The 55,358-nt window shown below is 71.3% G+C and carries 61 protein-coding genes and 1 pseudogene (1 of these 62 only partly in view); 21 read left to right on the top strand and 41 right to left on the bottom strand.

All coding sequences use genetic code 11. From position 1 onward, the window contains the following. The 4 genes from OG439_RS41230 to OG439_RS41215 all read right to left on the bottom strand — a co-directional run. Positions 1–564: the 5' portion of a redox-sensing transcriptional repressor Rex gene (locus OG439_RS41230; RefSeq protein ID WP_326951742.1), read on the bottom strand. 366 nt of this gene lie to the left of the window's left edge; the window shows 564 of its 930 coding nt (coding positions 1–564); its start codon is at positions 562–564; the stop codon falls past the left edge of the window. Between the two features lie 262 nt (positions 565–826). Further along, on the bottom strand, positions 827–2,392 hold the full coding sequence (locus tag OG439_RS41225; protein ID WP_326945883.1) for a molybdopterin-dependent oxidoreductase: 1,566 nt from the start codon (positions 2,390–2,392) through the stop codon (positions 827–829). A gap of 82 nt (positions 2,393–2,474) precedes the next feature. Continuing rightward, on the bottom strand, positions 2,475–2,714 hold the full coding sequence (locus OG439_RS41220; RefSeq protein ID WP_247060279.1) for a glutaredoxin family protein: 240 nt from the start codon (positions 2,712–2,714) through the stop codon (positions 2,475–2,477). 10 nt (positions 2,715–2,724) lie between these two features. Continuing rightward, positions 2,725–4,284, bottom strand: a complete 1,560-nt coding sequence (locus tag OG439_RS41215; RefSeq protein ID WP_442792251.1) for an AMP-binding protein — start codon at positions 4,282–4,284, stop codon at positions 2,725–2,727. A gap of 266 nt (positions 4,285–4,550) precedes the next feature. Here OG439_RS41215 and OG439_RS41210 point away from each other — a divergent pair, with 266 nt between their 5' ends. From OG439_RS41210 to OG439_RS41200, 3 genes are all read left to right on the top strand, one after another. After that, a complete protein-coding gene (locus OG439_RS41210; protein WP_326945881.1) occupies positions 4,551–5,258 on the top strand; it encodes a sigma-70 family RNA polymerase sigma factor in 708 nt (235 codons plus the stop codon). A 114-nt stretch (positions 5,259–5,372) separates the two neighbouring features. Continuing rightward, positions 5,373–6,449: a DUF5667 domain-containing protein gene (locus tag OG439_RS41205; RefSeq protein ID WP_326945880.1), complete on the top strand. Its 1,077-nt coding sequence runs from the start codon at positions 5,373–5,375 to the stop codon at positions 6,447–6,449. A 109-nt stretch (positions 6,450–6,558) separates the two neighbouring features. Further along, the gene (locus OG439_RS41200; protein WP_442792250.1) at positions 6,559–7,461 is read left to right on the top strand and encodes an HAD family hydrolase; all 903 of its coding nucleotides are present in this window, start codon (positions 6,559–6,561) and stop codon (positions 7,459–7,461) included. 80 nt (positions 7,462–7,541) lie between these two features. Here the strand turns inward: OG439_RS41200 and OG439_RS41195 are convergent, their stop codons facing one another. From OG439_RS41195 to OG439_RS41140, 12 genes are all read right to left on the bottom strand, one after another. Next, positions 7,542–8,582 (bottom strand): lysophospholipid acyltransferase family protein, encoded by a 1,041-nt coding sequence (locus OG439_RS41195; RefSeq protein ID WP_326945878.1) that lies wholly within the window; start codon positions 8,580–8,582, stop codon positions 7,542–7,544. Positions 8,583–8,668: 86 nt separating this feature from the next. Then, positions 8,669–9,715 (bottom strand): NAD-dependent epimerase/dehydratase family protein, encoded by a 1,047-nt coding sequence (locus tag OG439_RS41190; protein ID WP_326945877.1) that lies wholly within the window; start codon positions 9,713–9,715, stop codon positions 8,669–8,671. Positions 9,716–9,977: 262 nt separating this feature from the next. Continuing rightward, positions 9,978–10,079, bottom strand: a complete 102-nt coding sequence (locus tag OG439_RS41185; protein ID WP_007030867.1) for a 30S ribosomal protein bS22 — start codon at positions 10,077–10,079, stop codon at positions 9,978–9,980. A 166-nt stretch (positions 10,080–10,245) separates the two neighbouring features. Next, complete coding sequence (locus OG439_RS41180) at positions 10,246–10,461, bottom strand: helix-turn-helix domain-containing protein (RefSeq protein WP_247063893.1); 216 nt, start codon at positions 10,459–10,461, stop codon at positions 10,246–10,248. Positions 10,462–10,770: 309 nt separating this feature from the next. Then, positions 10,771–11,580 (bottom strand): pyrroline-5-carboxylate reductase, encoded by an 810-nt coding sequence (gene proC, locus OG439_RS41175; RefSeq protein ID WP_326945876.1) that lies wholly within the window; start codon positions 11,578–11,580, stop codon positions 10,771–10,773. Positions 11,581–11,605: 25 nt separating this feature from the next. Further along, the gene (locus tag OG439_RS41170) at positions 11,606–12,376 is read right to left on the bottom strand and encodes a thioesterase family protein (protein ID WP_247063891.1); all 771 of its coding nucleotides are present in this window, start codon (positions 12,374–12,376) and stop codon (positions 11,606–11,608) included. A gap of 221 nt (positions 12,377–12,597) precedes the next feature. Then, positions 12,598–13,410: a sugar phosphate isomerase/epimerase family protein gene (locus OG439_RS41165; protein ID WP_247060266.1), complete on the bottom strand. Its 813-nt coding sequence runs from the start codon at positions 13,408–13,410 to the stop codon at positions 12,598–12,600. Between the two features lie 74 nt (positions 13,411–13,484). Beyond that, positions 13,485–15,155, bottom strand: a complete 1,671-nt coding sequence (locus tag OG439_RS41160) for a hypothetical protein (RefSeq protein ID WP_326945875.1) — start codon at positions 15,153–15,155, stop codon at positions 13,485–13,487. 169 nt (positions 15,156–15,324) lie between these two features. Further along, positions 15,325–16,308, bottom strand: a complete 984-nt coding sequence (locus tag OG439_RS41155) for a Ppx/GppA phosphatase family protein (RefSeq protein ID WP_326945874.1) — start codon at positions 16,306–16,308, stop codon at positions 15,325–15,327. Positions 16,309–16,477: 169 nt separating this feature from the next. Further along, positions 16,478–17,167, bottom strand: a complete 690-nt coding sequence (locus OG439_RS41150; protein WP_247060263.1) for a response regulator transcription factor — start codon at positions 17,165–17,167, stop codon at positions 16,478–16,480. Further along, on the bottom strand, positions 17,164–18,405 hold the full coding sequence (locus OG439_RS41145; protein ID WP_326945873.1) for a sensor histidine kinase: 1,242 nt from the start codon (positions 18,403–18,405) through the stop codon (positions 17,164–17,166). The genes OG439_RS41150 and OG439_RS41145 overlap by 4 nt, the downstream gene beginning before the upstream one ends. A gap of 145 nt (positions 18,406–18,550) precedes the next feature. Next, complete coding sequence (locus tag OG439_RS41140) at positions 18,551–19,417, bottom strand: oxidoreductase (protein ID WP_326945872.1); 867 nt, start codon at positions 19,415–19,417, stop codon at positions 18,551–18,553. A 75-nt stretch (positions 19,418–19,492) separates the two neighbouring features. Between OG439_RS41140 and OG439_RS41135 the strand changes: the two genes are divergently transcribed. Next, complete coding sequence (locus OG439_RS41135) at positions 19,493–20,131, top strand: DNA-binding response regulator (RefSeq protein ID WP_326945871.1); 639 nt, start codon at positions 19,493–19,495, stop codon at positions 20,129–20,131. An 85-nt stretch (positions 20,132–20,216) separates the two neighbouring features. On the opposite strand, the gene OG439_RS41130 is transcribed toward OG439_RS41135, so the two are convergent. From OG439_RS41130 to OG439_RS41100, 7 genes are all read right to left on the bottom strand, one after another. Beyond that, positions 20,217–20,966: a phosphoglyceromutase gene (locus OG439_RS41130; protein WP_326945870.1), complete on the bottom strand. Its 750-nt coding sequence runs from the start codon at positions 20,964–20,966 to the stop codon at positions 20,217–20,219. Between the two features lie 445 nt (positions 20,967–21,411). Then, on the bottom strand, positions 21,412–22,308 hold the full coding sequence (locus tag OG439_RS41125) for a DUF4349 domain-containing protein (protein ID WP_326945869.1): 897 nt from the start codon (positions 22,306–22,308) through the stop codon (positions 21,412–21,414). A 70-nt stretch (positions 22,309–22,378) separates the two neighbouring features. After that, on the bottom strand, positions 22,379–22,891 hold the full coding sequence (locus OG439_RS41120; protein WP_326945868.1) for a YbjN domain-containing protein: 513 nt from the start codon (positions 22,889–22,891) through the stop codon (positions 22,379–22,381). Then, positions 22,888–24,192: a D-inositol-3-phosphate glycosyltransferase gene (gene mshA / locus OG439_RS41115; protein WP_326945867.1), complete on the bottom strand. Its 1,305-nt coding sequence runs from the start codon at positions 24,190–24,192 to the stop codon at positions 22,888–22,890. Before mshA ends, OG439_RS41120 begins: the two co-directional genes overlap by 4 nt. 25 nt (positions 24,193–24,217) lie before the next feature. Continuing rightward, positions 24,218–25,033 carry an alpha/beta fold hydrolase gene (locus OG439_RS41110; RefSeq protein ID WP_326945866.1) on the bottom strand — a complete coding sequence of 272 codons (816 nt, stop codon included), beginning with the start codon at positions 25,031–25,033 and terminating at the stop codon, positions 24,218–24,220. A gap of 3 nt (positions 25,034–25,036) precedes the next feature. Then, positions 25,037–26,218 (bottom strand): L,D-transpeptidase, encoded by a 1,182-nt coding sequence (locus OG439_RS41105; RefSeq protein WP_326945865.1) that lies wholly within the window; start codon positions 26,216–26,218, stop codon positions 25,037–25,039. 226 nt (positions 26,219–26,444) lie between these two features. Beyond that, the gene (locus OG439_RS41100; protein ID WP_326945864.1) at positions 26,445–27,500 is read right to left on the bottom strand and encodes a UDP-N-acetylmuramate dehydrogenase; all 1,056 of its coding nucleotides are present in this window, start codon (positions 27,498–27,500) and stop codon (positions 26,445–26,447) included. A gap of 24 nt (positions 27,501–27,524) precedes the next feature. Here OG439_RS41100 and OG439_RS41095 point away from each other — a divergent pair, with 24 nt between their 5' ends. The 5 genes from OG439_RS41095 (at position 27,525) to purU (ending at position 30,950) form a co-directional block, all read left to right on the top strand. After that, entirely contained in the window at positions 27,525–28,025 is a 501-nt protein-coding gene (locus tag OG439_RS41095) for a DUF2505 domain-containing protein (RefSeq protein WP_326945863.1), read from the top strand. After that, positions 28,004–28,810, top strand: coding sequence for a class I SAM-dependent methyltransferase (locus tag OG439_RS41090; protein ID WP_326945862.1), 807 nt, complete (start codon positions 28,004–28,006; stop codon positions 28,808–28,810). The genes OG439_RS41095 and OG439_RS41090 overlap by 22 nt, the downstream gene beginning before the upstream one ends. Positions 28,811–28,878: 68 nt before the next feature. Next, the gene (locus tag OG439_RS41085; protein WP_326945861.1) at positions 28,879–29,580 is read left to right on the top strand and encodes a DedA family protein; all 702 of its coding nucleotides are present in this window, start codon (positions 28,879–28,881) and stop codon (positions 29,578–29,580) included. A 140-nt stretch (positions 29,581–29,720) separates the two neighbouring features. Further along, the gene (locus tag OG439_RS41080; protein WP_326945860.1) at positions 29,721–30,059 is read left to right on the top strand and encodes a hypothetical protein; all 339 of its coding nucleotides are present in this window, start codon (positions 29,721–29,723) and stop codon (positions 30,057–30,059) included. 24 nt (positions 30,060–30,083) lie between these two features. After that, positions 30,084–30,950: a formyltetrahydrofolate deformylase gene (gene purU, locus OG439_RS41075; RefSeq protein WP_326945859.1), complete on the top strand. Its 867-nt coding sequence runs from the start codon at positions 30,084–30,086 to the stop codon at positions 30,948–30,950. Between the two features lie 21 nt (positions 30,951–30,971). Here purU and OG439_RS41070 read toward each other — a convergent pair whose 3' ends face one another. Continuing rightward, positions 30,972–32,021, bottom strand: a complete 1,050-nt coding sequence (locus OG439_RS41070) for an NAD(P)-dependent alcohol dehydrogenase (RefSeq protein WP_326945858.1) — start codon at positions 32,019–32,021, stop codon at positions 30,972–30,974. Between the two features lie 112 nt (positions 32,022–32,133). On the opposite strand from OG439_RS41070, the gene OG439_RS41065 reads away from it, so the two are divergent. From OG439_RS41065 to OG439_RS41055, 3 genes are read left to right on the top strand one after another with little or no spacing between them, the layout of a single operon-like run. After that, positions 32,134–32,724 carry a TetR/AcrR family transcriptional regulator gene (locus OG439_RS41065; protein ID WP_326945857.1) on the top strand — a complete coding sequence of 197 codons (591 nt, stop codon included), beginning with the start codon at positions 32,134–32,136 and terminating at the stop codon, positions 32,722–32,724. Positions 32,725–32,733: 9 nt separating this feature from the next. Then, entirely contained in the window at positions 32,734–33,351 is a 618-nt protein-coding gene (locus OG439_RS41060) for a pyridoxamine 5'-phosphate oxidase family protein (RefSeq protein ID WP_326945856.1), read from the top strand. 4 nt (positions 33,352–33,355) lie between these two features. Continuing rightward, the gene (locus OG439_RS41055) at positions 33,356–33,997 is read left to right on the top strand and encodes a haloacid dehalogenase type II (protein ID WP_326945855.1); all 642 of its coding nucleotides are present in this window, start codon (positions 33,356–33,358) and stop codon (positions 33,995–33,997) included. 40 nt (positions 33,998–34,037) lie between these two features. Here OG439_RS41055 and OG439_RS41050 read toward each other — a convergent pair whose 3' ends face one another. From OG439_RS41050 to OG439_RS41030, 5 genes are all read right to left on the bottom strand, one after another. Continuing rightward, entirely contained in the window at positions 34,038–35,054 is a 1,017-nt protein-coding gene (locus OG439_RS41050; protein ID WP_326945854.1) for an NADP-dependent oxidoreductase, read from the bottom strand. A 114-nt stretch (positions 35,055–35,168) separates the two neighbouring features. After that, entirely contained in the window at positions 35,169–35,603 is a 435-nt protein-coding gene (locus tag OG439_RS41045; RefSeq protein WP_247060238.1) for an SRPBCC family protein, read from the bottom strand. Positions 35,604–35,654: 51 nt separating this feature from the next. Next, positions 35,655–36,011, bottom strand: a complete 357-nt coding sequence (locus OG439_RS41040) for a DoxX family protein (protein ID WP_326945853.1) — start codon at positions 36,009–36,011, stop codon at positions 35,655–35,657. Between the two features lie 22 nt (positions 36,012–36,033). Further along, a complete protein-coding gene (locus OG439_RS41035; RefSeq protein ID WP_326945852.1) occupies positions 36,034–36,699 on the bottom strand; it encodes an NAD(P)-dependent oxidoreductase in 666 nt (221 codons plus the stop codon). Continuing rightward, positions 36,696–37,553 (bottom strand): NAD(P)H-binding protein, encoded by an 858-nt coding sequence (locus tag OG439_RS41030; protein WP_326945850.1) that lies wholly within the window; start codon positions 37,551–37,553, stop codon positions 36,696–36,698. The genes OG439_RS41035 and OG439_RS41030 overlap by 4 nt, the downstream gene beginning before the upstream one ends. Positions 37,554–37,617: 64 nt before the next feature. Here OG439_RS41030 and OG439_RS41025 point away from each other — a divergent pair, with 64 nt between their 5' ends. Together OG439_RS41025 and OG439_RS41020 are read left to right on the top strand one after the other, a co-directional pair. Continuing rightward, on the top strand, positions 37,618–38,115 hold the full coding sequence (locus OG439_RS41025; protein ID WP_326945849.1) for a MarR family transcriptional regulator: 498 nt from the start codon (positions 37,618–37,620) through the stop codon (positions 38,113–38,115). Between the two features lie 29 nt (positions 38,116–38,144). Next, the gene (locus OG439_RS41020; RefSeq protein WP_326945848.1) at positions 38,145–38,930 is read left to right on the top strand and encodes a class I SAM-dependent methyltransferase; all 786 of its coding nucleotides are present in this window, start codon (positions 38,145–38,147) and stop codon (positions 38,928–38,930) included. A gap of 39 nt (positions 38,931–38,969) precedes the next feature. Here the strand turns inward: OG439_RS41020 and OG439_RS41015 are convergent, their stop codons facing one another. Next, positions 38,970–39,893 (bottom strand): ABC transporter substrate-binding protein, encoded by a 924-nt coding sequence (locus tag OG439_RS41015; protein WP_326945847.1) that lies wholly within the window; start codon positions 39,891–39,893, stop codon positions 38,970–38,972. A 138-nt stretch (positions 39,894–40,031) separates the two neighbouring features. On the opposite strand from OG439_RS41015, the gene OG439_RS41010 reads away from it, so the two are divergent. Together OG439_RS41010 and OG439_RS41005 are read left to right on the top strand one after the other, a co-directional pair. Further along, positions 40,032–40,730 carry an ABC transporter permease gene (locus OG439_RS41010; RefSeq protein WP_326945846.1) on the top strand — a complete coding sequence of 233 codons (699 nt, stop codon included), beginning with the start codon at positions 40,032–40,034 and terminating at the stop codon, positions 40,728–40,730. Beyond that, complete coding sequence (locus tag OG439_RS41005; RefSeq protein ID WP_247060229.1) at positions 40,727–41,437, top strand: ABC transporter permease; 711 nt, start codon at positions 40,727–40,729, stop codon at positions 41,435–41,437. Before OG439_RS41010 ends, OG439_RS41005 begins: the two co-directional genes overlap by 4 nt. Before the next feature lie 477 nt (positions 41,438–41,914). Here OG439_RS41005 and OG439_RS41000 read toward each other — a convergent pair whose 3' ends face one another. Then, a complete protein-coding gene (locus tag OG439_RS41000; RefSeq protein WP_326945845.1) occupies positions 41,915–42,478 on the bottom strand; it encodes a cadmium resistance transporter in 564 nt (187 codons plus the stop codon). Positions 42,479–42,536: 58 nt separating this feature from the next. On the opposite strand from OG439_RS41000, the gene OG439_RS40995 reads away from it, so the two are divergent. Beyond that, entirely contained in the window at positions 42,537–43,472 is a 936-nt protein-coding gene (locus OG439_RS40995; RefSeq protein ID WP_326945844.1) for a GNAT family N-acetyltransferase, read from the top strand. A gap of 389 nt (positions 43,473–43,861) precedes the next feature. Here OG439_RS40995 and OG439_RS40990 read toward each other — a convergent pair whose 3' ends face one another. The 6 genes from OG439_RS40990 to OG439_RS40965 all read right to left on the bottom strand — a co-directional run bounded on the left by OG439_RS40990 (position 43,862) and on the right by OG439_RS40965 (position 48,363). Beyond that, positions 43,862–45,283, bottom strand: coding sequence for an aromatic amino acid lyase (locus OG439_RS40990; protein WP_326945843.1), 1,422 nt, complete (start codon positions 45,281–45,283; stop codon positions 43,862–43,864). Next, positions 45,280–46,287: an ornithine cyclodeaminase family protein gene (locus OG439_RS40985; protein ID WP_326945842.1), complete on the bottom strand. Its 1,008-nt coding sequence runs from the start codon at positions 46,285–46,287 to the stop codon at positions 45,280–45,282. The genes OG439_RS40990 and OG439_RS40985 overlap by 4 nt, the downstream gene beginning before the upstream one ends. Continuing rightward, a complete protein-coding gene (locus OG439_RS40980; protein WP_326945841.1) occupies positions 46,284–46,826 on the bottom strand; it encodes a YbaK/EbsC family protein in 543 nt (180 codons plus the stop codon). Before OG439_RS40980 ends, OG439_RS40985 begins: the two co-directional genes overlap by 4 nt. Before the next feature lie 50 nt (positions 46,827–46,876). Next, the gene (locus OG439_RS40975; RefSeq protein ID WP_247060222.1) at positions 46,877–47,170 is read right to left on the bottom strand and encodes a DUF2516 family protein; all 294 of its coding nucleotides are present in this window, start codon (positions 47,168–47,170) and stop codon (positions 46,877–46,879) included. Between the two features lie 84 nt (positions 47,171–47,254). Then, the gene (locus OG439_RS40970; RefSeq protein ID WP_247060221.1) at positions 47,255–47,941 is read right to left on the bottom strand and encodes a hypothetical protein; all 687 of its coding nucleotides are present in this window, start codon (positions 47,939–47,941) and stop codon (positions 47,255–47,257) included. Next, a complete protein-coding gene (locus OG439_RS40965) occupies positions 47,938–48,363 on the bottom strand; it encodes a helix-turn-helix domain-containing protein (RefSeq protein ID WP_247060220.1) in 426 nt (141 codons plus the stop codon). The genes OG439_RS40970 and OG439_RS40965 overlap by 4 nt, the downstream gene beginning before the upstream one ends. A 148-nt stretch (positions 48,364–48,511) precedes the next feature. Here OG439_RS40965 and OG439_RS40960 point away from each other — a divergent pair, with 148 nt between their 5' ends. Next, complete coding sequence (locus OG439_RS40960; protein WP_326945840.1) at positions 48,512–49,684, top strand: methyltransferase domain-containing protein; 1,173 nt, start codon at positions 48,512–48,514, stop codon at positions 49,682–49,684. Between the two features lie 738 nt (positions 49,685–50,422). Here the strand turns inward: OG439_RS40960 and OG439_RS40955 are convergent. From OG439_RS40955 to OG439_RS40945, 3 genes are read right to left on the bottom strand one after another with little or no spacing between them, the layout of a single operon-like run. Further along, positions 50,423–51,037 carry a nucleoside kinase gene (locus tag OG439_RS40955; RefSeq protein WP_326945839.1) on the bottom strand — a complete coding sequence of 205 codons (615 nt, stop codon included), beginning with the start codon at positions 51,035–51,037 and terminating at the stop codon, positions 50,423–50,425. Between the two features lies 1 nt (position 51,038). After that, positions 51,039–51,404 (bottom strand): TFIIB-type zinc ribbon-containing protein, encoded by a 366-nt coding sequence (locus tag OG439_RS40950; protein ID WP_326945838.1) that lies wholly within the window; start codon positions 51,402–51,404, stop codon positions 51,039–51,041. Between the two features lie 25 nt (positions 51,405–51,429). Next, on the bottom strand, positions 51,430–51,798 hold the full coding sequence (locus OG439_RS40945) for a VOC family protein (protein WP_326945837.1): 369 nt from the start codon (positions 51,796–51,798) through the stop codon (positions 51,430–51,432). Between the two features lie 90 nt (positions 51,799–51,888). Here OG439_RS40945 and OG439_RS40940 point away from each other — a divergent pair, with 90 nt between their 5' ends. Next, complete coding sequence (locus OG439_RS40940) at positions 51,889–52,350, top strand: CGNR zinc finger domain-containing protein (protein WP_326945836.1); 462 nt, start codon at positions 51,889–51,891, stop codon at positions 52,348–52,350. A gap of 107 nt (positions 52,351–52,457) precedes the next feature. Next, positions 52,458–52,553 (top strand): annotated as a pseudogene (locus OG439_RS40935) (CGNR zinc finger domain-containing protein); the annotation flags it as partial. Positions 52,554–52,836: 283 nt separating this feature from the next. On the opposite strand, the gene OG439_RS40930 reads toward OG439_RS40935, so the two are convergent. Beyond that, positions 52,837–54,135: a DUF445 domain-containing protein gene (locus OG439_RS40930; protein ID WP_326945835.1), complete on the bottom strand. Its 1,299-nt coding sequence runs from the start codon at positions 54,133–54,135 to the stop codon at positions 52,837–52,839. Positions 54,136–54,164: 29 nt separating this feature from the next. On the opposite strand from OG439_RS40930, the gene OG439_RS40925 reads away from it, so the two are divergent. Then, positions 54,165–55,331 (top strand): pyridoxal phosphate-dependent aminotransferase, encoded by a 1,167-nt coding sequence (locus tag OG439_RS40925; RefSeq protein WP_326945834.1) that lies wholly within the window; start codon positions 54,165–54,167, stop codon positions 55,329–55,331. Positions 55,332–55,358: the final 27 nt, after the last annotated feature.

The raw sequence follows: 55,358 nt of genomic DNA, 5'->3' as shown, positions 1-55,358 counted from the left end.
CGGGAGGCCGCCGACCGGCACGCCGATCAGGTCCGAGTCCAGGTCGAACAGGGCCTCGACCGGGAAACCGCGCCCCGGGAAGCCGCCGTAGTTGGCCAGCGCGTGACCGAGGTTGCCGATGCCGGCCACGGCCACCTTGTGCTGCCGGGTCAGGCCGAGGATCCGCTCGATCTGGCTGACCAGGACGCTGACCTCGTAGCCGACGCCGCGGGTGCCGTAGGAGCCCAGGTACGAGAGGTCTTTGCGCAGCTTCGCGGAGTTGACGCCGGCGGCCTGCGACAGCTCTTCGCTCGAAACGGTCGTCGCGCCCTGTTCCGACATCGCGGACAGCACGCGGAGGTAGACGGCCAACCGGGCGACGGCCGCTTCGGGGATCTGCTTCGCCCGGACGGCCTCGGGGGCATCCCCGTTGCCGTTGGCGCGGCCGTTCACGGCGGCCACGGGCACGGCGGGCATCTCGGCCGTCGGCGCGTTGTCGGCGTCCGGCGTGTCCGGCCGGCGGGTCCGCCGTGGCGGCCGGCCGGCGGAGTCCGCTCCGTCACGCCCCCCGCGCTGTGTCACCACGCCGTGTCTCCTGCCCGCTGCGCACCTGCCGGCCATCGCCGCGACCGTTCGGAACTGTGTCTTGACCCAGGGCCCGGCGTCCGGTTCGATGCCGGACCACCGGGAGGCGATGGTCCTACGGTAGTCCACTTGTGAACGCACGCACAAAGTCACTGGTCGGAGGCGGTTCGGCACCCCCCGAGTGTGGGCGCGGGCGGCCGTGGCGGCCTCGAGCGCGGGTCCATCGGGCCGGATCACCGGCCGCACAAGGGTTTCCGGGTCGTCAGTGCGCGTCGAGGGTGACGGAGTGCCAGCCGGTGGCGCCGTCGGGCACCGGGTCGGCGGTGTTCTCCGTCTGGGTGTAGCCGTCCTGGTCGGTGGCCCGGACGAACGCCTGGTGCGTGCCGCCGGGCACGTCGAGCTCGAGCCACCAGAGGCGCCAGGTGTCCTTGCTCACCTCCGCCGAAAGGGTGGCTTCGCGCCACTCGCCCTGGTCGAGCCGGACCTCGACCTTCGCGATGCCGGTGTGCTGCGCCCACGCCGTGCCGGCCAGCCGGACCTTGCCCGCGGTGACCTTCGCGAAGCCGGTCGGGGTGTCGATCCGGGACTCGGTCTTGATCGGCGCCTGCTCGGCCCAGCCGCGGTTGAGCCAGTACGACTGCCGCGCGTCCCACTTGGTGAACTCGAGGTCCTTGACCCACTTGGTCGCGGACACGTAGCCGTAGAGGCCGGGGATGACGATCCGCGCCGGGAAGCCGTGCTCGACCGGCAGCGGCTCGCCGTTCATCCCGATCGCGAGCATCGCGCCGCGGGCCGGGTCGAGCGCGACGTTCGCCGGGGTGCCGCAGGTCCAGCCGTCGACGCTGGTCGCGAACATCTGCTCGGCGCCGGTCTGCACGCCGGCTTCGTCGAGCAGGTCGACGAGGTCGACGCCGATGAACGACGCGTTCGAGATCAGGTTCCCGCCGACCTCGTTGGACACGCAGGTCAGCGTCACCCGGCGCTCGACGAGCGGCCGGTCGCGGATGTCCTTGTAGGTGAAGTTCACCTCTTGGTCGACCATCCCGTGGATCTTCAGGCCCCAGTCCTCGGTGCGGATCTGCGGCACGACCAGTGCGGTGTCGATCCGGTAGAAGTCCGCGTTGGGCGTGATGAACGGCGGTGAGCCGAGCTTGACGAAGTCGGCGTCGGCGGGCAGCGGCGGCGCGGTGCGCGCCGGCACGAGCGGCCCGACGGCGGCCCGTGAGTCCTCGGCGTTCGTGCTGGTCCCGGCCACTTCGCCGACCACGGCGGCGACGCCGGCCCCGGCCGCGATGCCGACGCCGGTGCGGATGAACTTCCGCCGGTCGAAGCCCCGGTCGTAGCGGGCCAGCTCGGGCGGCAGCACGAGGCGGTGCAGCATCGTGAACACGGTCAGCCCGGCGACGAGCGCGGCGACCGGCGCGAGCAGCGAGACCTGCCCGAGGTCGGTGCGCACGAACACGGCGGCGATCCCGGCGGCGCCGAGCAGCCCGACGAGCACCTGCCCGGCCAGCGGCTTGCGCCGGGAGAGCTGCCCGGCGGCCACCGCGAACAGGACGAGCACGACGGCGAGGCCGAGCTTGAGGATCGGCTTGTCCCAGGTGCCCAGCGTCCGCTCGGCCCACTTCACGATGCCGGTCGGGCTGTGGTCGATGACGTAGTTCGCGACCGCAATGAACGGCGAGGCCGTGTAACCGACGAAGCCCGCGACCAGGTGCCCGACGCCGAGGGCGGCGGCCAGGGCGAGAAGGCCGATCAGCGTCGCGACCGGCAGCGAAAGCCGCCTGGGCGCCTCGGGCGGGGCAGGCGCGTCCTGCAAGGTGCTCACCCCTCCATCTTCGGAGCGGTAGGCCGTTCGGGTGGGGCTTCAGTGCTTACGGACGTGTTACGGCTTCACCAAGCCGGGACGTTCAGGACGAAAGCGCCTTGCGCAGCCGGTCCTCTTCAACACGCCAGTAGCCGTGCTCGGCGCCGTCGACCAGGATCACCGGGACGCGGTCGCCGTACTCCGCGCGCCACTCCGGGTCCGTGTCGACGTCCTCGGACTTCCACGCGACACCCAGCTCGCCGCAGATGCGGGCGACGTCGGCCTCCGCCACCTCGCAGAGGTGGCAGCCGACCCGGCCCATGACCGTCACTTCCTGTGCCATGCCGCCATTACTACCGCAGCCGCATCCGGCGCAGCTTCCCGGTGGCCGAGTGCGGCAGCGACTCGGCGAACTCCACCGCGTGCGGCACCTTGTACCCGGCCAGGTGGGCGGTGCACTGGTCGACGACCTGCTGCTCGGACAGCGACGCGCCCGAGACCGGCACCACGAACGCCTTCACGGCCTCGCCGCTGCGCTCGTCGACGACCCCCACGACCGCGGCTTCGGCCACCTCCGGCAGCTGCGCGATGACCGACTCGACCTCGTTCGGGAAGACGTTGAAGCCGTTGACGATGATCAGGTCGTTGGCCCGGTCGACCAGGTGCAGGTCGCCGTCGACGTCGAGGTAGCCGACGTCGCCGGTGCGGAACCAGCCCTCGTCGTCCGGCCCGTGGGCGCCGTCGGGCCAGTAACCGGAGAACAGGTTCGCGCCGCGGATCGACACCAGCCCGGTCTCGCCCTCGGCCTCGAAGACGTCGTCGACGTCGTCCGGGTCGAGCGGCACGGCCTGGTCGGTGCCGTCGCTGTCGACGAGCCGCAGCTCGACGCCGGGCAGCGGGCTGCCGACCGAGCCGGGCTTCGGGTAGCCGGTGACCAGCGTCGACGTCACCACCGGCGCGCACTCGGTGAGGCCGTACCCCTCGAAGACGTCGAGGCCCGTCGCCTCCCGGATCGCGCCGAGCACCTTCGGGTGCAGCGGTGCCGCGCCCGACGTCATCCGCCGGACCGTGGCCAGTCCCCGGCCGAGCTCCCCGGCGTCCAGCGCGGCGAACTCGGCGTACATCGTCGGGACGCCGGTGATCGTGGTGACGCCGTGTTCGGCGCAGTCCGCCAGCGTGCGCTGGGCCTCGAAGCGTTCCGACAGGACCGCGGTCGCGCCGACGGCGACGGCCTGCAGCAGGCCGGGCCCGAGGCCGTAGACGTGGAAGAGCGGGATGGTGATGAGCACGCGGTCGTCGTGTTCGAGGACACCCTCGACGCCGCTCAGCTGGGCCAGGTTCGCCAGCAGCGCGCGGTGCGAAAGCATCACGCCGCGCGGCGGCCCGGTGGTGCCGGAGGTGTACGAAATGACCGCGGTGTCCTCACCGGTTCCCCCGGCGTCCGCGAACCCGGCTGCTCCATCCGGGTCAGCTTCGGGAGTGAGACCGATCACCCCGGCCGGCAGCGCCGTATCCGTGTCGCGATGGATGACAACCTTGGCGCCGCTGTGCTCGACCAGCTGCTCGAGCTCGGGTCCCGGCGACTGCGGCGACACCGGGACGGCGATCGCGCCGGCCCGCAGCGCGCCGAAGAACGCGACGGCGAAATCGACCGACGTCGGCAGCCGCAGCGCGACCCGGTCGCCGGGTGTGACACCCGCACCCGTAAGTGTCTTGGCCTGGGCTTCGACCGCGGCGGTGAGCTGACGGTAGGTCAGCGTCCGGCCGCCACCGGTCTCCCGCACGGCCGGGTGCTCCGGCCACGTCGCGGCGGCCCGGCCGAGCAGCTCGCCGACCCCGGACAACGTCTCTGCACCGGCACTCACCCGTGGCCCGCCTTCCCGTCGTCCCGCGAAGCGTTGCAAGTCTGTCATCTCGCGCGACGTCATGGGGGAACACCGCGAGCGTCGCCCCTTCACAAGACCGGAACCACTACCTACTTCGCGGTAACTACACGTATGCTGCACTGCGTCGCGGGGGGTGGTGATGATCACCGCCGCGATCGGAGAGAGGGAGTCGCCGTGACGAACTTGCCTGCCCACGGCGCCGTGGGGCACGCGAGCCGGCAGGCCCCTGCTCGCCCGCTCATCGGGGGTACCGTGGCCCACTGGGTCCGAGCCGCCGCCGGAGGTGCCGCCCGATGACAGTGCCGACCGCCGTGAGCCGCGGGCCCGTTTTCATGGTCGCCGACCGCCTCTTCGGACGATCTTCGGCCGTGCCGCTGAGCCGCCAGGCGCCGGGAGCCTCCGCCTCCGACGAAGAGCGCGCCGAGGCCCTCAAGGCCGAGGCGTGGGACCTGGTGCGCGCCGCGCAGGACGGCGACTCGTCCGCGTTCGGCCGCCTCTACGACCGCTACGTCGACGTCGTCTACCGCTACGTGCTCTTCCGGCTGGGCGACCGCGACCTCGCCGAGGACGTCACCAGCGAGACGTTCCTGCGCGCGCTGCGCCGGATCACGTCGGTGAGCTACCAGGGACGTGACGTCGGCGCCTGGTTCGTCACCATCGCCCGCAACCTCGTGCTCGACCACGTGAAGTCGAGCCGGTACCGCCTCGAAGTCGTCACCGACGAGGTGACCGAACCCGGTTCGGCGCCGTTCAGCGTCGGCGCGACCGCGCAGGCCGGCCCCGAGCAGGAGGCCATCAGCCGCGCGACCCGCACCGAGTTGTTGCGCTGCGTCGCGGAACTGGGCGACGACCAGCGGGAATGCATCATCCTGCGGTTCCTGCAGGGACTCTCCGTGGCCGAAACGGCCCAGATCATGAACCGCAACGAGGGCGCCATCAAGGCGCTGCAGCACCGGGCGGTGCGCAGGCTGGCACAACTCCTGCCCACCGGATTGCGCTGAACCCGCGAACTTTTCGGTTCATCGACCGAATCCGGTAACCATCGCGCCTTCTGGATCGTTACTCCTGCCAGACCGGTGTCAGGACCGGCCACGGCCCGAGATGGAGCTGGCGCAGTGAGGTTTGCGCGTGAGCGAACCGACGCGGATCGGTTCGCGCGTGCTTTGGAGCCGTCCCCGGTACGCCGGGACGGCGAGTTCGCCGACGAGCTGGCCGTCGTCGGCGCCCTGCGCGAACTCGGCGCGGCCGGGGCGCCGGACCTGGAGACGCGGCAGCGGATCCGCGCGGAGATCGCGGGCCGCCTCGAGACGGCGGCGGCCACCCCGGTACGGCGGTGGCGGCCGCGGACCGCCGACCTGGTGGCCGCCGCGCTCTTCCTCGTCCTCGTGCTGTCCGGCCTGACGCTGGTGCTCTCCCGCGGCGCGTTGCCGGGTGACGCGCTGTACGCCGTGAAGCGCGCCGGCGAGACGACGTCGTTGAACCTCACCTTCGGTGACCAGCAGAAGGCCCAGAAGCACCTCGAGTTCGCCACCAACCGCGTCACCGAGCTGGGCGAGCTGGCCGCCGAAGGCGCGAGCCCGGCCGACTACCAGACCGCCTACGACGACTTCGCCACCGACCTGCGCGCCGGCGTCACCCAGCTGACCGCGGTCGCGACCAGCGACGGCAGCGGCGCGCAGCAGCTCTCCGACGTCCGGCTGTGGGCCCGGAACCAGGCGGCCCGGCTCGCGGCGCAGCAGGCCGCGCTGCCGGCCGGCGCCGCCTCCGTGTTCGGCGACGTGCGAACCCTGCTCGGCAAGGTCCAGGAGCGCACGAGCGGCCTGGTGGCCCGGCTGAACTGCTACCAGATCACCACCGGCACCGCCGACGACCTGGGCCTGATCCCGGCGACCGGCGAGTGCACGCAGCGTCCGGCGCCGTCCTCGGGCGGTGAGGTGTCCTCGGCGCCGACGTCGTCGTCCTCCTCGACCACTGAGAGCACCGCGCCGGCCCCGACCGGCACCCAGCTCCCGCCGTCGGACGCGACGGCGACGGCGGAGACGCCCGCGCCGACCGGCGGGAGCACGCCGCCGCCGGTGTTCGGCCAGCCGTCGTCGACCTCCCGGCCGCCGGCGACCTCGACGTCGAGGCCGCCGCCGATCGTGTCGATCCCGCCGCTGCTGCCGGGCCTGCCGCCGATCGTCATCGGCTGAGGTCCGGGCCACACCTGCGACGCCGCGGTGGGCGGCTCGCTACGCTGTGCGAAGGACCGGACGTCCGCAGGGACGTGGTCAGACGTGGGCAGACGTGGAGGCGGTGTGCGTGTCAGCTTGGCGTGGCAGGGATAAGAGTCAGGAGCTCGAACGGCTCGCCGCGCTCGCGGGCGAAGCCTCGGCCGAGGCCGCCCACGCCCGCGTGGTTTCCGAAGCCGCCGAGCCCCCCGCCCCGCCCGCACCACCCGACCTCACCGCGGCCGCCTTCTTCGACGTCGACAACACGATGATGATGGGCGCGTCGATCTTCTACTTCGCCCGCGGGCTCGCGGCGCGCAAGTTCTTCACGTCGTCCGACCTCGCCGGCTTCGTCTGGGGCCAGATCAAGTTCCGCCTCGGCGGCCGCGAGAACAAGGAAGACATCAAGACCCACCGCGAGCGCGCACTGTCCTTTGTGGCCGGCCGCACGGTGGCCGAGCTGACGTCGATCAGCGAAGAGATCTACGACGAGCTGATGGCGGACAAGATCTGGTCCGGCACCCGAGCCCTCGCCCAGATGCACCTCGACGCCGGCCAGCGCGTCTGGCTGGTCACGGCGACCCCGATCGAGCTGGCGGCGATCATCTCGCGCCGCCTGGGCCTGACGGGCGCGCTGGGCACGGTCGCGGAGACGCGCGAGGGCGTTTACACCGGCCGGCTGGTCGGCGACCTGCTGCACGGCCGCGCGAAGGCCCACGCGGTCCGCGCGCTGGCGTCGCGTGAGGGCCTGAACCTCAAGCGCTGCACGGCTTATTCGGACTCGGCCAACGACATCCCGATGCTGTCGGCGGTGGGCACGGCGGTCGCGGTCAACCCGGACGGCGGGCTGCGGGACGTCGCCCGCGCGCGTGGCTGGGAGATCCGCGACTTCCGCACCGGCCGTAAAGCGGCGAAGATCGGGGTACCTTCGGTACTGGGGGCCGGGGCGCTGGCGGGGGCGGTGGCCGCGGGGATGGCTTACCGCCGCCGCTGACGCGCCCGGCCCGAGGCGTCACTTTCGCCGAGAAAGATGCATAGCCTCACGCGGATTTCACGCCCGGTGGACGGCTGCGCTCAGCGGCGGAAGACGGACTTGCGCTGCGAAAGGCGCTGGTAGAGCGTCTGCTGGATCGACTCGCGCACCTGGTCCGTCAGCTGGAAGACCAGCATCGGGTCGTCCACGGCGTCCGGCCCGAACGAGTCGGTCGGGATCGGCTCGCCGAACTCGATGCTCCACTTCGTCGGGAGAGGGATCGCGCCCAGCGGGCCGAGCAGCGGGAAGAACGGCGTCACCGGGAAGTACGGCAGGCCCAGCATCCGGGCCAGCACCTTGATGTCGCCCAGCTTCGGGTAGATCTCCTCGGCGCCGATCACCGACACCGGGATGATCGGGACGCCCGCGCGCAGCGCCGCCGACACGAAGCCACCTCGGCCGAAGCGCTGCAGCTTGTAGCGCGACGAGAACGGCTTGCCGACGCCCTTGAAGCCCTCCGGCCACACGCCGACCAGCTCACCCTTGCGCAGCAGGCGTTCCGCGTCCGCGTTGCAGGCCAGCGTCTGGCCGGACTTGCGGGCGAACGAGCCCACCAGCGGCACCTGGAACACCAGGTCGGCGCCGAGGCCGCGCAGGTGCCGACCGCCGGTCTCGTCGTGGACCGCGACCGCCGTCATCAGGGAGTCCAGCGGCAACGTGCCCGAGTGGTTGGACACCAGCAGCGCGCCCCCCTCGGCCGGGAGGTTCTCGACGCCGAACGTGTCGACGCGGAACCAGTTCCGGTAGAGCGCGCGCAGCGGCGGGAGGAACACGGCGTCGGTCAGCTCGGCGTCGAAGCCGAACTCGTCGACGGTGTAGTCGCCGGTCAGCCGGTCGCGGATGAAGCCGAGCGCGGAGCGCGCCGCGTCCGAGAGCACCTCGGGCGCCGGGGCCGGCGCCTCGGCGCCGGGGAACGCGACGACGGGGGCGTCTTCGCGCGCGGCATCGGCCTCCCGCAGGTCCTCCGCGGCCGCGGAGGCGGCGGGCGGGGCCGCCGGCTTCTCGCGGCCCAGTCCGTGCAGGGGGATGACCTGCGCCTCGGCACCGCCCACCGTCTCCGCCTCGCCTTCCACGTCGTTCAAGCCGTGCGACCTGCTGTCACCACCGGAGCTTCGCTCCGGGCCGGGGGCTCCGCCACCCGGGCCCCCGAAAGGCATACTCGACCGGCTCACCGGTTCGCCTGGCCGGTCGCCGCGGCGACCAGCACCTTGCCGGCCAGGCCCGCGAGCCGGCCGCCGTCGAGCACCGGACGCAGGCCGCGGCCGACGACGTAGTCGTCGAACGCCTCCCGCGTGGTCCACCGCGGGGTGTAGCCGAACTCCTGCTTCAGCTTGGTGATGTCCACCACCCGGCCGAAGTTCAGCAGCCGCACCTGGTCGGCGGAGAAGTCGACGACGCGCGCGCCGCGCAGCACCTTGCCGACCGACGGAACCACGCTCCGCGGCATCGGCAGCTCGACCCGGCCCGCTCGCCGGATCGCCTGTGAGAGCGTGAGTACCCCTTCGGAGCTCACGTTGAACACGCCGGGCTTGTCCTCGATCGTCGCCCGTTCCAAAACGGACAGCGCGTCCGAGGAGTGCAACAGCTGGATCCGCGCGTCGTAACCGAAAACGGTCGGCACCACCGGCAGCGCGAAGTAGCGGGACAGGACCGTGTCGGTCGACGGCCCGATGATGTTGGCGAAGCGGCACAAGGTCACGGTGATGTCGGGACGGCGCCGCGTCAGGCCGCGCACGTACCCCTCCATCTCGACGGCGTCCTTCGCGTACCCGCTGGTCGACGTCGGGATGAGCTCGGAGTCCTCGGTGAACACCGCCTGCGAGCGCGCGCCCGCGCCGTAGACCGCCGCGGTCGACTTGACGACCAGCTTGCGCACCAACGGGGAACGCTGGCAGGCCGCGAGCAGCCGCATGGTGCCGATGACGTTGACTTCCTTGATGGCCGTGCGCCGGCCCGGGCCGGCGGGGTGCGCGGTGCACGACGCGTGCACCACGGTGTCCACTTCGGCCGTGCTGATCACCTTGGCGATCAACGGGTTCCGGATGTCCGCGCGCACGAACTCGGCGTTTCCCATGCGCTGCAGCACGGTCTTGTCCGGCGGCACCGTGTCGACGCCGATGACCCGCTCGAAGTCGGGGTTGTTGCCGAGCCGGGCGAGCAGTTTCCCACCCAGCTCCCCGGCGACCCCGGTGACGAGCACGACGTTCGACGGCATACGACTCCCTGCGGCGTAGGGCGTGTGGGGGGTGGACGATCACCCAAGGTGCGCGAACCTGCACTCACTGGAAGCATCGCGCGGACACCCTTGAGATGTTACCGCTCATCAGTGGTAGCTCCCGGGTGTCTTACATGCTATTAACCGCTAGGGCCCCAAAAGCGACGGACGCCTCACTCGAACAGGGGAGACGGTCCACCACATGGACGTGGCCCGTCCAGAGACTGGACGGGCCACGGTCACGCTCGGCTGAGCCGGGTTGCTACTTACCGGCCTTCCGACGCTGCACTCGCGTGCGGCGAAGCAGCTTGCGGTGCTTCTTCTTGGACATGCGCTTACGGCGCTTCTTGATCACAGAGCCCATGGGCGCTCCTTAGTTCGTCGTCGGTCACGCTGCCCGGCGCAGCGTCCAACGGGTGGAGCGCACAGGCACGAGCGGTTTTCCAGGTTACCCGCCACGTTGCGCGGGCCGGTCGGCGGGCACGTCCAAGCCCCGCGCGCCGCTGGCGGCGGCGTGCCTGCCGACTGGTTCAACCCACGTCGTAATACGCACCCTGGAGGTACTCGTGCACTGCTTTCTCCGGCACCCGGAAGGACTTCCCCACCCTGACGGCGGGTAGCTCACCCGAGTGCACGAGACGGTAGACGGTCATCTTGGAGACCCGCATCAGCGTGGCCACTTCGGCGACCGTCAGAAACTGGACCTGCCCGACTGCGGGCAACTCTTCCCTCTTGTTCGGCGACATGTTTACCGCGTCCTTCGACACGTGTCGCGCCACGAGGCTTCCCCACCTGTGGTATCGACACGCACGTGCTCTATCGAGAGTAGCGGGACTGGTGGGACTAATGCGACGCCTGTCACCGAGATGGGCTCCTACCAGCGCTAACGCACACCCACTCGCGCGTGCAAGACCTCGGTAATCGCCCATTACGGCGAATCCGGGCACCATCGAGGCCGAGAGAGGCCTCGTTCGAGCGATGAGAGCCCACGCACCGGCCACCGGCGATGAGGCCCGGTGGCGGGCCCCACCCGCGGAACACCCCCGGTGGGCGGCTCAGCTCTCGTGGGCCTTGCCCAGCGCCTCCGAGCGGTCCCTGGCCGCCTCGATGGCGTCGAGCAGGGCCGCGCGGACGCCGTGCTTCTCCAGCTCGCGGATGGCGTTGATGGTCGTCCCGGCGGGCGACGTCACGGCCTCGCGCAGCAGCACCGGGTGCTCCTCCGACTCGGCGAGCATCTTCGCCGCGCCGACGGCCGACTGGATGATCAGCTGGCCGGCCAGCGCACGCGGGAGGCCGAGCAGGATGCCGGCGTCGATCATGGCCTCGACCAGGTAGAAGAAGTACGCCGGGCCGGACCCGGACAGCGCCGTGACGGCGTCCTGCTGGCCTTCGGGCACCTCGACGACCTGGCCGACGTGCGAGAGCAGGTCGCGCACCACCGCCAGGTGCTCGGCCGTGGCCCAGCGGCCGGCCGAAATCGCGCTCATGGCCTCGCCGACCAGCATCGGGGTGTTCGGCATCACCCGCACCACCGGTACGCCCTCGGCCAGCCGGCGCTCGTACAGCGACGTCGGCAGCCCCGCACAGAGCGACACCACGAGCGACGACGGGCCCAGCAGCGGTGCCAGCTCGGTCAGCACCGGGTCGATGTCCTGCGGCTTGACGGCCACGACGAGCACGTCGGCCTGCTTGGCGGCGTCCTCGACCTCGACGCCGCGAACGCCGTAGCGGGCCGTCAGCTCCTCGACGCGCGCCGGGTACCGCTCGGTGAAGAGCAGGTCGCCCGGCGCGTGACCGCCGTTCAGCAGCCCCGAGAGCAACGCCTCGCCGATCTTTCCCGCACCCAGCACCGCGATGACCGTCATGGCGCCAAGCGTGCCAGATCCGCGCTCAGCCGCCCGGGGCCGGGGCGAGGCCCAGCTGCCGGGCCTGGCACACCAGCCGGCCCTGCGCGTCGATCACCGTGGCGTCCGAGTCGAACCAGGACTCGTGCACCGACCTCGACTCGACGATGACCCGCAGCCAGCCCGGGGCCGGGCGGGTGCGCAGCAGCGCCGTCAGCTGGACCGTCGGGGCCCAGCCGATGCGGCCCAGGTTCATCACCACCGGGGGGTTGACGTCGGACGCCAGCAACGTGAAGAACGGGTCGACCAGGCTGTGGCGCGGGCGGACCCACAGGCGCATCCGCGGCGGCTCACCCGTGCGGCCGGCCAGGTAACCGGCGGTCGCCGGGTCGAGCCGCACGTCGCAGCCCTTGGCCAGGTTGAACGGGCCCTCGGGGCTCTCCGGCATGGTCAGCGCCCCCGGCGACGGCTCGGCGGGCATCGACGGCACGTCGGTCCACTCCGGGCGCCGCATCGGCAGCCGGCCGGTGGTCACCCGGGCCTCGACGCAGCTGCGGCCGCGTTGCTCCAGCCGGACCTCGACCACCGTCGCGCGGCGGCCGACCTTGCGGACGTCGGTGCGCAGCAGCACCGGGCCGAGCGCGGGCGCGTGCAGGAACTCCGCGCTGACGACCAGCGGCTCGGCGTGCGGCTCCCCGCGCTCGTTCAGCGCGGCGATCGCCGCCTTGGCCAGCAGGGCCAGCAGGAAACCCCCGTGCGGGTGGGACCCGATGGCCCATTCCGCGCGCAGCACCGCGGTGAAGGTGCCGTCGCCCATCGACCGCGTCGCCGTCGCCGTGTCGAAGGACGCGGCGGTGCCGTCCGTTGCGCTCACGAACGTGCGGGCCCGTCCGTACCCACCGTCCCGGGCGGGGAAAAGGGGTCCTGACCGGGGATGGCGGAGATCAACGAGCGCAACGGGTTCACAGTCGGAACTTTACGTGTTCACGTGCTCGATTCGGCGGCGGGAGTAGTCGTGTCCTGTCGGAACGTGCTCACTTACTGCCCCAGGTGGAAGCGTGCGAACAACAGCGCCTCGGCGAGGTCGCGGACGCGCTGGGCCTGGGTGAGGGCGTGCCGGGTGTTGATCTCCAGCACGATCTGCCCGGCGAAACCGTTGCTGACCAGCTTCTCCAGCAGCGACGCGCACGGCTGGCCGCCGCGGCCGGGCACCATGTGCTCGTCCTTCGGGATGCCGGTGCCGTCGGCCAGGTGGACGTGCGTGAGGCCCTCCCCCATCCGCTGCGCCAGCGCCAGCGCGTCCATCCGCGCCGCCGCCGTGTGCGACAGGTCGAGCGTGTAGTGCCGGAACCCGACGTCCGTGGGGTCGATCGACGGCCGGAACGCCGACACGCGCGAGTTCTTCGACCCACCCGGCGGCCGGACCTTGAACATGTTCTCGACGGCGATCTCGACGCCGCTGGACTCCTCCAGCTCGTCGACGAGGTCGCCGAACGCGTCGCCGTAGCGGCGCTGCCAGCGGAACGGCGGGTGCACGACGACGGTCCGCGCGCCGAGCTCCACCGCGGCGTCGACGGACATCCGCAGCCGCACCACCGGGTCCGGCGACCAGATCCGCTGGGTGATCAGCAACGACGGCGAGTGGATCGACAGCACCGGCATCCCGGTGCGGCGCGACCAGCGGCGCAACGCCGTGACGTCCTGGCTGACCGCGTCGGCCCAGACCATCACCTCGACGCCGTCGTAGCCGAGCTCGGCGGCCAGCTCGAACGCCGAGCCGGCCTTGAGCGGCCACACCGACGCCGAACTCAGCCCGACGGGCACCGGCTTCTCGTCTGTCACGCCGGACATCCTGCCTCGTCACCGACGGTGGGCCGCACCGCCGGGCCGGGAAGGGGACCTGGGTCTCATCCCCTACCCGGCGATCAGCGTCCGACCAGCAGCAACGCCGCCGGCGAGACCGTCACCACCAGGCCGACCAACACGGCGAGCACGGTGGTCTGCAGGTCCTCGGCGCGGCGGATCTTCCGCACGATCCAGACCAGCGCGACGACCACCAGCAGCGCCGCGATCAGCGCGGCGGCCGGGATGTTCACCCACAGCCAGTTGAAGCCCAGCCAGACGGCGGCACCGCCGACGACGCCGAGGGCGAGCTGGCCGGCCAGGCCCAGCCACTGCTTGCCCGGCGAGCCCGCGGGTACCGGCTCGGCGGCCGGTTCGGGGACGTCGTCGTCGTACTCGTCGTCTTCGTAGCCGTCGCCCTGCTCGTAGCCGTACTCGTCCTGCTCGAAGTCCGGGCCGGCGGCCGGGTAGCCGGGCTCGGCGAACTCGCGCTCGTAGGGCTCAAGGTCGTCCGGGATCGGCGTCCGCGCGGCGCGGTCACCGGGCGCGAACGGCATCGGCGGCGGGTAGGTGCCCGTCGGCGGGCCCGCGTCGTAGGCGGCCTGGTAGCCGCTGCCTTCGGGGGCGAAACCGTCGTCGGGCTCGAAGTCGTCGTCCGGGTAGCCGTCGTCCGGAGCGCCGGTGGGGATCACCGGCATGACACCGATCTCGGTGTCCTCCATCTGCTCCTTCTGGCGGCGCTTGCGCCAGTTCGCGAGCCCCGCGGGCGTGGAGATGTCCGGGGTCTCGGGCTGCTGCGGCTTGCCCTTCGCCTGCCGGGGCGGAGGCGGCGGCGGTTCTTCGTCGGGAACGGCGGAGAACTGCTCGGTGTAGGCCTCCTGCTTCGGCTGCGGACGGCGCGACGGGGGCCGGCGCGGCGGGCCGGGCGGCGTGGCGAACGTGCCGCTGGGCATCGGCCCGGGCGGGCCGACAGAGCCGTCTACGTCGGCGTCCGGGGTGCCGTTGAGCCCGTCGAGCCGCGCCGACAGCGGGCTGCCGGGCGGCGGCGGGGTCGGCAGCTGCTGCGAGGGCTGCGGCGGCGGGGGCGGGCGGCGCCGGACCGGCGGCACGGCGGCCCGCGTCTCCTCGGCCGCCGGCGGGGGCTGCGTCGGGAGCTGCTGCGACGGCTGGGGCAGCTGCTGGGACGGCTGCTGCGGGGGCGGCGGCTGACGGCGCGGCGCCCGCGGCGGCACTGGCAGCTGGGCCGACTCCTGCGGCCGCGGCGGCTGGGCGGGCTCCGGCGGCGCCGGGCGGCCGAACTGCCCGGACTCCTGCGGCGGGGCCGGCCGGTTGAACTGGCCGGACTCCGGCGGGACCGGGCGCCCGTACTGGCCGGACTCGGCGCCGCCGGGAGCGGGCCGGGCCGGGGGCTGCGGCGGCCGCGCGTCCTGGGGGACGGCGCGGGGCGCGGGCGGCGGCGGGGGTGGCGGCTCGGAACGCCGCCGGCCACCGGCCGGACGGGCGGGCGGTGCGGGGGGCGGCGGAACCGTGCCCTCGGAGTGGACGCGGTCGATGATCGCCTGCGGGCCGGTGTCGCCGATCCCCGGCCGCCGGTGCGTGCCGGTCGGGCCGGGCGGCTCCGGGGTGGCCGGTTCGTCGTCGTCATCGACGGCGCGACGCCGGCGGCGGCGTCCGCCCTCGGCCTGCGCGCCGTGCTGTGCGAGCAGCTCAGCCACGGTCTTCTGCGGCTGGTCGCCTCCGGTCTGGTCCGTCATACCTGGTAATCCCTCGCGCGCTCCTGGGAATCGGCACCTCGGGAAGGCCCCGACGGCACGCCGGCGGCGCAGCGCGCGCTGTACGTCGTCCTCTGCATGTCCGTCACCTCTCCATCGTGCCCGTGCTTCAAGCAAAACACCGTCGTGGGCGAAGTCCAGTCGTCTGCTTTCACCGGTCCTCCTGTGCGCCGAAGCGCGCCACGAGTGCGGCTCCAGTTTCATCCGCGCCGGTGGAATGGTCCAGCCGCCGCAGGATGACACCTTCTCGCAGAGCCCACGGGCAGATCTCGAGTTCCGGCAGTCCGAGCGCCCGCATCGTGGCCTGCGCGACGAGCGCGCCCGCCACCAGCTGGTGCGATCGGCTCGAACTGACCCCCTCGAGCTGAGCCAGATCGGCCGAGGGCATCCGCGAGATGAAGGCCAGGAGCTGGCGCAATGCGGTGTCCGAGAGCGTACGTCGCACGCGCGGGCCCGCGGCCGAGGGGGCGGCGCCGGTCAGCCGGGCGAGTGACCGGAACGTCTTCGACGTCGCGACGACGCGATCCGGTTCACCCCATTTGGTGACCTTGCGCGTGAGCTCGGTGAGCTGGTCGTCGAGCCACGCCGACGTCGCGACGAGCTCCGAGCGCGTCGGCGGGTCGTGCCGGAAGCGGGTGCGCGTGGTGCGGCCGGCGCCCAGCGGCAGCGACTCGGCCAGCACGGGCTCTTCGTCGCGGCCCATCGCGACCTCCAGCGAGCCGCCGCCGATGTCGAGCACCAGCAGCTGCCCGGCCGACCAGCCGTACCAGCGGCGGACGGCGAGGAACGTCAGCCGGGCTTCGTCGGTGCCGGAGAGGACCTGCAGCTCGACGCCGGTCTCGTCGGCCACGCGGGCCAGCACCTTCGCCGAGTTCTTGGCTTCGCGGACCGCGGAGGTGGCGAACGCCATGACCTCTTCGCAGCCGAGCCGGACGGCCGCCGCCTTGGCGGATTCGACGGCGGTCACGAGCTCGTCCGCGCCGGTCTTGCTGAGGTCGCCGCTGCGGGTGATCTGCTCGGCCAGCCGGAGCACGGACTTCTCGGAATGCATCGGGGTCGGGTGGGCGCCACGGTGGGCGTCGACCACGAGCAGGTGGACGGTGTTGGAACCGACGTCGAGTACCCCTAGGCGCACGGGGGTCCAGCGTACCGGCCCGAGCGTCAGGTCTCGAACATGTAACCAACAACACTCGGTGCGGTACCGCCCCGGCGCGCCTCCGCGGCCCCACGACCACCCCGAACGCCCTGAAGGGCACCCTCACGGCCATTTCCGCCGTGAGGGTGCCCTTCAGGACAAAATGGACTTACGTCTCGAACTTGTAGCCCAGGCCGCGCACCGTCACCAGGTGCCGCGGCGAGCCCGGGTCCGGCTCGATCTTCGACCGCAGGCGCTTCACGTGGACGTCGAGGGTCTTGGTGTCGCCGACGTAGTCCGCGCCCCACACCCGGTCGATGAGCTGGCCGCGGGTGAGCACCCGGCCGACGTTGCGGAGCAGGTACTCGAGCAGGTCGAACTCCTTGAGCGGGAGCGAGACCTCCTCGCCGTCCACGGTCACCACGTGCCGTTCGACGTCCATCCGCACCGGGCCCGCCGAGAGCACCAGCGGGGCCAGCTCGCCCTCGGCGCCGGGCTCGCCGCCGCGGCGCAGCACCGCGCGGACCCGCGCGATCAGCTCACGCGCCGAGTACGGCTTGGTGACGTAGTCGTCCGCGCCCAGCTCCAGGCCGACGACCTTGTCGATCTCGCTGTCCCGCGCGGTCACCATGATCACCGGCACGGCAGAGCGCTGGCGCAGCTGCTTGCAGACGTCGGTGCCGCTCATGCCCGGCAGCATCAGGTCCAGCAGGACGATGTCGGCGCCGTTGCGGTCGAACTCCTCCAGCGCGGCCTGGCCGGTGCCCGCCACCGCCGCGGTGAAGCCTTCCTTCCGCAGCAGGAAGGCGAGCGGGTCGGCGAACGACTCCTCGTCTTCGACGATGAGAACCCTGGTCACAGGTTTCCTCCATGATCTGGGCTTTCCTGCCCGGTAACCACGAGCCTCTGGGTGCGCTCGGGGGTCTTCTCCTGCCGTGGTGCCGGCGAGGTCTTGGCCGCCCGCGCCGGCTCGGGGGCCGGTTCGGGGCTGACGTGCGCGGGGATGCGGAGGGTGAACGTCGAGCCGGTGCCGGGCCGGCTCCACAGGCCCACCGAGCCGCCGTGGTTGGCCGCGACGTGCTTGACGATGGCCAGGCCGAGCCCGGTGCCGCCGGTGGCGCGCGAGCGGGCCTTGTCGGCGCGGTAGAAGCGCTCGAACACGCGGGTCTGCTCGTCCTCGGGGATGCCGATGCCGCGGTCGGTGACGGCGATCTCGACCATGCCGTCGGCCAGCCGCCGCGAGATCGACACCGGGCTGCCGGCCGGCGAGTACGCGACGGCGTTCTCCAGCAGGTTCGACAGTGCGGTGACCAGCAGCGTGCGGTCGCCCTCGATGAGCAGGCCGCTGACCGGGTCGGTGGTGATGGTGATCTCGGCCGACTCCGCCGAGAGCGTCGTGCGGCCGAGTGCTTCGCGCACGACCGCGTCGACCTCGACGACGTTGAGGTCCGGCAGCCGTTCGGCGCCCTGCAGCCGCGACAGCGCGATCAGCTCGGTGACGAGCTGGCCGAGCCGGGTCGACTCGCGCAGGATCTTGCTCCCGAAGCGGCGGACCTCCTCGACGTCCTCGGCGGCGTCGAGGACGGCCTCGGTGAGCAGCGCGATCGCGCCGACCGGGGTCTTGAGCTCGTGGCTGACGTTGGCGACGAAGTCGCGGCGCACGGCCTCCAGCCGGATGGCCTCGGAGTGGTCGACCGCCTCGACGACGGTGAAGCCGTCGCCGAGGGGCCGGACCTGGCCGAGCACCGCCTCCGGCTGGCGGCCGCGCGCTTCCAGCGGCGAGAGGTCGATCTCCATCGGCTCGTCGGTTTCGACGACCTGTTCGGCGGCCTTGCGGGCCCGCGGGTCGGCCTGGTTGACCCGGACCAGGCCGAGCTCGTAGGCGCGCGGGTTGTGCAGCACCATGTCGCCGAACTTGTTGAGCACGACGACGCCGTTGTGGGAGGACCGGACCAATCGCTCGAGCAGCTCCGCGACGGTCGGGCCCGGTGGGCGGGCCTCTTCGCGCCGGGTTCGCGCCCGCGCGACGAGGTAGCCGACCACCGCACCGGCCACCAGGGCGCCGATGGCCAGTGCGAGTGAAACAGGCGTGGTCACGGGCCGATCGTAAGCGCTGATGTGGCCCTTCGGCCTAGCGTTGTCCGCCTTGTCGTGAGCACCGCGACACCTGACGGCGACTTGTTCGCCGGGGTGTCAGCCCACGTTCACCCGGCCGATTCCCGACCGAGACATTCCGGGTGAATCAGTTGTCTCGTTCGAGTGTCTTCAGGTCGTCGTCGGTGAGCTCCAGCGCGGCCGCGGCGACGTTCTGCTCGAGGTGCGCGAGATCACCGGTGCCCGGGATGGCGAGCACGTGCGGGCCCTGGTGCAACGTCCACGCGAGCCGGATCTGCGCCGGCGTGGCGTCGTGGCGCTTCGCGACCTCCGCGACCCGCGCGTCCTCTCCCGTACCGCTGGCGACGGCGAAGAACGGCACGAAGGCGACGCCGTGGTCGGCGCACAGCCGGACGATCTCGTCGTCCTCGCGGCGCGCGGTCAGGCCGTACTGGTTCTGCACGCAGACGACCGGCGCGATCGCCAGCGCCTCCGTCAGGTGCTCCGGGCCGACGTTGGAGATGCCCAGCTCGCGGATCAGCCCCTTCTCCCGGAGGTCGGCGAGCGCGCCGAAGCCGTCGGCGAGGGAGCCGGCGCCGCGGTCCAGACCTTCGCCGATCCGGTAGTTGGCGACGTCGAGGTGGTCCAGACCCAGCTCGCGCAGGTTCTGCTCGACCTGGGCGCGCAGCTGCTCGGGCCGGGCGGTGTAGAAGGTGCCTTCGAAGTCGCGGCCGGGGCCGACCTTGGTGGTGAGCACCAGGTTGTCGTACGGCGCGAGGGCGCTGTTGATGAGCTCGTTCGCCGCGCGCGGGCCGGCGAAGTAGAAGGAAGCGGTGTCGATGTGGTTCACGCCGAGCTCGACGGCGCGGCGGAGCACGGCGATGGACGTCTCGCGGTCGCGGACGCCGCCGTCCGAAGTGGACATCAGGCGCATCGCGCCGAAACCGAGCCGGTTGACTTCGAAGGAGCCGAGCTTCCAGGTGCCCGCCGCGGCGGCGGGGTGTGTCGTGGTCATGGCTCCAGCTTCGCCACCCGGGGAGATCCGGGCCGGGTTTGGCAGTTTGCTGCCAGGCAGCGGACACTCGATGGTGTGGAAAAGGTGACGGACGTCGTCGTGGTGCGCGGTGAGGCCGAGCTGTTCGAGCGGACGAAGCACTTGTTCGCGGCGGCGACGGAGGTTTCGTGCGCGGCCCGCGACCTGCACACGTGGTCGGTGGCGCACCCGACCGCGCCCGAGCGGGAGCAGGCGGTGCGCGCGACGGCCGTGCGCAAGGTCTACCAGCCCGGCGTGCTGCTCGACCCCACCCTCGCCGGGCACCTGCGGTTCATGACCGATCACGGCGCCCGGATCCGGATCACCGAGCGCGAGATCAACGAGACGATCCTGCTGGACCGCCGGATCGCGATCGTGGCGGGCGACCGCGTCGGCGACGTCCGCAGCTACACCGTCGTCAGCAGCCCCGAGCTGGTCCAGGGCATCCAGTCGCTGTTCGAGGCGGCCTGGGCGGGCGCGACCGACCTGGAGTCCTACCAGGCCCGGTTCACCGAGCTCGGCGCGCGGGAGATCCTCGGGCAGCTCGCGGCCGGCTGCAAGGACGAGACGGCGGCCCGCGCGCTCGGCGTCAGCCTGCGCACCTACCGGCGCCGGGTGGCCGAGCTGATGGAGATCCTCGGCGCGTCCTCGCGGTTCCAGGCCGGTGCCCGGGCCCGCGAAGCCGGCCTCCTGTGAGTCCTGCCGCTGCCTGAAAGCCGTGAAGGCCTCCTTACCGGCTCTTATGGCCGGTAAGGAGGCCTTCACGGCTTTGGACTGAGGGTCAGCGGCCCTGGTTCGCGACCGCGGCCGCGGCTTCCTTGGCGGCGTCCGGGTCGAGGTACTCGCCGCCCGACTTCACCGGCTTCAGGTCGTCGGTGAGGTCGTAGCGCAGCGGGATGCCGGTCGGGATGTTCAGGCCCGCGATGTCCGCGTCCGAGATCCCGTCGAGGTGCTTGACGAGCGCGCGCAGCGAGTTGCCGTGTGCGGCGACGAGCACGGTCTTGCCCGCGCGCAGGTCCGGCACGATCGCGGACTCCCAGTACGGCAGCAGCCGCGCGACGACGTCCTTGAGGCACTCGGTCAGCGGCGCGCTGTCGCCGAGGTCCGCGTACCGCGCGTCGCCCGCCTGGCTCCACTGGTCCTTCGGGTCGATCGCCGGCGGCGGGGTGTCGTACGAGCGGCGCCAGAGCATGAACTGCTCCTCGCCGAACTCGGCCAGCGTCTGCTTCTTGTCCTTGCCCTGCAGCGCGCCGTAGTGGCGCTCGTTGAGCCGCCAGTCGCGCTTCACCGGGATCCAGTGGCGGTCCGCGGCGTCGAGGGCGATGTTCGCGGTCGAGATCGCGCGCCGCAGCAGCGAGGTGTGCACCACGTCCGGCAGCAGCGCGGCGTCGGCCAGCAGCTGCCCGCCCTTGCGGGCTTCACCCTCGCCCTGCTCCGAAAGGGGTACGTCCACCCAGCCGGTGAACAGGTTTTCCGCGTTCCACGTGCTCTGCCCGTGACGGAGCAGCACCAACGTCCCAAGTTCGGCCATGGGGCCCAGCCTGCCAGAACGGACCACGGCGCCCGCTGGTGACCTCCCAGGTCTGGGGTTTTCCCCAGCCGACCTACACAGAGTGTGTTACCCGAAAGTAACACCTTCACCCGATGACAAGTCAGCCTGCCAACAAGGCGCAAATTCAGTGCAACATGCTGCACTGCGTTATCGGTCTGCGCAAAGTTCACTCGAACGGACTAGTGTGTAGTCTTGTGATTACAGGTCGAGTTCTGACAGGTTGACTAAGTCCCGAGCGGCCGGATTCCACGCACTCCCCGGCCGGTTTCGGGCTTTGACCGCGGCTCGTCTCCCCCCTGCCGAGCCGCGGCCCGCCGGCCCCGTTGGCACCCCCCTCGTCACCGGGTCCTGATCGGCGGGAACTTCAGCGGGGCGGCTCGAGATCGCGACTCCCCCCTCCCTCGAGCCGTCCCGCCTGCCCGCTTCACACCTCGGGCGTCACGGGTTCCGGCCGCGCCGCCCGGCGACGCCGGTGCAGCCACCAGCCCGCCCACGCGAGCGGGCCGAGGATCAGCAGGAACGGCGCGATCGCGCCCAGCACCGTCAGCAGGCCGCCGCCGAAGACGAGGAACGCGTCCCAGCCACCGGCCAGGCCACCGAGGAACCCGCTGTGGTCCTCTTCGGCGGGCGGCGGCGCGGCCACGCTCCGGATGGTCATCGCGACGGTCGACATCGCGACGCTGCCCGCGAGCGAATTCCGTTGCTGTTCGAGGGATTCGAGAGTGGCTTCGCGGCTCGTGAGCTCACTTTCCACCGAAGCGATCTCCGACACCGAGGTCGCCTTCGCGAGCAACGCGCGGATCCGCTCCACCGACGCCCGCTGCGTCGCCAGCCGCGCTTCGACGTCGATGGTCTGCTCGGTGACGTCCTGGGTGTTCAGCTCCCGCTTCACCAGGCCGGTGCCCAGGTGCGAGAGCTGGTCGAGCACGCCGTCCAGCTTCTCGGCGGGCACGGCGAGGCTGAGCGTCGCCAGCCGGTCGCCGGTGCTCTCCTGCCCGGTGTACCCCCCGGCGCCCTGCGCGATCCCCCGCGCCTCCGCGACGACGTCGGTGACCTTCGTGGCGGTCAGCTCGAGCCGGGCGCTGCGCGAAAGCTTGCGATCGGCCGCCCCGGCCTGCGGCGCGGGGACCGGCTGTCCCTTGTCGGGCTGGGCTTTCCCGTTGCCCGCGGTCCCCTGCTGCGGCTGTTGCGGCACCGCCGGGGCCGGGCCGATCCCGGCGCTGTCCGCCGAGGTCGACGTGCCGCTCTCGTTCGCCGAGCAGCCGGCCAGCACGAACGCCACGCCCGCGACCGCGAGCAGGGTTCTCCATCGAGTCCGCATCCTGCGTCTCCCTCCAGTTTCGACTGGCGGTGAGACGGATGTCCGGTTCAGCCCCGTTGCACGGGCCGGGTCACGACTCGGTCAAGCCTGGTTCGTGCGGCTTCGCGGGTCCGACGAGGTGCTTGAACGCCTCGAGGTTGGCCAGGGACTCGCCGCGGGAGACGCGCCAGTCCCACTCGCGCTTGATCGACGTCGCGAAGCCGATCTCCAGCAGGGTGTTGAAGTCGCCGTCGGCGGCTTCGAGGACCTGGCCGAGCACCTTGTCGAGCTCTTCGGCGCTCAGCGTCTCCTTGCCGAACCGGCCGACCAGATAGATGTCACCGAGACTGTCCACTGTGTAGTGCACGCCGTAGAGTTTCGCGTTGCGCTGCAACAGGAAGCGGTAAACGTCCTCATGGGACTCATCCGGGCGCCGGCAGACGAACGCCTCCACGGAGAACGCGTGGTCGCCGTCGACGAGCCACGCGTTCGTCTGCAGCTTCTTGGTTCCCGGCAGCGTGACGAAGTACTTTCCCGGGCCCCGCCGGTCATACTTCAGTTCCGCGTCGTCCAAAGTGGACTTGATCAGCTCGTCGAGACTCACACCGCCACCTCCGCGCGCAGCTCCAGGGCGCGGGAGAACGCGCTGGTGGCCTGAGCATAGATGTCGAGCAGCGCGTCCGTCGTACGGCGCCAGGAGAAGTGCCGCGCGTGCAGGACGGCGTTGGCGCCGAGCTCGGCGCACCGGTCCGGGCGCAGCGCGACCGCGGCCAGCGCGTCCGCCCACTCCTCGGCGCCGTGCCCCGGCACCAGCAGCCCGGAGACGCCGTGCGGCACCGCCATCGGCAGCCCGCCGACGTCGGCGGCGACCACCGGCGTCCCGCAGGCCTGCGCCTCGAGCGCGACCAGCCCGAACGACTCGTTGTAACTGGGCACCGCGACGACGTCGGCGGCGCGGAACACCCGGGCGAGCGCCGGGCCCGGCTGCGGCGGCAGGAACCGGACCTGCGCCTCGATGCCGAGGGAGACGGCGAGCTCGCGCAGCGCCTGCGGCTGCTCCAGCCCGGTGCCGGACGGCCCGCCGACGATCAGCACGATCAGCTTCGACGCCAGTTCCGGCCGCCGGCGCAGCAGCGCCTCGGCGGCGTAGAGCAGCACGTCCGGCGCCTTCAGCGGCTGGATCCGGCCGGCGAACGCCAGCACGACGGCGTCGCCGGGCAGGCCGAGCTCGGCGCGCGCGACGTTCTTCGGGCCCGGGGTGAAGCGTTCGAGGTCGACACCCGGCGGCACGGCGTGCACCGCGTGCGGCTCGGCGCCGTAGAGGTCGATGAGCTGCCGCGCCTCGACCGGGGTGTTGGCGACCAGCCTGTCCGCCTCCGCGACGACCTGCTCCTCGCCGATCACGCGCAGCCGCGGCTCGGGCTTGTCACCCTCGGCGAGCGCGGCGTTCTTCACCTTCGCCAGGGTGTGCGCGGTGTGCACCAGCGGCACGGACCAGCGGTCGCGGGCGAGCCAGCCGACCTGGCCCGAAAGCCAGTAGTGCGAGTGGATGAGGTCGTAGTACCCGGGCTCGTGGAACGCCTCGGTGCGCAGCACGCCGGAGGTGAACGCGCACAGCTGCGCGGGCAGCTCGTCGCGGCTCAGCGGCTCGAAGGGCCCCGCCTGCACGTGCCGGACGGTCACGCCCGGCGCCAGCTCGGCCACCGGCGGCTGGTCCGACGCCGTCGCGCGGGTGAACACCTCGACCTCGACGCCGCGGCGGGCCATCTCGGTCGCCGTCTGGCTGACGTAGACGTTCATCCCGCCCGCGTCGCCGGTCCCCGGCTGCTCGAGCGGCGAAGTGTGTACGGACAACACCGCTACCCGTCGCGGCGCAGCACGGAACCCCCGGATGGAGCTGGTCACCTGGTCTCGTCTCCCGCGTTCTACGTCAGCATTCCTCGGCGAACTGCCGGAGCACCGCGTCGAACTCGTCCGCGGCCTCGGCGAAGGGCGCATGACCCCCGCCAAGGAACCAACGTCCGGTGGCCCCCGGAATCTTCCCGATCGTGTGCTTCGCCGCCGCGGAGTCGATCACGCGGTCCTGGGAACCGTGCACGACCAGGGCGGGTTTGTCGATCGCGGCCAGGACGTCGTCGCTGCCGACGTCGCGGCGGAACAACGCCGCGCGCACCGCGGGCGGCACGCCGAGAGACGCTCCGAGCAGGGCTTGGGCCTGCGTACCGGGGATCGGCCGGGTCACCATGTCGCGGCTGAACGCCGTGAGCGCCGGGACCGCGATGTCCGGATCGTCCGAAAGCATCGCGCGCATGTGCTCGCGCATCAGCGAGCCGACGCGCCCGCCCGGCCGGTCGCGGCCGATTTCGGTGATCGCGCCGACGAGCACGATCCCGCGCAGCCGTGCGGTGCCGTGCACCCGGATGTGGTCGGTCAGCACCAGGCCGCCGTACGACCAGGCGACGACGATCGCGTCGGGCCCGGCGAAGTCGAGCACCGCGGCGAGGTCGTCGGCCCAGACCACCGGGTCGTCGTACCCCGCGGCCGGGACGTCGGACGCGCCGTGCCCGCGCAGGTCCATCGCGACCAGGCGGAACCGCTCGGTCAGCGCCGGGTCGGCCAGCTGCGCGGCCCAGGCGCCGGACGACTGCGCCCAGCCGTGCACGAACACGATCGGCCTGCTGTTGCCGGCCCCCTCGACCCGCAGGCCGAGCCGCGTCCCGCCGTGTCCGACGACCTCGGTGCGCACGGGTTACTTCGCGCCCAGCGCCTGCCAGGCCGACCAGGAGTAGTTCCAGTCCTTGACGTCCGAGGCCATCGGCGCGCCCAGCTTGGAGCCGGTGATCTCGACCGGGTCGCCGACCAGCGCGGAGTCGAAGTAGTCCTTGGCGTCGGCCTCGAGCAGGTTGACGCAGCCGTGGGAGTTGTTGGTCTTCCCGATGTTGGCCGCGTTGTCCTGGTTCTCGTGGATGTACTCGCCGTGGTTGGAGAACCGGCAGGCCCACTTCTTGTTGACGTTCGTGTAGCCGTAGCGGGCGTTGTCGAAGACCGCCGTCGGCTCCTTGCTCATCACGATGTAGGTGCCGTTCGGGGTGTTGCGGTCGACCTCGGCGTCCAGCCCGTTCGCGCACGGGTAGCTCTTGACCTGCGAGCCGCCGCGGTAGACGTGCATCTGGTGCTCCGGGGTGTTGACCTTGACCACCTGGTTGCGGCCGATCTTGAACTTCGTCGTGACGTCGGCCTTGCCGTACGCGCCGCCGCCCAGCTCGACGCCGTACAGCTTCGCCTCGACGTTCACCGTGATGTTCTGCGGCCAGTACTCCTTCGGCCGGTAGTCGACCTGGCTGTCGGACAGCCAGCCCCAGGCGCCCTCGACGTTCTTGTCCGTCTTCACGGACAGCGCCTTCTCGACGGCCGCGCGGTCCTTGACCGGCGACGCGAACTTGACGCTGATCGGCATGGCCACGCCGACCTGGGCGTTGTCGGCCGGGTTGAGCGTGGCGCGGACCTGCTTGGCCGGGCTGACCGTGGTGAAGGTGCCGGTGAACTCGACCGGCTTGCCGTCGCTGCCGGTGGCCTTGGCCGCGTAGGTGTACTTCTTGCCGTAACCGAGCGGCTCGGAGCTGGTCCAGGTGAGCCCGTCGGGCGAGGTGTCGCCCTTGACGTCCTTGCCGCCGTCGGCGGTGACCTTGCACTCGGTGAGCTTGCCGTCGGCGACCTTGATCACGACGGGCTTGAGGACCGGGGCGTCCTTGACGTTCGCGGCCGGCTCGGCCGTGATCTTCGCCACGGGCTGCGCGCCGCCGCCCTCGCCGTCGGCGTTCGCGGCCCCGGTGGGCAGCGCGGTGCCGTCGTTCGTGCCCGAACACGCCGCGACGACCACAGCGGCCCCCGCCGCGAGAGCCGCCTTGAAGACCAAGCGCCGTTCGATCACGAATTCCTCCTGTGTCATGCGGGGGCGTGCCCCCGCGCCCCACCCGTGGGGGCTCCGCCCCCCGGACCCCCCGGAGCTGTAGTCCCACCGACCAGCGGCTCAACGCACCCTTAGCGCTGGTGACCCGCCTGACGTTACCTGCCGAAAGGTAAAGACCAACCGATCAGGTGGACGCCACCGTTGTCGACAAAGACGTCTGATACACGTCCAGGTTGCCCGTTTCGGCTCAAATGACGCAGTTGATCAAGAGCGGTTCGGGCCGCAGGCGGACGCCGAAGCGCTCGTGGACGCCGTCGCGGACCTCGCGGGCCAGCGTGAGCAGGTCTTCCGTCGTCGCGTCGCCGCGGTTGGTCAGCGCGAGCGTGTGCTTGGTCGAGAGCGAGACGCGGTTCCCCGGCCCGGGGTACCCCTTGCCGAAGCCGGCGCGCTCGATCAGCCAGGCCGCGGACAGCTTGACGCCACCGTCGGCCGGGTACTGCGGGGCGCTGCCCTCGACGCTCTCCGCGATGCGGGCCAGCACCGCCTCGGCGTCGGCCGCCGGGACGATCGGGTTGGTGAAGAACGAGCCCGCGCTCCACGTGTCGTGGTCCGCCGGGTCGAGCACCATGCCCTTGCCGCGACGCAGCCCGAGGACGGCTTCGCGCGCGTCGGCGGCCGGGACGCGCGCGCCGATCTCGACGCCGAGTGTGCGCGCGAGCTCGGCGTAGCGGACCGGCGCGGAAAGGCCGTCTTCGCGGACCTCGAAGCGGACCGAGAGGACGACGCCGGTGTCGGTGCCCTTGAGGATGCTGGTGCGGTAGGCGAAGCCGAGCTCGTCGGCCTTGAGCGTGCGCACTTCGCGCGTCACGCGGTCGTACAGCTCCAGCGAGACGATCGACTCGGCGACCTCGCAGCCGTACGCGCCGACGTTCTGGATCGGCGTCGCGCCGACGCTGCCGGGGATGCCGGAGAGGCATTCGAGCCCGCCCAGGCCCGCCTCGACCAGACCGGCGACGAAGGCGTCCCAGTTCTGCCCGGCCTCGACCTCGACGATCGTGCCGTCACGCCGCCAGCCGGTGTTCGCCACCTCGACGACCACGCCGTCGAACCCCGCGTCGCCGACCACCAGGTTGGAGCCGCCGCCGAGCAGCAGCACCGGCTCGCCCGCCGCGTCGGCCTCGCGGACCGCCGCGACGAGATCTTCGCTGGTCGCGGCGCTGACGAACCGGCGAGCCGGGCCGCCGAGGCGCAGCGTGGTGTACGCGGAGAGGGCCGGGAGTGCGGGAGTACGGGCGGAGTTCACGCGCCTGACGGTACTGTCCGGCTCATGGGATCCCGGATCGAGCACCGTGCCGACTTCGCCGCCGACGTCGCGTCCGCGTACGCCGCCGTGGCCGGTGAGGACGCGCTGCGGGCGCGCCTGGAGGAGCTCGGCGGGCACGCCGCGGCGCTGCTGTCCTACGAGGTCTCCGAGAAGGGCCTGCGCTACCAGCTGCGGCAGGGCATCAGCGCGGACAAGCTGCCGCAGGCCGTCCGGACGCTCCACAAAGGCGACCTGATGGTGACGCGCACGCAGATCTGGCAGCCGTCCGGCGCGGAGTACCAGGGCAAGGCGTCGGTCGAGGTCGGCGGCGTCCCGGGCGAGATCAACGCGCGGACCGCGCTGCTGGCCGACGGCGGCAAGACGGTGCTGCGGACGAGCGGCGAGGTGATCGTGCGGATCCCGCTGTTCGGCGCGAAGCTGGAGAGCGTGATCGCCGAACAAGTCACCAAACTGCTGGACCGCGAAGCCGAATTCTCCGCGAAGTGGCTGGCCGACGCCGCCTGAGCCCGGTCGGCGCGCCGACCAGAGGAACGACCAACCCCAACCGCCTGCGCCGGGTCGACCGGTGGATCGCCACCGCGCCCCCGACGACCCGCTTGCTGCGCGCGGCCGGCTCGCCCCTGGTCGTCGACCTCGGGTACGGCGCGTCCCCGGTGACCACCGTGGAGCTGGCCCGCTGGCTGCGCCGGGTCCGCCCCGACGTCCGGGTGCTGGGCCTGGAGCTGGACGCCGACCGGGTCGCTTTCGCGCAGTCCGCGGCGTCGCCGCCCTGGCTTTCGTTCCAGCGCGGCGGGTTCGAGCTGGCCGGCACGCGCCCGGTGCTCGTCCGGGCGTTCAACGTGCTGCGCCAGTACGCGGAGCACGAGGTCGCGGGCGCGTGGCAGCTGATGCTGGAGTCGATGCCCCCTGAAGGACTCTTGGTCGAAGGCACGTGCGACGAGATCGGCCGCCTCTCGACGTGGGTCCTGGTGTCCCGCGACGGCCCGGTCTCGCTGACGCTGTCGGTCCGGCTCGCGGGCCTGGACCGGCCGTCGACGGTGGCCGAGCGGCTGCCGAAGGCGCTGATCCACCGGAACGTCCCCGGCGAGCGCGTCCACGAGCTGCTGGCCACACTGGACGCCTGCTGGGCGGCCGCGGCCCCGCACCAGGCGTTCGGCGCCCGCTCCCGCTGGCTGGAGACGGTGCGGCTGCTGGGTTCCCGCGGCTGGCCGGTGCTGGGCCCGCCGGGGCGCATCCGGCTCGGCGAGCTGACCGTGCCGTGGGCCGCCGTCGCCCCGGTCGCCCCGTAGATCCGCTGTTCACCGGCCGCACCCCGCTGCGTCACCCGTAGGTGACCTGCGGTGATCACCATGAAGCCGTGGAACTCCTGGGGCACGTCACCGAGCTGCTGCGCGGCGCGCTGGGCTCGCCGTGGCTGTGGGTGCTCGTCTTCGCGGTGTCCGGGTTGGACGCGCTGCTGCCGTTCATGCCGAGCGAGACGACCGTCGTCACCGTCGCCGTCCTGTTCGGGCCGGATCCGGCGCAGCTGGCGCTGCTCGCCGCGGTCGCCGCCGGCGGGGCGTGGACGGGCGACTGCCTCGGGTACGCCGTCGGGCGCACCGCCGGGCCGCGGGCGCTCGCGCTGCTGCGGCGCGGGCCGGCCGGGCCGCGCCGGTACGAGTGGGCGCGGGATCAGGTGCGCCACCACGGCGGCCTGCTGATCATCGCGGCCCGCTACCTGCCCGGCGGCCGCGTCGCCAGCGCGCTCGCGAACGGCAGCCTCGGCTACCCGCTCCCCCGGTTCGTGCTGGTGGACGCGGCGGGCGCGGCGATCTGGGCGGTCTACAGCGTCCTGATCGGCCTCGCCGGCGGGGCCGCGTTCGCCGGCGAACCGGTGAAGGGCCTGCTGCTGTCCTTCGGCCTCGGGCTCGCGCTGGTGCTCGCGATCGAAGGCGGGCGGCGGCTACGGTCGGCGCATGCGGGAAGCGATCGACATCCACGCGGACGCGCTGAAACGAGCGGCACTGGAAGCCGGGCCGACGGCGCCGGTCCGGAACTGTCCGAAGTGGACTGTTCATGACCTGGTGGCGCACATCGGTTTCGTGCACGACCTCGCCGTGAGCCTGGCCGTGAACCGGCCGGTGAAACCGGTGCCACCTTCGGGGTGGGACGACCTGCTCGGCAGTGACACGGCTCGGCGCCAACGGTCACCGCCTCGCGATGCGCGAAGCCCTGGCGCGGAACCCCGGCACCCCGTGGGGCCGCCGGATGGCCCACGAAACGGCGATCCACCGCCTCGACGCCGAATCAGCCCTCGAAGACGTTCCGAAGACGCGCTTCTCCCCCGAGTTCGCGAACGACGGCATCGACGAGTTCCTGACCTTCCTCGTCCCGCAGCGTGGTCTCACCATCGGCGTGCGGATCACGATGCCGGAACGGACGTGGACCGCCGGCACGCCGGAGACCGAGGTGGCGGGTGCCGCCGACGACGTCTACCGGGCGCTGTACGGCCGCCCGAACAACGCCTCGGTCACCGGGGACCGGCTCCCCGCCGTCTGACCAGCGCCAGGGACAATATCCGGCGTGACCGCTCCCGAACGCCGCTACGTCATCACCTTCGGCTGCCCCGACCGCACCGGCATCATCGCCCGGATCTCCGGGTTCCTCGCCGAGCACGGCGGCTGGATCGTCGAAGCGGCCTACCACACCGATCCGGACACCGGCTGGTTCTTCACCCGCCAGGTCGTCCGCGCGGACTCGCTGCCGTTCGACGCGACCGGGCTGCGGGCCCGGTTCGCCGAAGTGGCCGCGGACCTGTCCGCGGAGTCGAGCTGGCAGGTCAGCGACACCGGTGAGCGCCGCCGCGCGGTGGTGCTGGTGTCGAAGGCCGGGCACTGCCTCTACGACCTGCTCGGCCGCGTCGCGTCCGGCGAGCTCGACGTCGACGTCGCCGCGGTGATCGGCAACCACGAGTCGCTCGCCGGCATCACCCGCGCGCACGGCATCCCGTTCCACCACGTGCCGTTCCCGGCCGGCGGCAAGGCCGAGGCGTTCGAGGAGGTCCGCGAGCTGGTCGACGAGCACGACCCGCACGCGGTGGTGCTGGCCCGGTTCATGCAGATCCTGCCCGCCGGCCTGTGCCGCGCGTGGGCCGGCCGGGCGATCAACATCCACCACAGCTTCCTGCCGTCGTTCGTCGGCGCGAAGCCGTACCACCAGGCGCACACGCGCGGGGTGAAGCTCGTCGGCGCGACCTGCCACTACGTCACCGCGGACCTCGACGCGGGCCCGATCATCGACCAGGACGTGATCCGCGTGGACCACGGCGACTCGGTCGAGGACATGGTCCGCAAGGGCCGCGACATCGAGAAGGTCACCCTGGCCCGCGGCCTGCGCTGGCACCTGGAGAACCGGGTCCTGGTGCACGGCAACCGCACCGTGGTGTTCTGACGCGGTTGCCGTGCGGCGTCCTCACGCCTCGATGGTCGAGGTGTCGATGACGAACCGGTAGCGCACGTCGGAGTTCTCGACGCGCTCGTAGGCCTCGTTGACCTTGCCGGCCGGGATGACCTCGATCTCGGCGCCGATGTGGTGCTCGGCGCAGAAGTCGAGCATCTCCTGGGTCTCGGCGATGCCGCCGATCATCGACCCGGCCAGCACCTTGTTGCCGCCCAGCAGCGAGAAGGCGTTGTAGTTCAGCGGCTCGCCGGGCGCGCCGACGTTGACCATCGCGCCGCCGACTTTGAGCAGGCCGAGGTAGGCGTCGATCGGCAGCTTGGCCGACACGGTGTTGAGGATGACGTCGAACTTGCCCTTGAGGACGTCGAACGTCGCCTCGTCACTGGTCGCGTAGTAGTCGGTCGCGCCGAGCTTGAGCCCGTCCTCCTGCTTCTTGAGGCTCTGGCTCAGCACCGTCACCTCGGCGCCCATCGCGGCGGCGATCTTGACACCCATGTGCCCGAGCCCGCCGAGGCCGATCACGGCGACCTTCTTGCCGGGGCCGGCGCCCCAGTGGCGCAGCGGCGAGTAGGTGGTGATGCCCGCGCACAGCAGCGGCGCGGCGACGTCGAGGTCGATGCCTTCCGGGATGCCGCAGACGAAGGCGTCCTTCACGACGATCTGCTGGCTGTAGCCGCCGTAGGTGTTCTCGCCGTCGAAGCCGACGCCGTTGTACGTCTGGACGTTGCCCTTGACGCAGAACTGCTCGGTGCCGGCCCGGCAGTACTCGCACTCGCCGCAGGAGTCGACCATGCAGCCGACGCCGACGCGGTCGCCGACCTGGTACTTGGTGACGTCCGGGCCGACCGCGGCGACCACGCCCGCGATCTCGTGGCCCGGGACCATCGGGAAGATCGCCTGGCCCCAGTCTTCCTTCGCCTGGTGGAGGTCGCTGTGGCAGATGCCGGCGAAGGCGATGTCGATCAGCACGTCGTTCGGACGCAGGTCACGGCGTTCGATCGTGGTCGGCGCGAGCGGCGCGCCCGGCGCCGGTGCGGCGATCGCGTGCGTGGTCGTGCTCATGAAACCCTCCAAAAGAAGTACCGTGTGAACGAGAGCCTCCGTAAGAGGCCTCTTACATGGACCTACGTAAGAGGGCTCTTACATATTCCGACCGGAAGATGTGAGCCACGTCATGGGCGGCAAGTACCACCACGGTGACCTGCGGGGCGAGCTCGTGCGCGTCTCCCTGGACCTGATCGCCGAGCAGGGCCTGGCCGGGTTCTCGGTGGCCCAGGTGGCGAAGCGCGCGCAGGTCAGCCCCGGCGCGCCGTACCGCCACTTCGCGACGCGGGAGAGCCTGCTGGCCGAAGTCGCGTGCCACGTCGCCTGCCAGCTCGCCGAGCGCGTCACCGCGGCGGCCGCCGCCCACGACGACCCGGTGGCCGCCCTGGCCGCAGCGGCCGGCGCCTACACGCGCTACCTGATCGAGCGGCGGGCCGGGATGAACGTCATCTACGCCGACGGCCTCCAGGGCCCGGACCACGCGGAGCTGCACGAGCAGACCCGGCGGCTGACCGACCAGTTCCTGATGCTGTGCCTGACGGTCGCCCCCGACCCGGGCACGGCGCTGGAGCTGATGGAGCAGCTGTTCACCCAGGCCCACGGCTACGGCACGTTCCAGCTCGACGGCATCTTCGTGAAGCACGGGTACTCGGTGGACCAGGTCGTGGCGAAGTCCACCGAAGCGGCTCGGATCGCGATCGCGGGCCGGACTCTCGGCTAGCTTGGGGTGATGGGGAGCATCATCGACAGCCACGAGGCCCTGCGGGAGCTGGTCGGCGAGTCGTCGCCGACGACCCGGCAGAAGGTCCTCGACCACATCGACGACCACGCGCGCACCCTGATCGCGCATTCGCCGTTCGTCCTGCTGGCGACGTCGGCACCGGACGGCAGCTGCGACGTCTCACCCCGCGGCGACCCGGCGGGTTCGGTGCTGGTGCTCGACGACCGGACGCTGGTGCTCGCGGACCGGCCCGGCAACAAGCTCGTCGACAGCTTCCGCAACATCGTCGACAACCCGCACGCGGGCCTGTTGTTCCTGGTGCCGGGCATGAACGAGACGCTGCGCGTCAACGGCCGGGCGACGCTGGTGTCGGACGCGCCGTACTTCGACGACCTGGTGGTCAAGGGCAAGCGCCCGCGGCTCGCGGTGGTCGTCGAGGTCGAAGAGCTGTTCATGCACTGCGCGAAGGCGTTCCTGCGGTCTTCGCTGTGGAAGCCGGAGACCTGGCCGGAGCGTTCGACGCTGCCGTCCCTGGGCACGATCCTGCGCGACCAGCTGTCCTTGCCGGTTTCGGTGGAAGAGCTGGACGCGAGACTCAACGAAGGGTCCCGGACCAAGCAATACTGAAGCCATGCTGTGCGTCTTCGACGTCAACGAGACCCTGCTCGACCTCGCCGCGCTCGACGAGACCATCGGGAGCCCCGAACTCCGGCGCGAGTGGTTCGGGCTGGCCATCCACACGGTGCTGACTGTGACCGCGTCAGGCGGCTACCGCGACTTCGCGGGCATCGCCGGCCAGGCCGCCGTCGAGGTCGCCGCCCGGCACGGCCGCGAGCTGACGCCCGGCCGGCTCACCGCGATCGGCGAAGGCCTGCGTTCGCTCCCGGCCCACCCGGACGTCGCCGAGGGCCTGACGAAGCTGCGCGAAGCGGGCCACGACGTCGTCGCGCTGACGAACTCCCCGCTCGCCACGGCCGAGGCGCAGCTGCAGAACTCCGGGCTGGCGCCGCTGCTCGACCGGATCTTCTCGGCCGAGCAGGCGGGCCGCCTCAAGCCGGCACCGGAGCCGTACCGGCAGGTCCTTGACGCGTATTCACTTCAGCCGCGCGACGCGGTGATGGTCGCCGCGCACGACTGGGACATCGCGGGCGCGCAGGCCGCGGGCCTGCGGACGGCGTTGCTCACCCGCCCCGGCGTCCGCCCGCTGCCCGGCTCGCCCGCGCCCACCTACACGGCGTCGACCCTGCCGGAACTGGCCGCGCTGCTGGGTTAGCTGCGCCGACCCCGGCCGGCCGGGGTCGAACCGCAACCGGTTACTCCGCGATCCGGACCAGCATCTTGCCGGTGTTGGCCCCGGACAGCAGACCCAGGAACGCCTCCGGCGCGTTGCGGATGCCGTCGACGAAGGTCTCCGAGTACTTGATCTGCCCGGACGTCACCAACGGCGCGATCTCGCTGACGAACTGCTGCTGCAGGCCCCAGTGGTCGATCACCAGCAGGCCGCGGATGGTGAGCCGCTTGGCGATGATCTGCGAGAGGTTGCGCGGTGCCGGCGTCGGCTCGGTGGCGTTGTACTGCGAGATCATCCCGCAGACGGCGATCCGGCCGTGCAGCGTGATGGCGTCGATCGCGGCTTCGAGGTGCTCGCCGCCGACGTTGTCGAAGTAGACGTCGATGCCCTCCGGCGCGGCCTGGTGCAGCTGCTCCACGACCGGGCCGTCCTTGTAGTTGAAGGCGGCGTCGAACCCGAGGTCGTCGATCAGGTGGCGGACCTTCTCCGCCGACCCGGCCGAGCCGATGACGCGCTTGGCACCCTTGAGCTTCGCGAGCTGGCCGACCAGCGAGCCGACCGCGCCGGCCGCGCCGGACACGAACACGGTGTCGCCCGGCTTGAACTCGGCGGACTCCAGCAGGCCCGCGTACGCGGTCAGGCCCGGCATGCCGAGCACACCGAGGTAGGTCGACAGCGGCGCGGCGGACGCGTCCACCTTCACGAACCGCTTCGCGTCGAGCACGGCGTGGGTGCGCCAGCCGGCCTGGTGCAGCACGTGCTCACCCGGCTTGACGTCGTCGACGTTCGATTCGACGACCTCGCCGACCGCACCGCCGTACATCACTTCGCCGACCGCGAAGGGCGGCGCGTACGACTTCACGTCGCGCATGCGGCCCCGCATCGCCGGGTCGACGCTCATGATCAGGTTGCGCACCAGGATCTGGCCCTCGCCCGGGCTCGGGATCTCCGTGTCCACGATGGCGAAGTTCTCGTCCGTGGGGACACCGTGCGGGCGGGAAGCGAGCCGGATCTCGGTCGCCTGGGCGGGTGCGTTCACCGTCGAACTCCTAAGGTCGAGACGTCAAGCGGGGCAGGCGCCCCGGATTCTCCCGGTACAACCGGCCAAACGGGGCGCACATTCCGATGGTGACCGGTCACACCCTGCTCACCGTCACACGATTTCCGCGAGCTTGCCGAGGACGCCGTCGTAGATCTTCTTGAGCCCGCCCGGCGCGAACGTCTTCTCGAAGAACCCGCCGACGCCGCCCGCGCCGTCCCAGCTCGTCTCGATCCGGACCAGGCTCTTCTCGCCGGCCTCGCTGACGGTCCAGGTGGTGACCATGCTGGAGTTCGCGTCGGTCTCGACCAGGGTGCCGGGCTTCGGCTCGCTGACGGTGGCCTTGACGTCGCGCACGCGCTTGGAGGTCGCCTGCAGCTTCCAGCCGGCCTTGGTCCCGGCGCCGACGCCGCCCTCGGTCACCTCGTAGTCGCGGTAGTGCTCGGTGAGCAGCTTCGGGCGCGTTTCGGCGTAGTCCGCGACGAGCGCGCGCACCTTGTCGGCCGGGGCGTCGATCGTCCGCTCCGCGGTGGCCGTGACCTTTCCCATCTCACTCCTTCTCCGAGGTACCGGCTCCGAGGCACCGGTTTCGCGTCGACCCTAGACCGCGAGCGCGAGCCCCAGGGCGGCGGCGTTCACCGCGAGAAAGCCGTTCGCCAGGCCGAACTGAGCGGAGTAGTCGTGCACCCGGACGTGCGTGTAGAGCGCGCAGACGAAGAACAGCACCAGCCCGGCCGCCGCGGCCACCCCGGCAGGCGGCCACACCACCACCCCCGCCAGCAGACCGAGCGCGCCGGCCGTCTTGAGCGTGCCGATGGGAAAGGTCAGCCACGACTCCGGCACCCCGGCGGCGGTCATGCCCGGCAGGATCGGCTTGAAGTGCACCAGGGCCGCGACACCGGAGAAGCCGTTGAGCGCCACGGCGACCAGCGAGACGACCAGGAACGCAGTGGTCATCGAACTCCCTTCAGTAGACGACTCAGTAGGCGACCGCGACGGAGTGCCGCACGGTTTCGGGCATCCCGAGCGCGCGGAGCGTGAAGTGCGCCGCATCCGCCCGCGCGATCCTGAAGCCACCGCGGACGCTCTGTTCGTACGCGATCCGGTAGTGCCCGGTGGGCGGCTTGTCGGTCAGCAGCGGGAGCTGCACCGACGTCCAGTCGAGACCGCTCACCCGCAGCTCGTGCTCCATCAGGGCGACGTCCTCGTAGTGCTTCCGCAACCGCAGGTTCGCCAGCGGCGAGAGCACGGTCCGCGTGAAGAACCCGATTCCCGGGTCCCGCTTCGGCGGGTCCGGCCGGCTCGGCGTCGGGATCGTCGAGATGCCGGCGACGCTCACGACGACCAGGCGCCGCACCCCCGCCGCCCCCATCGCCTCGACGATGGCGCGGGTCCCGCTCGACACGACGCCGTACTCATCGTGGTGTCGCGGTCCCAAAGCCGAGACCACGGCGTCGCGACCGTCCACAGCGGACTTGAGCGCCACCGGATCCGGCGCGGTCAGGTCCGCCTGGACGATGCGGACGGGCGCGGTGACGGCGTCCGGATTCCGCACCACGGCCGTGACCTCGTGCCCGGCGGCGAGCGCCTGGCCGAGTACGTGCGCACCGGTCCGCCCGGACGCGGCGAAGAGCGTCAGCCTCATCTCGGCGCCCCGAAGTCGGTGGCGTGATCGGCCGCCCACTCGGCGAAGGTGCGCGCCGGGCGGCCCAGGATCTTCTCGACCTCCGGCGTCGGCGGGAACTGCGGCCGCGCGGCGTGGGCGGCGTAGCGGGCCATCATCGCCGTGACGAACGGTTCCGGCAATCCGTTGGCCAGCATGCCTTTCGCCGCGGCGGGAGCCGGAATCTCCTGGAACCGCAAGGGTCTTCCGAGCACCACCCCGATCTGCCGGACCATTTCCTCGTGGGACAGCGATTCCGGGCCGGTGAGGTCGACGCGCCGGCCGAGCAGCTCGTCACCCAGGAACGCTTGGCCGAGGACGTCGACCAGGTCACGTTCGTGGAGCGGCGATTCTTCGAAGCCGGCGTAGACGTAGCGGACGTCGTCACCGGCGCGGATCTGGCCGCCCCACGCGGTGAGGGCGTTGAGCGCGAAGGAGCTGGGCCGCAGGCTGACCCACTCCAGGCCGCTCGCGGCGGCCGCGTCGTCGACCTCCTTGTTGCGGTCGCCGCGGAACCGCGACGGTTGCGCGTCGGGCCGGTCGTCCACATTGGCCGCGGCGAGCGCGACGACCCGGCGGACACCCAGCTCCCGAGCCAGCGCGACGACGTCGTACGCGGCGTCGCCGACCGCGCGTGAGTGCAGGAAGAGCGCATCGGCGCCGCGCAGCGCGTTCTCGAGGGTCGCCGGCTGTTGCGGGTCACCTTCGACGACCTCGACGCCCGCGGGGAACCCCGCGTTGTGCGGCGTGCGCGTGACGACGCGGACGCCGTGGTCCTCGAGTTCGGTGGCGAGCAGGCGGCCGACCAGCCCGGTCGCCCCGGTGAGCACGATCATGGTGAATCCCTTCCCCCGGGTTACGCTTGTGCCTGAAGTCCAGATGATACGAGGAGCATATCATATGAGTTCCGTACCCGGTGACGGGGTCGACGCCGCCCGCCGTCGGCGACGGTCGACCACGGCGGTGAAAGAGGCGCTACGCGAGCTTCGGAACCAGCTTTCGCTGCTGAACCACCAGGTCAGCGGCCGCCTGGCGATCAAGGACGTCGACCTGGACTGCCTCGAGCTGATCTCCCGCAACGGCCCGCTGAGCCCGAGCTCGCTCGCCCGCAGCGCGGGCCTGCACCCGGCGACGATGACCGGCATCCTCGACCGCCTCCAGAAGGGCGGCTGGATCGTCCGGGAACGCGACCCGGAGGCGACCGACCGGCGCGCGATCGCCGTGCGCGCGGTCCGCGGCCGCAACGCCGAGCTGTTCCGGCTGTATTCGGGCATGAACGGCGCGCTCGACGAGATCTGCGACGAGTACAGCGAAGCCGAACTGGACCTGATCAGCGATTTCCTCCGCCGCGCGAGGGCGGCGGGCAGCGCCGCGACGGATGATTTGTCCCACAGCTGACCTGGGCTTTTGTGTGTTCTACTCACACGGTGGCGGGAGACATGTGGGTGGCCGGGGACGCGTACGAGGCCTACATCGGGCGCTGGAGCCGGCGGATCGCGGAGACGTTCGTCCGGCGGCTCGACGCCCCGGCGAGCGGCCGCTGGCTCGACGTGGGCTGCGGCACCGGCGCGCTGACGTCGGCCGTGCTGGCCGCGGCCGACCCCGCGGAAGTCGTCGGCGTCGATCCGTCCGAGCCGTTCCTGGAGACCGCCCGCGCCGGCGTCACCGACCCGCGCGCGACGTTCCAGGTCGCCGACGCGCGTTCGCTGCCGTTCGAAGACGACCGCTTCGACGTGGTCGTGTCCGGGCTGGTCCTCAACTTCGTCCCCGAGCCGGCGCGGGCCGCCGCGGAGATCGCGCGGGTGACGGCGCCGGGCGGCGTGGCCGCCGCGTACGTCTGGGACCTCGCCGAGGGCATGCAGCTGATCCGGCACTTCTGGGAGGCCGCCGCCGAGCTCGACCCGGCGGTGCCCGACGAGGGCCGCCGCTTCCCGCTGTGCCGCCCGGAACCGCTCGGCCGCCTGTGGACCGCGGCGGGCTTCGACGCGGTGTCCGTCGAGGAGATCAAGGTCCCGACGGTGTTCACCGGCTTCGACGACTACTGGACGCCGTTCCTGGGCGGCCAGGGCCCGGCGCCGACGTACCTCATGACGTTGCCCGAAGCGCGCCGCTCACAGGTCCGCGAGCTGCTGCGCAGCCGCCTGCCGACGAACCCGGACGGCTCGATCCCGCTGTCGGCCCGCGCCTGGGTCGTCAGCGGAGTCTCCGCATGACGAAGGCCGCCCCTTCCGGGACGGCCTTCGTGCGGTGGGTCAGAGACCGGCCTGCGCCAGCCAGTCCTTCGCGACGTCTTCGGCCTTCTCGCCGTCGGAGTCGACGCGCTTGTTCAGGTCTCGCATGACATCGGTCGTCAGCTTCGCGCTCACCGCGTTGACGGCGGTGGCGAAGTCGGCACCGCGCTCGTCGAGCACCTTCTTGTTCACCGCGGGCACGACGTTCTCGGTCGGCACGATGTTCAGGTCGTCCTTGAGCACGGTGTAGTTCGAGTCGCCGGTCAGCGGGCTGACCGAGTCGACCGGGATCACCGTGACGGCCCCGGACTTGAGCTGCTCGACCCGCGGCCCGGCTTCCTGGATCGTCTGGAAGGTCGAGTTCGTCAGCTTGTAGACGTCCTTGAAGCCCTGGTAGCAAGGCAGGCGCTTCTCGCACTCGGGCGGGCCCGCCATGACGACCTTGTCCAGCTTCTTCAGGTCGCTGATCGAGGCGATGCCCTTTTCCTTGGCCAGGTCGGACTTGATGATGTAGGTGTTCTTGTCCTCGGCCGGGGCGAAGTTCAGCAGCGAGACGCCGCTGGGCTCGAACAGCTTCGCGAGCTGGTCGTGCTCCTCCTGCGCTGTCTTCCCGGCGTCCTTGCCGAAGCCGGTCGTGATCGCCGCGCCCTGGTACTCCGGGATGAACTGCAGCTCACCGGACTTCAGGGACGGGTAGATCAGCTCACGCGAGCCCAGGTTCAGCTTGCGCGTCACCGGGTAGCCCTTGGCCTCCAGCGCCTGCGCGTAGATCTCGGCCAGGATCTGGCTGTCGGTGAAGTTGAAGGACGCGACGACGATCGGCGCCCCACCCTTGCCCGGCGCGGCGGGCTTGTCACTGCTGTCGCTGCCACCCCCACAGGCGGCCAAACCGAGCGTCGCCGCGACGGCCACCGCCATCACGGACGCGTTCCGGAACCAGCGCACGAATCCCCACTCCCTCGTCACTCGAACAGACGAAAGGACCCTAGCCCTGTCCACCGACAAGGATCCACATGTTGGGAGAAAAGCGCCAGAATTCCCAGCCTGCGGAATTTCACTGCCCGATCGGGGTAGGGTCGGCCGGTGCATGTGACCGCGGTGACCCCGTTGGCCGCCGACAGCGGACCGCCGATCTTCCAGTGGCGCTGGGTCGATCGCAACGCCGACGACATCGCCCAGCGCTTCGTCGAGCACATCTCGCTCACGGGCGCCGCGCTCGGCATCGGCCTGGTCGTCTCGATCGGGCTGGCGGTGCTGTCCTTGCGGTTCCGCTGGTCGTACGGCCTCATCCTGAGCACCGCGGGCGCGTTGTACGTGATCCCGAGCCTGGGCGCGTTCGCCGTGCTGGTGCCGTTCTTCGGGCTGACGTTCGTGACCGCGATGATCCCGCTCGCGACGTACACGCTGCTCATCCTGATCAGGAACATCGTCACCGGCGTCGACCAGGTGCCCAACGAGGTCCGCGAGGCCGCGATCGGCATGGGCTACACACGCGGCCGGCTGTTGTGGCAGATCGAGCTGCCGCTGGCGGTCCCGGTGGTGATCGCCGGCCTGCGCGTCGCCGCCGTGACGACCATCGGCCTGGTCACGGTCACCTCGATGCTCGGACTGGGCGGTCTGGGCTACTTCATCCGCGCGGGCATCCAGACGGCGACCCCCAACCCGACGGAGATCATCGTCGGCGTCGGGCTGTCGGTGGTCCTCGCGGTGGTCGTGGATCTGCTGCTGTGGTTCAGCGAACGCCTGCTGGCACCCTGGACCCGGAAGGTGCGGGCGCGATGAGCTTCCTCGACCAGGTGAACGCCTGGCTGTCCGACCCGAACCGCTGGAGCTGGACGGACAAGGCGGGCATCCCCTACCGGACGCTCGAGCACCTCAGGTTCTCCCTCCTCGCGCTGGTGATCGCGGCGGTGCTGACGATCCCCGCGGCACTGTGGCTGGCCCACTACCGCCGGGGCGCGTTCCTCGCGAGCAGCGCGGTCAACATCGGCCGCGCGATCCCGAGCTTCGGCTTGATCATCCTGTTCTGGTTCCTGGCCAGCCGCTGGGAGCTGGACACGACGTTCTGGCCGCTGCTGCTGGCCCTGGTCGCCCTGGCGATGCCGCCGTTGTTCACCAACACGTACGCGGGCGTGGTGTCCCTGGAGCAGGAAACGGTCGACGCAGCCCGCGGCACGGGCTACCGCGAGTGGCAGATCATGCTCAAGCTGGAACTCCCACTGGCGTCCCCGGTGATCCTGGCGGGTGCCCGAGTGTCGTTCCTCCAGCTGATCGCCACGGTCGCAATCGGCGCCATCGTCAACGACGGCGGCGGCCTGGGCCGCTACATAGTCGACGGCTTCGCCCTTGGCGCCCAGGGCTACGGCGAGATCTTCGCCGGCGGCCTGGCCGCGGTGGTCCTGGCCCTGGTGTGCGACGGCGTGTTCGCGTTGCTCACCCGCCTGGCGACACCGCGAGGCTTGGCCCTGCAGAACGCCCGCCGCGACTAGCACCCGGTCCGCCGGAGCACCCATGCTGCCGGGCTGGTCCGCCCATGGCCGGTTTAACTCCCGTCTGGGCTGCAGGCCTTCCGCTGTGCGACACCCCCTCCGCCGTGCGGCACCCTCTTCCGCCGTGCGGCACCCTCTTTGCCGTGCGGCAACCCTTCCGCCGTACCCGGCTCCCGGCCACCGGGCGCCAACTCCGCCGTCGGGTGGCCCTTCTGCCAGCTGGTCCCCAACCACCGAGTGCCGCTACCTCCCACCCGGTGGCCCCTTGCCCGACAGCCTCTCCTTCGTCCTACAGACTTTCTTTTCAGCCAGGTGACGACCCCTTCGCCCGATCGGCTCCCTCGGCCGAGTGACAGTCCTTCCTCCGACTGCTCCCCGTCCGCCGGGTGGCGCTCCTCCCAGCCGAGTGGGGCCCTCCCCCTCCCCTCCCACCAACCACTTGGGCCGGAAGCAGTCCTCGCCCTGGCGTCGCGTCGGCTAGAACGCGCCGGTCAGGATCAGCACGCCGAGCGCGATCAGCACCGCCGGCAGCACCACGTGCCCCCAGCGGGCGAGGGCCCGGGCGACGCTCGGCCGGGTCGCGAGGAAGCGGCCGATCACGCACCACACCGCCACTCCCGCCAGGAACACCGCGCCGTAGCCGGCCAGGCCTGCGGGTCCGGTTGCCGCGAACGCGGGGACATACACGCCGATGTTGTCGCCGCCGTTGGCGAAGCACACCGCCGCGACCGCGAGCACGCCGCTCGCCGGTGCCGGTTCGTCGTCGTCCCGGTGCCACGCCTGCCAAGCCGCGCGGATCCCGAGCAGCACCGGCAGCACGCCCAGCCACCGGACGGCACCGTCGGGCAACAGCCCCGCCCCGAGCGCACCCGCGACCGACGCGGCCAAGATCGCCGCGAAGCCGAGGAACTGCCCGGCCACGACCTTGAGCTCACCGCGACGTCCGGCCGCCTGGCCGAAGAACACCGCGAGCAGCACCAAGTCGTCGACGTTCGTCACGGCGAACATCGCGACCGCGCGCCCGATCAACCCGACGTCCACACCCACCCCTCCGAAATCCGCTTGGCAGGAGCCACCGCGGCACAGGACGATTCTGCCCATGCCCGCCGTCACGCGCCGCGACTACACCGGTCCGGAGGACCTGCGGGCCATGCAGAGCCTGGCCCAGCGGATCTGGTCGCGGTCGAGTTCGGTGCACGTCGGGGATCTCGCGTGGCAGCGGTTCCAGCACTTGGGCCGCGAAGCCGAGTGGCCGACCGTGCTGTGGGAAGCGGGTCCCGAAGTCGTCGCCTGGGGCTGGGTTTCGCTACCCGGCGGGCTGGCGCTGCTCGTCGATCCGGCCCGCCCCGAACTCGCGTCCGAAGTGCTCGGCTGGTTCGAGGACACCGCCACCGCCGCCGAGCTCACTGTCACGGTGCTCGACGCCGAGAAGCATGTCATCGCCGCGTTGGAGCAGAGCGGTTACGCGCTTCCGGAGAAATCCGTTCACCAGTCGTATATGTCTCGCCTCCTCGAAGATCTGCCGGAACCGGTGGTGCCCGGCGGGTTCACCCTCCGCCCGGTCGGAGCGGACGATCTGGCCCGGCGCGTGGCCGTGCATCGTGCGGTGTGGCACCCGTCGCGGGTGACCGAACCGAGCTACCGCAATGTCATGCGAGCCTGGCCGTACCGCAACCGGCTGGACTGGGTCATGGAAGCACCCGATGGCCGGTTCGCCGCCCAATGCCTGATCTGGCTCGACGACCGCAACGCCGTCGGCGAGCTGGAGCCCGTCGGAACTTTGCCGGAGTTCCGACGGCTGGGTCTGGCCCGCGCGGTGTGCCTCGCCGCGCTGCACGCGGCGCGTGACGCCGGCGCTCGCGAAGCCGTGGTGTATCCCGTGATCGGTGATCCGAAGTCCCCAGCTGCCCTCCCGTTGTATCGCGATCTCGGCTTCCGCCCTTATGCGCGCACCCTCACCTTCACCCGGACCCGCTGTCGTATCCCTCCTTCCTCGGGGTCCGCGTCCCCGGAGGGCGCACACCAACGAACGTAGCGGCCGCGATGCGCGGCCTGTCCGATTCGGGGCCGGATTCGGGGCGGTTATCCACATCGGGATCGACCTGTGGACAACTCGGTGGATTTCCCTTGCGCGGCCCGAAAACGTCGGCGCTGGCCGATAGAGTTGAGACCGGGGGCGTCCCCACGCGCGGGGAGCAGAAGAGGACAAGCCTTGTGTAGCAAGGATGTTCGGCGCGTTGAAACGGGGCGAGCAGCGGCAATCGACGGGATTGCGTCCGGCCGATTAACCGGCAGGACAGGCCCGCCTTCTCGTCCGGACGATCAATCGGTCCACAGGGCTGACCCACGGACGGGCGACCAGCCGCTGCGGCAAGGTGACCTCCGGCAGCGCGACCAACGCAAGCCCGGCAACCAGCCGGATGATCAGCTGGCCCGGCAGGCGGCGATCAGGCGCCCGACCTCGGGCCCGAGCGGACGATCCTCGTCCAGCGGTGGCACCACCGATCGCACCCATTCGTACGACTCGCGGAGCCCGGCGGCGCCGTCGCTTCCAGCTAGATATCGCGCCTGGGAGCCCGTGATCAGCTCGCACGCCGTGATCGCGAACAAGTGCGCCGCAGCCGAACGCAGCTGCTCCCCCGCCGCCCACGCAAACGCTTGCACGTCCTCCTGGCCGGCCGAGGTGTCGATCGAGCCGAGGGTCGCGGGAGTCGCGAGGCGGCGCAGCGCGTGCAGCTCACCGACCGCGCGCTTGTGCAGCGGCACCAGTCCCGCTCGCGGCCCGGGATCGGCCGTGAGCTGCGCCGGGAGACCGCTGAAGCGCTCGTCCAGCAGCCGATGCATCCGCTGCACCGACACCTCGCCGACGTGCATCAGCGCCGCCGTCAGCGCGTCCATCCGCAGTCCGAGGTCCACCGCGTGGTAGCCGGTGCCCGGCACGAACTCGCCGTCGACGAACGACGGCGAATCCCCGGGCATCGACTCCCAGCGCAGCCACGTCTCGCGCAGGTCCGTGGCGACGCGGTCCGCGTGCGCCAAGGCGCGCGGTGCGACCCGCACCGAGAGCGGCGCCTGGACGACGTCCGGACGCACAAAACCGCCACTGACCAGTTCGTTCAGTTCTTCCAGCAGACGCCGCAGGTGGTCGTCGCCGCCGGCCATGACCGGTGCGAACACCGCGCGGGGTGCGCCGAGGACGTCGATCGCGAAGGCCGCTGTCAGCGTCTGCAGGCGGATCAGTCGCCGCGCCTCCGCCCAGCCGCGCTGCGCGTGCGTCACGGCCAGCGGAGATCCCTGGATCAGCGACGCGCCTTCCTTCGGTCCGAGGACATAAGGCGTGGCGCCACGCGCGGCGAGCGCCTCGGCCGCGGGCGTCTCGACGCCGTCTTCGAGGACCGTGCCGATGCCGAGGAATGTCTGGAAAGCGTGCGACAGCGGGATGATCTCGCCCGAACTGCCGAGTCCGGTACGCGGAATCGCCGGGGTGAAACCGTCGTTCAGGCGGTCGACCAGGAACTGCACCAGGTCCGGGCTCACGCCCGACCACGGGCGCAGGAAGTCGCGCAGCCGCACCACAAGCAGCGCGCGGACGTCTTCCGGCGGCAACCACGGCGGGCCGCCGACGGCGCGACCGATCAGCAGGTTGCGCTGGTGTTCGGCCTGCTGCCGCGCGTCGAGCGCGACGCCTGCGAGGCGGCCCATCCCGGTGTTGACGCCGTACACCGGATTTTCACCCTTTCGGAGGGCCGTCAAGACCTCGTCCCGACGCGCTTTCAGGGCTTCTACCAGCGGTTTGGTCAGAACCAACCGTTCACCGTCGGCGAAATCGCTTCCGGTGACGATCATCGGTACGGCAGCATGGTGCCGACGCCGGAAGCCTCGGCACGGGCCAGGATCATGTTCGCCACCGCGACGTCCGTTGTGGACAGTCCGCGGTGCCAGAACAGGATCCGCTCGGCGTCGTGCTCGCGGCCGGGCTTCTTGCCCGCCACGATGTCGCCGATCTCGGCGTGGACCCCGTCCGCGGTGAGGAGGCCGGCGTTGAGCTGCGGGCGCAGGGCGCCGAATCGCGGGTTGCCGGACTGCGATTCGCGCCAGTCGTCGACGACGACCTTGTCGATGTCGTCGAGCAGCGTGAGCTCCAGCGCGCTGATCGTGCCGTAGGGCACCAGGAAGGTGCCCGGCCGGAGGTACTCGCGGCGCACCAGCGCCTCGGGTTCGACCAGCCGGGAGGCCTCGACCTGGATGTCCGCGCCGTCCAGGGTCTCCTCGGCCGTGGCGCAGACGCGGACGTCCTTGCCGAGCCGCTCGGACAGCCGGCGGCCGAAGTCCTCACGTGACTCCGGGCGCTTGCTGGTCACGCGGATCTCGGCGAAGTCGAACAACGAGTCGAGGAGCACGACGTTCCACCAAGCGGTACCGCGGGCGCCGATGTGCCCGAGCACCCGCGAGTCCGGGCGGGCGAGGTACTTCGCGCCGACGGCGGTCATCGCGCCGGTGCGGGCTTCGGTGATCATCGTGCCGTTGACGATCGCCCGCGGCATGCCGGTGTCCGGGTCCAGCAGCAGGATCAACGCCATTTCCGAAGGGAGGCCCCGTTCGAAGTTCCCCACGAAGTCACCGACGACCTTGACGCCACTGACCTGCTTCGCCGACAGGTGGCCACGAAGGATGTTGAAGTGGCCCTTGCCGCCGTTGTCCGGCACGAGGTGCATACGCGGCTCGAAGACGACCTGGCCGCGGCCGTGGTCGGTGAGCACGTCCTCGACCGCGCCGACGATGTCCGCGTCCGTGACACCGAGCGAATCGATGTCGGCGCCGGTCAGGTACCGGAGCCAGACCGACGTCACTGCGCGAGACCCTCGATGACCTCGGCCCCGGGCAGCGCGGCCAGCGCGGCGCCGGAGATCAGCAGCTTGCTGCCGCGGATCCCGCTGCCGATGACCAGCTCGGGCGCGTCGGCGACGGCCTTGTCGATCAGGATCGGCCACTCGGCGGGCAGGCCGACGGGCGTGATGCCGCCGTACTCCATCCCGGTGAGTGAGACGGCTTCGTCCATCGGCGCGAACGACGCCTTGCGGACGTCGAGGCGGCGCTTGATCACGCCGTTGACGTCGGCGCGGGTCGTCGCGAGCACGAGCGCGGCAGCGAAGCGGACTTCGCCGGAGCGCTTGCCGGCGACGACGACGCAGTTCGCGGACGCCGTCAGCGGCGAGCCGTAGGCCTCGCAGAAGGCGGCCGTGTCGGCCAGCGACGGGTCGATTTCCGTGACGCCGATGGCATCCGGCTCGGCTAGCGCGGCCAGCGCCTTGGCGACGGGCTCGGCGAGGAGGTCAGTACGCGTGGGGGCGGGAACGACAGTCAAGCTCCCGGCGATGGTCCAGGTCACGACCCCATTAAACAGCGCCCCCGCCGAGTGCGACGGGGGCGGGAAGGAGCTCACCAGTTGGAGCCACCGCGCTGGACCTCGATGAGCTTGGGGCGGACGTCCACGATGTAGACGAGCGCCGCGGCCATCGCGGGCACCCAGAAGATCATCCCCGGGCCCATCACGCTGAACAGCGCCATGGCGAGCGTCGAGCCGCCGGTGATCAGCATCCAGATGGGCTTGGTCTTGCGGTCGGCGGCCGAATAGGCGTCGGCACGCTGCAGCAACGCGTGCACGAAGGCGAAGAGCCCGACCAGCGCGCTGCCCCAGTGGATGACTTCGAGGATCCAGTAGGCAACTAGCACAGCCACAGCTTACGGCAAACCGCCCGAACGACCCCGGCCCCGCCACCGGAGGTCCGATGGCGGGGCCGGGTGTTCACGGCGTTTTTACTTGTCGGTCTTCGGCGCGACCGGCTTCTTCGCGGCGGTGCTGGTGGTCGTCGTGGTGGTCCGGCGGGCCGGGGCGGCCGTCTTCGGGGCCGTCTTGTTCGCGACCTTGCGGGACACCGAGCGGGTCTCGTGGGCGACGTCGTCACCCAGCTCCTCGACGGCCTCGGCAGCTTCGCCGGCGACCTCGGTCACCTTGCGGGCGGTCTTCTCGCCGACCGAGCGGGTGCGCTTGGTGAAGGTCGACAGCACGCCGTCGACGCGCTCGCGGACGTCGGTGGTGACGTCCTCGACCTGGCCCTGCGCGGTGGTGAGGGCCTCTTCGAGCTGCTCGATGGCCTTCTTGACCTGCGGCTGCGCGGAGAACTTGTCCCACGCCTGCTCGCCCGACTCGGCCAGCTTGTTGTACAGCTTCAGCGCGGCCTCGGTGTACTCGTCGATGACCTTGCGCAGCTCGGCCGGGTCCAGCTTCTCGCGGAGGCTCTCGACGTCGGTCGGCAGCTCCTGCAGATTCTTGCGGGCGCTCTCGCTGCTCTTGGCCACGTTCTCGCGGGCCTTGGCCACGGCGTCGGTGACGGCCTGGCCGGCCAGGTTGCCGGCGCCGAGCGCGGCGAGCAGCGGGGTGCGGACCTGGTCGAGGGCGGTGTTGACGGCCTTCTTGACGTCTTCGGTCTTGGGGGTGGTCATGCTGACTCCTTCTTGGTGTCTGCGGCTGGCGAGGTGTCTGTGGTGTCTGCGGTGGGGGATTCGGCGGCCGGCCGTGCCGCGGCGTTCTCCCGTCGGAAGGACTCGAAGACGTCGAGCAGGACCTGCTTCTGCCGCTCGGTCAGCTCGGCGTCGGCGCGAATCGCGTCGCCCACCGGACCGCCCGTCGGCAGATCGAGGATCCCGGCCTGCACATACAGCGCTTCAGCTGAAATGCGCAGTCCCTTGGCGATTTGCTGCAGGATCTCGGCGCTGGGCTTGCGGACCCCGCGCTCGATCTGACTCAGGTACGGGTTGGACACTCCGGCGAGCTTCGACAGCTGGCGCAACGAGATCTTCGCGGTGTTGCGCTGCTGGCGGATGTACTCGCCGATGTCGGAAGCGAGGTCCGCGACCTTCTCCATGGGGCTGCCGGATCCTGGCTGCGTCCCACCGGTTTCTGTCATCCGGTCACCTCCTTGCGACACCAACGACGCTACGCGCGCGTGCTAGCTATTGCAAGCACTCTGCTTGCACATCGGGTGTGGTGGTGCTCACCGCTAACGTGGTCGCATGACGAGCTCGGGCCGGCTGCGGCGACGGCTCGTCGAGCTGCTGCTCGACGAGGACGTCCTGCACGCCCCGGAATGGATCGCCGCGTTCCGCGCGGTGCCCCGCCACGTCTTCCTGCCGCGGTTCTTCACGCGGGCGGGCGGGCTGTGGGCGGCGGTCGACCGGGGCGACCCGGCGTGGCTGGAGGCCGTCTACTCACGCGACGTCCTGGTCACGCAGCTGGACGACGACCCCGGCCGCTGGGAGCTCGCCCGGACCACCGGCCCGGTGACGGGCACGCCCACGAGCTCGTCGAGCATGCCCGCGATCATGGCGATCATGCTCGAGGAGCTGCGGGTGCGGGACGGGCAGCGCGTGCTCGAGATCGGCACCGGCACCGGGTACAACGCCGCGCTGCTCAGCCACCGCTGCGGTGCCGGCCAGGTGTCCACAGTGGACATCGACCCGGTGCTCGCCGCCGACGCGCGCGAGCGGCTGGCCGAGGCGGGCTACCGACCGTCCTGCGCGGTCGGCGACGGCGCGCTCGGTTTTCCGGCGGGGACCGTCTTCGACCGGGTGCTGTGCACGGCGTCGGTGACGTCGATCCCGCCGACGTGGCTGGAGCAGACGGTGCCGGGCGGGCTGATCGTGACGACGCTGAACCGGCCGATCGGTGCCGGGCTGGTCCGGCTCGTCGTGGGTGAGGACGGCACTGGGCAGGGCCCGGTCCTCGCGCGCGATGGCCGCTTCATGCCGCTTCGCGCGCACCGGCTGCCGGAGGCGGACCCGCTGCCGATGCCGTCGCGTGACGACTGGGAGCAGACGCGGCTGCCGATGTCGATGGTGCTCCAGCCGCGCAAGCAGTTCGAGTTCTTCGCCGGGCTGTCGTTGCCGGGCGTCCGGGCGGTGCGCGAGCACGACGGCCTCGACCCGAACACCGCGGGCGGCCCGGGCGAGGCCGGCCTCGCACTGGTGCACCCGGACGGCTCCTGGGTCCGCCACCGCAAACGCGCCGGCGCGAACGAAGTCGCCCAGGGCGGCCCGCGAGCGCTGTGGGAGGTCGCCGAAGCGGCGTACGTGGAGTGGTGCGAGCTGGACAAGCCCGACCGCGACCGCTTCGGGGTGACGGTGACCGGCGAGCGCCAGGAGTTCTGGCTCGACGCCCCGGACGGCCCCACCTGGCCGCTGGCCTGACGCGCTATGCCGAAGCCGCGGCTCACGCTGACGCAGGCCGCGCCCTCGACGGCCGCAGTTCACGCCAGCAGCAGTTCGCCTCGACCGGAGCAGCTCACCCCGAAGGCCGCGGCTCACTCCAACAGCGGTTCGCTCCGACCGGAGCAGTCCACCGCAAGGCCGCGGCTAACGCCACAGCAGTTCACCCTGACCGAAGCAGCCCGCCACAAAGGCAGCGGCTCACGCCGACGCCCGCAAGAACCACAGCTCACGCCGCAGCAGCTCGCCCCGACGGCAGCAGCCCACCCGTAAGCCGCGGCTCACGCCAACAGCAGCTCGCCCCGACCGGGGGGGGCAGCCCACCGCAAAGCCGCGGCCGGGTCGACCCGGCCGGCCAGGGTTCGCGAGGCGAAGTCGCAGCCGAGTCGACCCGGCCGGCCGGGGTTCGCTAGGCCGGGGCCCGCGGCGGCGGGAACCGGCCGCGCCGGGCGTGGCGACGAGCCCGCGACCTGCACCGGCCCCCAGCCCTGCTCACGCCAAAGCCCGACGGCAGCAGCCCGCCATCTGACGTTTCCCGCTCAGGTCGCGCCGAGAAAGAGCGACTCGCCGCAGGGCGGCCCCCACCCATCCCAGGGGGGCGTCCCCGATCCCAGCGTATCGCTACTGACCTGCGAAAACGGGGGGTGCGGAAATCTGTGGACAACTTTCGGCCTGTGGATGGCGGACTTGACAGTCGCGCTCAGTCGCGCTCAATCCGGCTTAACCCGGCAGGTGGGACCGGATCCACTTCTCCGCGTGGTCCGCCGTTGCTTCCGGTGGGACGTCTGTGGTGTCGAAGATGTCCACGCCCAGCTCCGGTGCCGACTTCTGGAGCCAGTCGTTGAACTCCAGCATCTCCTCGATGCGCGGCTCGTCCCACTCGCGCCATGCCGGGCGGGCGCGCAGCCTGCGGCGTAGGGACTCCGCCGAGCCGACCAGGGCCAGGTAGTGGATCTCGCTGAAGAACACGCGTTCCGGTAGCGGCTCCAGCTCCGGTGGCGCGACCGTGCCGCAGAGGACCACCGGGCGGCCGTTCTGGTGCAGCATCGCCGCCATCCGGAGCCAGGCCGCGCGGAACGCTCGGATGTCGCCGCGCAGGGCGTCCGCCCATAGGACGTCTTGCTCCAGCACCACCACTTCGCCCGCGAAGCGTGCCGTCAGCAGGGGGCCCACCGTCGACTTGCCGGCGCCGCTGGGGCCCGTCAGCGCGAACAGCGGCAGCCTGCGAAACGGCCACCGGTGTCCGCACCGGACGCACGAAAGTTCCGCGCCGATGGCGACCGGGCGGTCTGCCCGGTCGCCGCACGACGGGCAGATCCGCAGGTCGAGCGCCACTTCAGTCGAAGAGGTTCTCGAGGAAGCCGCGCTTGCGGTGGCCGTGGCCGTGGGGCCTCGGCGAATCCGAATACCCGCCGCGGTGCGGCCGCGGCGAATCCGAGTAACCGCCGCCGCGGTACCCCTTCGGCGAGTCCGGGTAGCCGCCGCCCCGGTACGGACGCGGCGAGTCGGACCGGCCGTACTGCGGGGCCGCCCCGCCGTACGGCGGTGGCTGCTGGCCGCCGTAGAAGGAGGTTTCCGCACCGGCGATGGCTTCGAGCTCACCGCGGTCCAGGAAGATCCCGCGACAGCCCTCGCACTGGTCGATGTGGACGCCGTTCTTGTCCACGGTTCGCATCTGGTTCTGACACTTCGGACAAATCACTCATCCGAGACTACGCATATTCGGCTCAGCAGGCGCAGAGGCAGAACGGGTGGCCCACCGGATCGGCGTAGACGCGGAACCCCTTCGGCTTGTCGTCCAGGAGCTTCGCGCCCAGGTCCAGCACGCGCGCGTGCGCCGCTTCCATGTCCGTGACCTCGAGATCGAGGTGCATCTGCTGCGGGTTTTCCGCGGACGGCCACGCCGGCGGCCGGTAGTCGGGCACCCGCTGGAACGCGATGCCCGCGCCGCCGGCCGGGTTGGGCAGCGTCACCCAGTGGCCGTCGTCGGAGACGTCGGGTGCGCCCCAGTCCAGCACCGCCCGGTAGAACTCGGCCAGAGCCACCGGGTCGGGGCAGTCGATGGCCACCACACCCAGCGTCGGTACCGCACCCATCGTCGCTCCCTTCGATCACGGATAACCAGTGAACGAATTATGTGGGTTAGCGCACGAGGGTGCAACCACCTTCCGCCGTACACTGGTTCGGTGCACACCGACGCTTCCCTCGTGGTGGAGTTCCTCAACACGGTCAACGTCGAAGAGGGCGCGGACCTGCTCGAACATCCCGGGCCGTGGCGCGAGTGGGCGGCCGGGCACGCGCTGACGGCCAACCCGGCCGCCGAGGCCCGTGCGGCGCGGGACGCGCTGCGGGCCTCGATCGGCGATCCGCGGCTGCCCGGCGGCAGCGTCGACGTGGGCACCCGGATCTCGCTCACCGACGCCGGCCCGGCGCTGATGGCGGACGACGTCGTCGGCGCGGTGTTCGCCGCCTGCACCCGCCTGGTCGTGCGCGGCGACTGGATCCGGCTGAAGATCTGCCCCGCCGACACGTGCCTGTGGGCGTTCTACGACGAGTCGCGCAACCGGTCGCGGACCTGGTGCTCGATGCGCGTTTGCGGCAACCGCGAGAAGGCGCGCGGCTGGCGGGCGCGCGCGGCCACTGGCTGACGGCGGAACGATCCGCCTACACCACCGGCGGTGCGCGCAGGCAACACCCGAAGATCGATACGAGCGGCCGACGACGACCGCAGCCGGCCGGGCCCGACCAACCGCCCGAGCCGCGCAACCGGTCGCGGACCTGGTGCTCGATGCGCGTCTGCGGCAACCGCGAGAAGGCACGCGGCCGGCGGGCCCGCGCGGCCACTGGCTGATGGCGGCTGCGCCTCGGCGGACGACACCGCGTACTCAGGTGGACGACACAGGCCCGCGCGGCCACTGGTTGAGACTCTCATTCGAGCGGTCGACACCCGACCAGCTGTGGACAACTCGCCACACCAGCACCACATATCCACGGCCCGGGCGGGGTTGCCCCCACACGTTGTGGACAGCCGTTAGGCCATCACCGTGAAAAGTTGTGGATAACCCGGGGGATAACTCAGCTTCCTGTGGACAACTGGTTTGAACCTCTCTCGGGTGTGGTATACGGAACGGCCGTCAGAACAGCAGCTCCGCCACGGCGTAGATGACGAGGCCGGCGAGCGCACCCACGACCGTGCCGTTGATGCGGATGAACTGCAGGTCACGGCCCACCTGGAGCTCGATCTTGCGGGACGTCTCCTCGGCGTCCCAGCGCTCCACCGTGTCCGTGATGATCGTGGTGATCTCCTGGGAGTAGTTCTTCACCAGGTACACCGCGCCGCCCTCGACCCAGCCGTCCACCTTGCCGCGCATCTGGTCGTCCTCGACCAGGCGCGTGCCCAGGGACATCAGGCCCAGGCGGACGCGCCGGCGCAGTTCGCTCGACGGGTCCTCCGCCGCGTTGAGGAGCATCTCCTTGGCCGTACTCCAGGCCGAGCCGATCAGCCGCTGCACCTCTTCGTGGTGCACGATCTGGCCCTTGACCTGCTCGGCGCGGGCCATCACGTCCGGGTTGGTCTGCAGGTCCTGTGCGAACTCGCCGAGGAACTTGTCCAGCGCCAAGCGCATCGGGTGGTTGACGTCGGTCTTGACCGCCCACGCGAACGAGAGCACCTCGCCGTAGACCTTGTCCGCGAGCATCTCGTCGACGAACTTCGGCGACCAGCTCGGCGCCCGGTCGGACACCACGCGCAGCATCGTCGTGTGGTTCTCGCGCACCCACTCGTAGGCCTGGTCGCACATCAGGTCCACGAGCTTGTGGTGCGCGCCGTCGGCGAAGACGCCCTGCAGGATCTTGCCCAGCGGCGGGCCCCACGGCTTGTCGATGATCCGCCGCGCGACGGCCTGCTCCATGATCGCCTGGACGTCTTCGTCGCGGAGGACCCGGACCGCGGCCCGGACCATCGTGGCCAGCTCGGACGTCACGCGCTCGGCGTTGTCCTCCTGCGCCACCCAGGCACCCAGGCGACGGGCGATCTCGACGCGCTTGAGCTTGTCGCGGATGACCTCCTCGGAGAGGAAGTTGGATCCGACGAACTCGCCGAGGCTGTTGCCCAGCGCGTCCTTCTTGTTCGGGATGATCGCCGTGTGCGGGATCTTCAGGCCGAGCGGGTGCCGGAAGAGCGCCGTGACGGCGAACCAGTCCGCCAGCGCGCCGACCATGCCGGCCTCGGCCGCGGCCCGCACGTAGCCGACCCAGCCCGCCCAGCCGCTGGACTGCGCCCAGCCGGCCAGCAGGAACACGACGGTCGCGCCGATCAGGAACGACAGCGCGACCAGCTTCATCTTGCGCAGCGCGCGCCGCTTTTCCGCTTCACCGGCTGCGCCGCCCGGCGGATCGGCCGGGGTCACCTTGGCGGGGGTCAGTTGCTCCACACCACCATTGTCCGCGAGGATCGCTGATCGTGCGCGAACCTGCTCTCGTCCCCCGGCTGCGGCCCTTCACGTCGACCATCTTCGCCGAGATGACGGCGCTGGCCGTCAAGCACGACGCGGTCAACCTCGGCCAGGGCTTCCCGGACACCGACGGACCCGCCGGCATGCTCGACGCGGCCAAGAACGCCCTGTTCGGCGGCGCGAACCAGTACCCGCCGGGGCCCGGCCGCCCCGAGCTGCGCGCGGCCATCGCGCGGCACCGGCTGCGCTACGGCACCGAGTACGACCCGGACACGGAGATCCTGGTCACCGCGGGCGCCACGGAGGCCATTGCGGCAGCGTTGATGGCGCTGACCGAGGCCGGCGACGAGGTCGTCGTCATCGAGCCCTACTACGACTCCTACGCCGCCGCGGTCGCGATGGCCGGCGCCCAGCGCCGGGTCGTCGGGCTGATCGAGCGCGAGGACGGCCGGTTCGGCCTCGACGTCGACGGGCTGCGGGCCGCCGTCACGCCGCGGACCCGGGCGATCCTCGTCAACTCGCCGCACAACCCGACCGGCACGGTGTTCACCCGCGCCGAGCTCGAGGCGCTGGCCGCGCTCTGCGTCGAGCACGACCTGATCGCGATCACGGACGAGGTCTACGAGCACCTGGTGTTCGACGACGCGGAACACGTTCCGCTCGCCACGCTGCCCGGCATGCGGGAGCGGACCGTGAGCATCTCCAGCGCGGGCAAGACGTTCAACTGCACCGGCTGGAAGATCGGCTGGGTCTGCTCGACGCCCGAGCTGGTCGCCGCGGTCAAGGCGGCGAAGCAGTTCATCACCTTCGTCTCCGGCGGGCCGCTGCAGCCGGCCGTCGCGCACGCGCTCGACCACGAACTGCCGTGGGTCGACGGCCTGCGCGCGAGCCTGCAGGAGAAGCGCGACCGGCTTTCGGCCGGGCTGGCCGACGCCGGGTTCACCGTGCGGCCGACGGCGGGCACCTACTTCGTCTGCGTCGACGTCCGGCCGCTCGGTTTCACGGATGCGGCCGATCTGGCGTGGGAGCTGCCCGGCCGGGTCGGGGTCGCCGCGGTGCCCGTCAAGGTGTTCACCGATCACCCGGACGAGTGGAAACATCTTTTGCGTTTCGCGTTCTGCAAGCGCAACGACGTCATCGACGAGGCCATCACCCGGTTGCGCAAACTGGTCTGACGTCCGACGGCGGCGCGTCCGCGGCGC

Source organism: Amycolatopsis sp. NBC_01307 (assembly GCF_035975215.1).
In the GTDB taxonomy this organism is placed as follows: Bacteria; Actinomycetota; Actinomycetes; order Mycobacteriales; family Pseudonocardiaceae; genus Amycolatopsis.
Note: the sequence above shows the minus strand (reverse complement) of the source record. Positions and strands in the feature narration are given on the sequence as shown.

Excerpts from the sequence above, each read along its gene's own strand:
- OG439_RS41220 (WP_247060279.1), bottom strand. The coding sequence starts at position 2,714 with ATGGCACAGGAAGTGACGGTCATGGGCCGGGTCGGCTGCCACCTCTGC.
- OG439_RS41215 (WP_442792251.1), bottom strand. The coding sequence starts at position 4,284 with ATGACAGACTTGCAACGCTTCGCGGGACGACGGGAAGGCGGGCCACGG.
- OG439_RS41210 (WP_326945881.1), top strand. The coding sequence starts at position 4,551 with ATGACAGTGCCGACCGCCGTGAGCCGCGGGCCCGTTTTCATGGTCGCC.
- OG439_RS41190 (WP_326945877.1), bottom strand. The coding sequence starts at position 9,715 with ATGCCGTCGAACGTCGTGCTCGTCACCGGGGTCGCCGGGGAGCTGGGT.
- OG439_RS41185 (WP_007030867.1), bottom strand. The coding sequence starts at position 10,079 with ATGGGCTCTGTGATCAAGAAGCGCCGTAAGCGCATGTCCAAGAAGAAG.
- OG439_RS41180 (WP_247063893.1), bottom strand. The coding sequence starts at position 10,461 with ATGTCGCCGAACAAGAGGGAAGAGTTGCCCGCAGTCGGGCAGGTCCAG.
- proC (WP_326945876.1), bottom strand. The coding sequence starts at position 11,580 with ATGACGGTCATCGCGGTGCTGGGTGCGGGAAAGATCGGCGAGGCGTTG.
- OG439_RS41170 (WP_247063891.1), bottom strand. The coding sequence starts at position 12,376 with ATGGGCGACGGCACCTTCACCGCGGTGCTGCGCGCGGAATGGGCCATC.
- OG439_RS41165 (WP_247060266.1), bottom strand. The coding sequence starts at position 13,410 with ATGTCCGGCGTGACAGACGAGAAGCCGGTGCCCGTCGGGCTGAGTTCG.
- OG439_RS41160 (WP_326945875.1), bottom strand. The coding sequence starts at position 15,155 with ATGACGGACCAGACCGGAGGCGACCAGCCGCAGAAGACCGTGGCTGAG.
- OG439_RS41140 (WP_326945872.1), bottom strand. The coding sequence starts at position 19,417 with ATGACCACGACACACCCCGCCGCCGCGGCGGGCACCTGGAAGCTCGGC.
- OG439_RS41130 (WP_326945870.1), bottom strand. The coding sequence starts at position 20,966 with ATGGCCGAACTTGGGACGTTGGTGCTGCTCCGTCACGGGCAGAGCACG.
- OG439_RS41125 (WP_326945869.1), bottom strand. The coding sequence starts at position 22,308 with ATGCGGACTCGATGGAGAACCCTGCTCGCGGTCGCGGGCGTGGCGTTC.
- OG439_RS41095 (WP_326945863.1), top strand. The coding sequence starts at position 27,525 with ATGGGATCCCGGATCGAGCACCGTGCCGACTTCGCCGCCGACGTCGCG.
- OG439_RS41080 (WP_326945860.1), top strand. The coding sequence starts at position 29,721 with ATGCGCGAAGCCCTGGCGCGGAACCCCGGCACCCCGTGGGGCCGCCGG.
- OG439_RS41070 (WP_326945858.1), bottom strand. The coding sequence starts at position 32,021 with ATGAGCACGACCACGCACGCGATCGCCGCACCGGCGCCGGGCGCGCCG.
- OG439_RS41065 (WP_326945857.1), top strand. The coding sequence starts at position 32,134 with ATGGGCGGCAAGTACCACCACGGTGACCTGCGGGGCGAGCTCGTGCGC.
- OG439_RS41060 (WP_326945856.1), top strand. The coding sequence starts at position 32,734 with ATGGGGAGCATCATCGACAGCCACGAGGCCCTGCGGGAGCTGGTCGGC.
- OG439_RS41055 (WP_326945855.1), top strand. The coding sequence starts at position 33,356 with ATGCTGTGCGTCTTCGACGTCAACGAGACCCTGCTCGACCTCGCCGCG.
- OG439_RS41045 (WP_247060238.1), bottom strand. The coding sequence starts at position 35,603 with ATGGGAAAGGTCACGGCCACCGCGGAGCGGACGATCGACGCCCCGGCC.
- OG439_RS41040 (WP_326945853.1), bottom strand. The coding sequence starts at position 36,011 with ATGACCACTGCGTTCCTGGTCGTCTCGCTGGTCGCCGTGGCGCTCAAC.
- OG439_RS41035 (WP_326945852.1), bottom strand. The coding sequence starts at position 36,699 with ATGAGGCTGACGCTCTTCGCCGCGTCCGGGCGGACCGGTGCGCACGTA.
- OG439_RS41030 (WP_326945850.1), bottom strand. The coding sequence starts at position 37,553 with ATGATCGTGCTCACCGGGGCGACCGGGCTGGTCGGCCGCCTGCTCGCC.
- OG439_RS41025 (WP_326945849.1), top strand. The coding sequence starts at position 37,618 with ATGAGTTCCGTACCCGGTGACGGGGTCGACGCCGCCCGCCGTCGGCGA.
- OG439_RS41005 (WP_247060229.1), top strand. The coding sequence starts at position 40,727 with ATGAGCTTCCTCGACCAGGTGAACGCCTGGCTGTCCGACCCGAACCGC.
- OG439_RS40995 (WP_326945844.1), top strand. The coding sequence starts at position 42,537 with ATGCCCGCCGTCACGCGCCGCGACTACACCGGTCCGGAGGACCTGCGG.
- OG439_RS40990 (WP_326945843.1), bottom strand. The coding sequence starts at position 45,283 with ATGATCGTCACCGGAAGCGATTTCGCCGACGGTGAACGGTTGGTTCTG.
- OG439_RS40970 (WP_247060221.1), bottom strand. The coding sequence starts at position 47,941 with ATGACCACCCCCAAGACCGAAGACGTCAAGAAGGCCGTCAACACCGCC.
- OG439_RS40965 (WP_247060220.1), bottom strand. The coding sequence starts at position 48,363 with ATGGAGAAGGTCGCGGACCTCGCTTCCGACATCGGCGAGTACATCCGC.
- OG439_RS40960 (WP_326945840.1), top strand. The coding sequence starts at position 48,512 with ATGACGAGCTCGGGCCGGCTGCGGCGACGGCTCGTCGAGCTGCTGCTC.
- OG439_RS40945 (WP_326945837.1), bottom strand. The coding sequence starts at position 51,798 with ATGGGTGCGGTACCGACGCTGGGTGTGGTGGCCATCGACTGCCCCGAC.